At 54.1% G+C, this 57,671-nt stretch carries 49 protein-coding genes, 1 tRNA gene and 1 pseudogene (2 of these 51 running past the window's edge); 23 read left to right on the forward strand and 28 right to left on the reverse strand.

Annotated elements, in window-relative coordinates:
- The 4 genes from OOZ53_RS07680 to OOZ53_RS07695 all read left to right on the forward strand — a co-directional run.
- On the forward strand, nucleotides 1-113 hold the 3' portion of the coding sequence (locus tag OOZ53_RS07680; protein ID WP_271088834.1) for a helix-turn-helix transcriptional regulator. 76 nt of this gene lie to the left of the window's left edge; 113 of the gene's 189 nt are visible here — the last part of the coding sequence; the start codon falls outside the window, past its left edge; it ends in the stop codon at nucleotides 111-113.
- A 228-nt stretch (nucleotides 114-341) separates the two neighbouring features.
- Complete coding sequence (locus OOZ53_RS07685) at nucleotides 342-893, forward strand: hypothetical protein (RefSeq protein ID WP_271088836.1); 552 nt, start codon at nucleotides 342-344, stop codon at nucleotides 891-893.
- Nucleotides 890-2,995: a type IV secretory system conjugative DNA transfer family protein gene (locus OOZ53_RS07690; protein WP_271088837.1), complete on the forward strand. Its 2,106-nt coding sequence runs from the start codon at nucleotides 890-892 to the stop codon at nucleotides 2,993-2,995. Before OOZ53_RS07685 ends, OOZ53_RS07690 begins: the two co-directional genes overlap by 4 nt.
- A 142-nt stretch (nucleotides 2,996-3,137) precedes the next feature.
- A complete protein-coding gene (locus OOZ53_RS07695) occupies nucleotides 3,138-3,956 on the forward strand; it encodes a replication-relaxation family protein (RefSeq protein ID WP_271088838.1) in 819 nt (272 codons plus the stop codon).
- An 835-nt stretch (nucleotides 3,957-4,791) separates the two neighbouring features.
- Here the strand turns inward: OOZ53_RS07695 and OOZ53_RS07700 are convergent.
- Complete coding sequence (locus tag OOZ53_RS07700; protein WP_271088839.1) at nucleotides 4,792-5,799, reverse strand: diiron oxygenase; 1,008 nt, start codon at nucleotides 5,797-5,799, stop codon at nucleotides 4,792-4,794.
- A 199-nt stretch (nucleotides 5,800-5,998) separates the two neighbouring features.
- Between OOZ53_RS07700 and OOZ53_RS07705 the strand changes: the two genes are divergently transcribed.
- From OOZ53_RS07705 to OOZ53_RS07715, 3 genes are read left to right on the forward strand one after another with little or no spacing between them, the layout of a single operon-like run.
- Nucleotides 5,999-8,056 carry a class I tRNA ligase family protein gene (locus OOZ53_RS07705; protein WP_271088840.1) on the forward strand — a complete coding sequence of 686 codons (2,058 nt, stop codon included), beginning with the start codon at nucleotides 5,999-6,001 and terminating at the stop codon, nucleotides 8,054-8,056.
- Nucleotides 8,053-8,955, forward strand: a complete 903-nt coding sequence (locus OOZ53_RS07710; protein ID WP_271088841.1) for an O-methyltransferase — start codon at nucleotides 8,053-8,055, stop codon at nucleotides 8,953-8,955. Before OOZ53_RS07705 ends, OOZ53_RS07710 begins: the two co-directional genes overlap by 4 nt.
- The gene (locus OOZ53_RS07715) at nucleotides 8,952-10,541 is read left to right on the forward strand and encodes a hypothetical protein (RefSeq protein WP_271088842.1); all 1,590 of its coding nucleotides are present in this window, start codon (nucleotides 8,952-8,954) and stop codon (nucleotides 10,539-10,541) included. Before OOZ53_RS07710 ends, OOZ53_RS07715 begins: the two co-directional genes overlap by 4 nt.
- A 45-nt stretch (nucleotides 10,542-10,586) precedes the next feature.
- Here OOZ53_RS07715 and OOZ53_RS07720 read toward each other — a convergent pair whose 3' ends face one another.
- A complete protein-coding gene (locus OOZ53_RS07720; RefSeq protein WP_271088843.1) occupies nucleotides 10,587-11,282 on the reverse strand; it encodes a class I SAM-dependent methyltransferase in 696 nt (231 codons plus the stop codon).
- A 7-nt stretch (nucleotides 11,283-11,289) separates the two neighbouring features.
- On the reverse strand, nucleotides 11,290-12,468 hold the full coding sequence (locus OOZ53_RS07725) for an aminotransferase class V-fold PLP-dependent enzyme (RefSeq protein ID WP_271088844.1): 1,179 nt from the start codon (nucleotides 12,466-12,468) through the stop codon (nucleotides 11,290-11,292).
- Nucleotides 12,469-12,560: 92 nt separating this feature from the next.
- Between OOZ53_RS07725 and OOZ53_RS07730 the strand changes: the two genes are divergently transcribed.
- Both OOZ53_RS07730 and OOZ53_RS07735 read left to right on the forward strand, forming a co-directional pair.
- Nucleotides 12,561-13,052 (forward strand): gamma-glutamylcyclotransferase family protein, encoded by a 492-nt coding sequence (locus OOZ53_RS07730; protein ID WP_271088845.1) that lies wholly within the window; start codon nucleotides 12,561-12,563, stop codon nucleotides 13,050-13,052.
- A tRNA-Pro gene (locus tag OOZ53_RS07735) sits at nucleotides 13,038-13,224 on the forward strand. The genes OOZ53_RS07730 and OOZ53_RS07735 overlap by 15 nt, the downstream gene beginning before the upstream one ends.
- Nucleotides 13,225-13,282: 58 nt before the next feature.
- On the opposite strand, the gene OOZ53_RS07740 is transcribed toward OOZ53_RS07735, so the two are convergent.
- Nucleotides 13,283-13,696: a hypothetical protein gene (locus OOZ53_RS07740; RefSeq protein WP_271088846.1), complete on the reverse strand. Its 414-nt coding sequence runs from the start codon at nucleotides 13,694-13,696 to the stop codon at nucleotides 13,283-13,285.
- Between the two features lie 88 nt (nucleotides 13,697-13,784).
- Between OOZ53_RS07740 and OOZ53_RS07745 the strand changes: the two genes are divergently transcribed.
- The 5 genes from OOZ53_RS07745 to OOZ53_RS07765 all read left to right on the forward strand — a co-directional run bounded on the left by OOZ53_RS07745 (nucleotide 13,785) and on the right by OOZ53_RS07765 (nucleotide 19,197).
- Nucleotides 13,785-13,934: a hypothetical protein gene (locus OOZ53_RS07745; RefSeq protein ID WP_271088847.1), complete on the forward strand. Its 150-nt coding sequence runs from the start codon at nucleotides 13,785-13,787 to the stop codon at nucleotides 13,932-13,934.
- 189 nt (nucleotides 13,935-14,123) lie between these two features.
- Complete coding sequence (locus tag OOZ53_RS07750; protein ID WP_271089187.1) at nucleotides 14,124-15,287, forward strand: radical SAM/SPASM domain-containing protein; 1,164 nt, start codon at nucleotides 14,124-14,126, stop codon at nucleotides 15,285-15,287.
- A 3-nt stretch (nucleotides 15,288-15,290) separates the two neighbouring features.
- Entirely contained in the window at nucleotides 15,291-16,304 is a 1,014-nt protein-coding gene (locus tag OOZ53_RS07755) for an agmatinase family protein (RefSeq protein WP_271088848.1), read from the forward strand.
- The gene (locus OOZ53_RS07760) at nucleotides 16,301-17,944 is read left to right on the forward strand and encodes a hypothetical protein (protein WP_271088849.1); all 1,644 of its coding nucleotides are present in this window, start codon (nucleotides 16,301-16,303) and stop codon (nucleotides 17,942-17,944) included. Before OOZ53_RS07755 ends, OOZ53_RS07760 begins: the two co-directional genes overlap by 4 nt.
- An 8-nt stretch (nucleotides 17,945-17,952) precedes the next feature.
- Entirely contained in the window at nucleotides 17,953-19,197 is a 1,245-nt protein-coding gene (locus OOZ53_RS07765; protein ID WP_271088850.1) for an ATP-grasp domain-containing protein, read from the forward strand.
- Nucleotides 19,198-19,444: 247 nt separating this feature from the next.
- Here OOZ53_RS07765 and OOZ53_RS07770 read toward each other — a convergent pair whose 3' ends face one another.
- From OOZ53_RS07770 to OOZ53_RS07780, 3 genes are all read right to left on the reverse strand, one after another.
- A complete protein-coding gene (locus OOZ53_RS07770) occupies nucleotides 19,445-19,786 on the reverse strand; it encodes a DUF3768 domain-containing protein (RefSeq protein ID WP_271088851.1) in 342 nt (113 codons plus the stop codon).
- A 247-nt stretch (nucleotides 19,787-20,033) separates the two neighbouring features.
- A complete protein-coding gene (locus tag OOZ53_RS07775) occupies nucleotides 20,034-20,495 on the reverse strand; it encodes a hypothetical protein (RefSeq protein WP_271089197.1) in 462 nt (153 codons plus the stop codon).
- Entirely contained in the window at nucleotides 20,482-20,949 is a 468-nt protein-coding gene (locus tag OOZ53_RS07780) for a helix-turn-helix transcriptional regulator (protein ID WP_271088852.1), read from the reverse strand. Before OOZ53_RS07780 ends, OOZ53_RS07775 begins: the two co-directional genes overlap by 14 nt.
- Before the next feature lie 398 nt (nucleotides 20,950-21,347).
- Between OOZ53_RS07780 and OOZ53_RS07785 the strand changes: the two genes are divergently transcribed.
- Both OOZ53_RS07785 and OOZ53_RS07790 read left to right on the forward strand, forming a co-directional pair.
- Nucleotides 21,348-22,913 (forward strand): recombinase family protein, encoded by a 1,566-nt coding sequence (locus OOZ53_RS07785; RefSeq protein ID WP_271088853.1) that lies wholly within the window; start codon nucleotides 21,348-21,350, stop codon nucleotides 22,911-22,913.
- A complete protein-coding gene (locus tag OOZ53_RS07790) occupies nucleotides 22,910-24,082 on the forward strand; it encodes a type IV secretory system conjugative DNA transfer family protein (RefSeq protein ID WP_271088854.1) in 1,173 nt (390 codons plus the stop codon). The genes OOZ53_RS07785 and OOZ53_RS07790 overlap by 4 nt, the downstream gene beginning before the upstream one ends.
- A 67-nt stretch (nucleotides 24,083-24,149) precedes the next feature.
- Here the strand turns inward: OOZ53_RS07790 and OOZ53_RS07795 are convergent, their stop codons facing one another.
- The 10 genes from OOZ53_RS07795 to OOZ53_RS07840 all read right to left on the reverse strand — a co-directional run bounded on the left by OOZ53_RS07795 (nucleotide 24,150) and on the right by OOZ53_RS07840 (nucleotide 34,002).
- Nucleotides 24,150-24,713, reverse strand: a complete 564-nt coding sequence (locus OOZ53_RS07795; RefSeq protein ID WP_271088855.1) for an AAA family ATPase — start codon at nucleotides 24,711-24,713, stop codon at nucleotides 24,150-24,152.
- Between the two features lie 14 nt (nucleotides 24,714-24,727).
- Nucleotides 24,728-25,351: a hypothetical protein gene (locus OOZ53_RS07800; protein WP_271088856.1), complete on the reverse strand. Its 624-nt coding sequence runs from the start codon at nucleotides 25,349-25,351 to the stop codon at nucleotides 24,728-24,730.
- The gene (locus OOZ53_RS07805) at nucleotides 25,344-25,880 is read right to left on the reverse strand and encodes a hypothetical protein (RefSeq protein WP_271088857.1); all 537 of its coding nucleotides are present in this window, start codon (nucleotides 25,878-25,880) and stop codon (nucleotides 25,344-25,346) included. Before OOZ53_RS07805 ends, OOZ53_RS07800 begins: the two co-directional genes overlap by 8 nt.
- Nucleotides 25,870-27,144: a methyltransferase gene (locus OOZ53_RS07810; protein ID WP_271088858.1), complete on the reverse strand. Its 1,275-nt coding sequence runs from the start codon at nucleotides 27,142-27,144 to the stop codon at nucleotides 25,870-25,872. The genes OOZ53_RS07805 and OOZ53_RS07810 overlap by 11 nt, the downstream gene beginning before the upstream one ends.
- Nucleotides 27,137-28,033 carry an HAD family hydrolase gene (locus tag OOZ53_RS07815; protein WP_271088859.1) on the reverse strand — a complete coding sequence of 299 codons (897 nt, stop codon included), beginning with the start codon at nucleotides 28,031-28,033 and terminating at the stop codon, nucleotides 27,137-27,139. Before OOZ53_RS07815 ends, OOZ53_RS07810 begins: the two co-directional genes overlap by 8 nt.
- A gap of 496 nt (nucleotides 28,034-28,529) precedes the next feature.
- Nucleotides 28,530-28,901: a MazG nucleotide pyrophosphohydrolase domain-containing protein gene (locus tag OOZ53_RS07820; protein ID WP_271088860.1), complete on the reverse strand. Its 372-nt coding sequence runs from the start codon at nucleotides 28,899-28,901 to the stop codon at nucleotides 28,530-28,532.
- 939 nt (nucleotides 28,902-29,840) lie between these two features.
- Nucleotides 29,841-30,467, reverse strand: a complete 627-nt coding sequence (locus tag OOZ53_RS07825; protein WP_271088861.1) for a DJ-1/PfpI family protein — start codon at nucleotides 30,465-30,467, stop codon at nucleotides 29,841-29,843.
- A 153-nt stretch (nucleotides 30,468-30,620) separates the two neighbouring features.
- A complete protein-coding gene (locus OOZ53_RS07830) occupies nucleotides 30,621-30,983 on the reverse strand; it encodes a hypothetical protein (protein ID WP_271088862.1) in 363 nt (120 codons plus the stop codon).
- Nucleotides 30,984-31,028: 45 nt separating this feature from the next.
- Nucleotides 31,029-32,270, reverse strand: a complete 1,242-nt coding sequence (locus OOZ53_RS07835; RefSeq protein ID WP_271088863.1) for a S8 family peptidase — start codon at nucleotides 32,268-32,270, stop codon at nucleotides 31,029-31,031.
- 196 nt (nucleotides 32,271-32,466) lie between these two features.
- Nucleotides 32,467-34,002, reverse strand: coding sequence for a tyrosinase family protein (locus OOZ53_RS07840; protein ID WP_271088864.1), 1,536 nt, complete (start codon nucleotides 34,000-34,002; stop codon nucleotides 32,467-32,469).
- A 475-nt stretch (nucleotides 34,003-34,477) separates the two neighbouring features.
- Here OOZ53_RS07840 and OOZ53_RS07845 point away from each other — a divergent pair.
- The 4 genes and pseudogenes from OOZ53_RS07845 (at nucleotide 34,478) to OOZ53_RS07860 (ending at nucleotide 40,065) form a co-directional block, all read left to right on the forward strand.
- Nucleotides 34,478-35,831, forward strand: a pseudogene (locus OOZ53_RS07845) (IS3 family transposase).
- Nucleotides 35,832-36,368: 537 nt separating this feature from the next.
- Nucleotides 36,369-37,325, forward strand: coding sequence for an ABC transporter permease (locus OOZ53_RS07850; RefSeq protein ID WP_271088865.1), 957 nt, complete (start codon nucleotides 36,369-36,371; stop codon nucleotides 37,323-37,325).
- A gap of 10 nt (nucleotides 37,326-37,335) precedes the next feature.
- Nucleotides 37,336-38,397, forward strand: a complete 1,062-nt coding sequence (locus OOZ53_RS07855; protein WP_333780590.1) for an ABC transporter permease — start codon at nucleotides 37,336-37,338, stop codon at nucleotides 38,395-38,397.
- A 3-nt stretch (nucleotides 38,398-38,400) separates the two neighbouring features.
- Nucleotides 38,401-40,065: an ABC transporter ATP-binding protein gene (locus OOZ53_RS07860; RefSeq protein ID WP_271088866.1), complete on the forward strand. Its 1,665-nt coding sequence runs from the start codon at nucleotides 38,401-38,403 to the stop codon at nucleotides 40,063-40,065.
- Between the two features lie 88 nt (nucleotides 40,066-40,153).
- Here the strand turns inward: OOZ53_RS07860 and OOZ53_RS07865 are convergent, their stop codons facing one another.
- Nucleotides 40,154-41,761 (reverse strand): ABC transporter substrate-binding protein, encoded by a 1,608-nt coding sequence (locus OOZ53_RS07865; protein ID WP_271088867.1) that lies wholly within the window; start codon nucleotides 41,759-41,761, stop codon nucleotides 40,154-40,156.
- Nucleotides 41,762-42,067: 306 nt separating this feature from the next.
- Nucleotides 42,068-43,024: an adenylate/guanylate cyclase domain-containing protein gene (locus tag OOZ53_RS07870; protein WP_271088868.1), complete on the reverse strand. Its 957-nt coding sequence runs from the start codon at nucleotides 43,022-43,024 to the stop codon at nucleotides 42,068-42,070.
- Between the two features lie 264 nt (nucleotides 43,025-43,288).
- On the opposite strand from OOZ53_RS07870, the gene OOZ53_RS07875 reads away from it, so the two are divergent.
- On the forward strand, nucleotides 43,289-45,463 hold the full coding sequence (locus OOZ53_RS07875; protein ID WP_271088869.1) for a hypothetical protein: 2,175 nt from the start codon (nucleotides 43,289-43,291) through the stop codon (nucleotides 45,461-45,463).
- A 410-nt stretch (nucleotides 45,464-45,873) separates the two neighbouring features.
- On the opposite strand, the gene OOZ53_RS07880 is transcribed toward OOZ53_RS07875, so the two are convergent.
- The 9 genes from OOZ53_RS07880 to OOZ53_RS07920 form a co-directional block, all read right to left on the reverse strand.
- The gene (locus tag OOZ53_RS07880; RefSeq protein ID WP_271088870.1) at nucleotides 45,874-48,345 is read right to left on the reverse strand and encodes a sensor domain-containing protein; all 2,472 of its coding nucleotides are present in this window, start codon (nucleotides 48,343-48,345) and stop codon (nucleotides 45,874-45,876) included.
- Between the two features lie 469 nt (nucleotides 48,346-48,814).
- The gene (locus OOZ53_RS07885) at nucleotides 48,815-49,789 is read right to left on the reverse strand and encodes a quinone oxidoreductase family protein (RefSeq protein ID WP_271088871.1); all 975 of its coding nucleotides are present in this window, start codon (nucleotides 49,787-49,789) and stop codon (nucleotides 48,815-48,817) included.
- A gap of 28 nt (nucleotides 49,790-49,817) precedes the next feature.
- Nucleotides 49,818-50,120, reverse strand: coding sequence for a DUF1330 domain-containing protein (locus OOZ53_RS07890; protein ID WP_271088872.1), 303 nt, complete (start codon nucleotides 50,118-50,120; stop codon nucleotides 49,818-49,820).
- A 26-nt stretch (nucleotides 50,121-50,146) separates the two neighbouring features.
- A complete protein-coding gene (locus OOZ53_RS07895; RefSeq protein WP_271088873.1) occupies nucleotides 50,147-51,493 on the reverse strand; it encodes a TRAP transporter large permease in 1,347 nt (448 codons plus the stop codon).
- Between the two features lie 42 nt (nucleotides 51,494-51,535).
- Nucleotides 51,536-52,036 carry a TRAP transporter small permease gene (locus OOZ53_RS07900; protein WP_271088874.1) on the reverse strand — a complete coding sequence of 167 codons (501 nt, stop codon included), beginning with the start codon at nucleotides 52,034-52,036 and terminating at the stop codon, nucleotides 51,536-51,538.
- 57 nt (nucleotides 52,037-52,093) lie between these two features.
- On the reverse strand, nucleotides 52,094-53,155 hold the full coding sequence (locus tag OOZ53_RS07905; protein WP_271088875.1) for a C4-dicarboxylate TRAP transporter substrate-binding protein: 1,062 nt from the start codon (nucleotides 53,153-53,155) through the stop codon (nucleotides 52,094-52,096).
- Between the two features lie 124 nt (nucleotides 53,156-53,279).
- Nucleotides 53,280-53,729: a cupin domain-containing protein gene (locus OOZ53_RS07910; RefSeq protein ID WP_271088876.1), complete on the reverse strand. Its 450-nt coding sequence runs from the start codon at nucleotides 53,727-53,729 to the stop codon at nucleotides 53,280-53,282.
- A gap of 24 nt (nucleotides 53,730-53,753) precedes the next feature.
- Complete coding sequence (locus tag OOZ53_RS07915; RefSeq protein ID WP_271088877.1) at nucleotides 53,754-54,680, reverse strand: dihydrodipicolinate synthase family protein; 927 nt, start codon at nucleotides 54,678-54,680, stop codon at nucleotides 53,754-53,756.
- A gap of 4 nt (nucleotides 54,681-54,684) precedes the next feature.
- Nucleotides 54,685-55,848 carry a zinc-dependent alcohol dehydrogenase gene (locus tag OOZ53_RS07920; protein WP_271088878.1) on the reverse strand — a complete coding sequence of 388 codons (1,164 nt, stop codon included), beginning with the start codon at nucleotides 55,846-55,848 and terminating at the stop codon, nucleotides 54,685-54,687.
- Nucleotides 55,849-56,097: 249 nt separating this feature from the next.
- On the opposite strand from OOZ53_RS07920, the gene OOZ53_RS07925 reads away from it, so the two are divergent.
- Together OOZ53_RS07925 and OOZ53_RS07930 are read left to right on the forward strand one after the other, a co-directional pair.
- On the forward strand, nucleotides 56,098-56,760 hold the full coding sequence (locus OOZ53_RS07925; protein WP_271088879.1) for a GntR family transcriptional regulator: 663 nt from the start codon (nucleotides 56,098-56,100) through the stop codon (nucleotides 56,758-56,760).
- 186 nt (nucleotides 56,761-56,946) lie between these two features.
- Nucleotides 56,947-57,671, forward strand: partial view of an AEC family transporter gene (locus OOZ53_RS07930; RefSeq protein WP_271088880.1) — the 5' portion only. Its footprint extends 226 nt past the window's final position; the window shows 725 of its 951 coding nt (coding positions 1-725); the start codon lies at nucleotides 56,947-56,949; the stop codon falls past the right edge of the window.

Consider the following 57,671-nt stretch of genomic DNA (forward strand, 5'->3'; position numbering starts at 1 on the left):
CCGGCCAATTCCCCAAGAGGGTACAGCTGGGCTGCAACCGGGTCGGATGGATTGAGGAGGAAGTGCTGGACTGGCTCCAGGAACGCATCGACGCCCGTGATCAACAAGTCTGACTCTCCTTTGGTGAGAGCGAAGAGGACTGGTGGTAACACCAGTCCTCTTTTTTGTTTCGACTGTTTTTCTTGGGGGATAGGCAGGGGGATACGGTATCCCCAAGCATTCAACAGTTATTCCGATCCTCATTGTTGCCTATAGTTGAACATAGCGGTACTTTTCAACCTGGAGAAAGTGTCAGGAATCACAGAGAAACAAACGGTTTCTTTGCCGGGCGGGAGGGTGGAATGAATCTATTACTCGATCGGGATCAGAATGCCGCTTCGATCTTTTCGCTGATACCATTACGAGTTGGTAGCGGGGTGACCTTTACACTTCACGCGACTCTCGAGCTTGACCAGGAAGAAGAAGCGCTGCTTCAGAAATACAATCTGACCAAAGCGCCATTGGTGATCAGTGATCCGATCGAGGATCTCAAGCAAAGTTTCCGTCCGGCCTTGTTTCTTGGCCTGATAACTTTCGTGGTCATCTGGTTTATTGCCAGTTTTTCAACTGCCCTGGGACTGGCGATCCTAGTGACACTCGTAATGACTGGAGTTTATTTCAAGACACTGCGTGAGCAGATCATCGTCAGCGAGCTGCTGACAGGTGGCCGCAAGTTCCGTTGTGATAGCATCGTCGCGCTGATCGAAAAGGAAGCCTATCTTGAATATATCTGCGGCTTCCTGCGGCAGGTCCTTGAAAGTGCTAAACACTGGCATGACCGTGAGGCGCTTCCAATTCCGCCGCTGAAAAAAGAAGAAGCCAAGCAGGCCGTATTAAAGGCACTACATAGATGAGCTTTCGTCCCATCTTTGAAGGATGGGATATTCCGGGCCGCGTATCGCGAAGCATCCGGCGAACATTTGCGGGAATTGGGCTTAACCGTGATACGCGCGGCGCCCACACGCTTTCGGAGGCTTTGCGCTGGAAGCTGCGCGCCCGGAGTCTAGATACTGAAGCCGGTCGCTATGCATTTGCCGTCGCTGTGGCCGACGGCGTTATCGTCGATTGCGGCGGTCAAATTGAAAGTCCGTTTCGGGACCACTTAGCCGCCATCATGTTTGACGTCATCGACTATGAAGGCTGGTTTGCAGTTCCGGATTTTTCTGCAACCATTGAGTTGAACCGGTCGGACCTCTGGAAACTGGAAGACCAACTGAAGCGCGTGGAAACAATTTTCGATCACCTGGACGAGGTTTCGACACTGGCAGTGGGGTTCCTTGGCACGCTCATTCAGCCACTGATCGGACAGCATCCAGAACTTCTTCGTGCAGTTGATTCCGGTTCCAGCGATATTTCCTTTGAAGTCAACCTTCTGGATCTGCTGTATCAGGTTCCGGAAACCGTTGAACACATGATGCAGGTGCCGTTTGCTCCCGATCTGGAACCGCTGGCACTCACGCCGCATCTTAAAGAGCGTCTCGACTACAACCTTCATAATGCGTCCGGCGGTGTACCGGGTGATGAGGACAGCATACGAACGCCGAATCTTCCCACCAGGCAGTCCTCCATTATCGACGAGAGGGTGCCGGAAGCCTATCTTGATGGAACACCGCTGCTTAAGTTGTTTGACTATCCGCTGTCGATCAGCCTGCCGCAGCAAACGCGGTTTGAGCATCAGCATATCGTGGCCGGTTCGGGACACGGCAAAACCCAGACCCTCCAACATCTCATCCTGCACGACCTTGAAGCCGTGGCGGCCGGTGAAGCCTCGATTATCTTGATGGACAGCCAAAGCGACCTTATCAACAATATCGCGAGACTGGAGCTTTTTGCACCGGGACAGCCGCTGTCGGATCGGCTTGTATTGATCGATCCAACCGACCTTGAGTGGCCCGTGGCACTCAATCTGTTTGATGTTGGTCTTAATCGTCTCGACCAATACTCGCAGCTCGATCGAGAGCGACTGACCAACAGCATTCTGGAGCTTTATGATTTTGTCCTTGGCTCCCTGCTTGATGCTGGAATGACGCAGAAACAGACCGTCATTTTCAGATATATCACCCGGCTGTTGCTCCACATTCCCGGTGCAACCATTCATACCTTACGCGAACTTCTGGAAGATGGCGGCTATGATCGGTACCGCAGCCATATCGAAAAACTGCAGGGCTCAGCCCGTGCGTTCTTCGAGAACGAGTTCAATGGCAAGGAATTTTCCAGCACAAAGCGCCAAGTACTGCGCCGCCTCTACGGCATTTTGGAAAACCAGACCTTCGAGCGGATGTTTTCGCATCCAAAGAGCAAGCTTGACCTGTTTTCCGAAATGAATGCCGGCAAGGTGATCTTGATCAACACCGCCAAGGATCTCTTAAAAGAAAGCGGTACTGAGATTTTCGGTCGGTTCTTCATTGCCATGATCGCCCAGGCAGCCCAGGAACGGGCGGTGCTGAAGGTTGAGGATCGTTTGCCCACATTCGTCTACATTGATGAGGCCAATGACTACTTCGATCGCAACATCGGCATCATCCTGAGCCAGGCACGCAAATACAATGTGGGGATGGTACTGGCGCATCAGTTCTTGGGACAACTGGATGGTAAGCTGCATGAAGCCATCGCAGCCAATACCGCAATCAAGTTTGCCGGTGGGGTTTCCGCCAAGGACGCACGAGCGCTGGCGAATGATTTACGCACCGATGCCGCATTCATTGAGAAGCAATCCAGGCTTGCTTTCGCTGCCTTCATCAAAGGACAAACTGAACGGGCGGTTTCTCTTGCAATCGAACCAGGGCAATTGGAGCAATTGCCAAGAATGTCCGATGAGGAGCGAGACCTCCAAAGGGACATGATACGGCAGCGTTATGCTGTCCACCATTCAGAAATTGACACTGGTGCCGATCCAGTGAAAACAACCGCAGAAGAGCCGGATGAACTGGATGATGGGGAGCCTCAGGCCTGGTAAGTTAAAAAAATTGCAAAAAACGCGTCTCATCATTGATCAACATCGTCCGTCGCTGCTGATCATAGCAGCATATATCGCTCGGTGACGCCGCCGGAAAACTCTGCTTGTTGAGGGTTAACACCTCAAAAGGGAGCCCTCCAACATGCCTTTCGACTCTCTCGGCCGTCGATCACGTTTCAAGCAAACCCGCACCGGAAAACGCATGGTGTTTGGCCAGCGGGACATAGATATCTTGCGTTGGCTGCATCGGTATCGGTATTTGCGGCAATCACATCTACAGATGCTCATCGAGCCGAAATCGAAGAAACGCTTTGTAGAACGTCTGGGTGATCTGTTTCACGAAACTGGATACATAAATCGGCCGGCGCTCCGGCATCATTGGTTTGACGCCCGTTCGAGTCCGATGTTCTACGAAATCAGCAATGCAGGTGTCGCGTATCTCGAATCAAATGGACTGCTGCCGCACCGTGCCGTGACATTCTCGCGTAGATCGCGTTACTCCTATAATCCGCAATTTCTCCATACCATGATGATCATCGAGACCCTCACCAGCATCGAGTTGGTCACGATGCAAGAGCCCAACCAGCGGTTCGTGCCATTCGATGAAATCATGACCAAGGCGCCGAAGGGAACAAAAGATGCTGCAAATCCGTTGTCAGTTCCGGTTACGATATTGCCGTCCAAAAGCTTCCCTATGATCAAACGCAAGATTGAAACCCAAATCATTCCAGATGCTCTCTATGGCATCGAATACCAGATCGATGGTGAAAACAGATACCGGTTCTGGGCGCTAGAATGTGAACGTAGCAGCCCCGCCCGACGGTCAACCGCTCATGCGTCCAGCACATCCCTCAAATCAGCAGCGTACCATGAACTTATTCGGTCGAGGAGCTTCAGAAAGCACTGGGGTATACCGAATCTCAAGCTGCAGTTGGTGACATGTAGGGTCTGTCACAATTAATGCGCCTCTGACAGTTCAAGCCAATTTTGCACTTTGATTGTTGAACTCATGCACTAGATGCTCACCTCAATAGAGTTGTCAGCAGTCAGAAATGTCTGGGCTTTAAGTCGGATTTTCTTCAGTGGCAAACCGAGCCTACTAGCTTTTTTTACGCGACGTGCAGGAACCCGCGCAAATGTGTTCAGACCGTCAACAACCTCGTAGAGATTCATGAGAGTCTGCGCTGGGCTCGATTGCTGGATCAGAGTTTCGGCAATTAGCTACGAGCCTCAGCGGGATACTGCAGTGTCACTTTAGTACGGTAAGTCAACATGCGTTTGATTTGGCGCGGACTTCTAGATTATGCGCGTAGGCAAAATGTATTGGTATGGAGGTGGAAAACTCACATAGCTTTCGAAGGCGGTGTAAATCTTGGTACCTCGGTGGCAACGCCAGCCCTGGTGTGTAGCTGAGCGAAGTCCCGCTCCGAGTCCATACTACTTACGGCTGCGAGATGCTTGGATGTCTGGGGCCCGCGTCGCAAAGCGGTCATTGAAGGTTCTGTTTTTGGCCCGTTGGCATGTAGGTGGTGCGCCATTTGCCAAAGTGGGGCTGAAAAGTCTGCCATTTGCGCTCGGTTTCAGCGACAAAGACGATATCGTTGATCGCGAGCGGGTACTAAATCCACACAGTGTTTCGTTGAGCGGGCAAATGAGAATGAAGGTAAGCGTGTGGCCCTGCTGTTATTATATTCACAACAGATACTTAGCCGAAATCGCTACTCAGTGGCTGTGTTGATAGGCCCCAAAGCGCTTTCGCAGGCGTCGGGCTCTTAGCCGCCCACCTGATCAGAAGATCATGCAGCCAAACCGCCTGTCTGGCGAAACAGCCGCCAAGCTTCGTTTGTCTGTGTGCTGGTCAGCTCTTCTATCAGCAGAACAAGATCACTGGAACAGGTTTGGGCAAACTGGTCGATTACCTTAGCCTCATAGGTTTCCCGGATCACGATCTGTGCATCATCCAGCGACAAGCCAAATGCATGAAGCTCGGAGGCCATTGCTTGATAATCCGGTGCGACGAAGGCATGGACGAACCTGGGGATAAGCAAAAGGCAGAACGCCTGATCAGAGGGCCTCAGCACCGGCCACAGACCGCGCAAAAGGCCAAGAAAGAACTTTTGATGTGCCGCTTCATCCTTGGCGTGCTGCGCAAGCGTCTTACGCACAGCCACGGGTAAGTTGCGATCCTGACGGATATCAGTCAGCGAGTTTGTAATCAGCGTCTCTGACACGATCACAAAGAAAAGGCGGATCAGCCGCCGTTCTTCTTCGCTCTTAGCCGCACTCAGATGCCCTCGTAGCTCCCGCAGGAAACGTGGCGCTTTGGGCAAGATCGCCTCAACCTGCAACAATTGCTGCGCCTGTTGAAGCAAATCTACTGACATCAGCGCGTGAAAAGCCTCATCCACATAGATCTTATGGGCCGCCAAGATCGCCAGATCGTCTAGCGGCATCGGCATGTGGCCAAAGGCGATATCCTTAACCACATCATTGACCACCGCCATCTCAAGCTTGGCGGTGAAATCCAAATAGCGAAACAAGTGGTTGTTTAACAGCCCGCAAATGTGCTCACCATCTAGTTGACGCACGCGTGGATGCTTAAGCACAGGAGCCAGTTTCTGCGGGAATAGATGGTCTCCAATGTCATCTTCGTTCAGCATGTAGCGCGGCGCATTGCGCACGGCCGCCCTACGGTGCCAATCAAAAAGTGCGTCCGGACCGTCGATCAGACTGCAGGCTCCGCGCCCGCCCTGGCACAGTTCTGCCAGTTCGCAGCCAGCAAAAAAACCGGTGACACCACACATTGTTAATAATCCTCAAAGAACACCGCGTACGGCGATGTCAACAAAACTTGAAACGAACTTCTAGTTGATCATATCATAAACCAACAACCAGCTTGGCTCCATATCATGTGCGGCTTTTATATTTGCTCCGGTCTGCGCATATTCTTGAGCCAGCTCTTCTGTTTGCTTTGGCTCGAAATAACAATTCAGCCTAAGTTCATTGTATTACCGTATTTTTATGAAGGTGGGATTATTGGATCGCTGGGCATATGAACTGCATTGGCAACAGGCCTGGGAGGAAGCAGGCGTTCACCGCACGCAGCGACGGGCCGGCCGCAAATCATGGTTTGTGGTGGAGCTGCCCCCCTATGCAAACGGTCGCCTGCACATTGGCCATGTCCGAAACTACACCATTGGTGACGCAGTGGCGCGCTATCGGCGTAAGTTAGGCTATGATGTACTTTACACCACCGGATTCGACGCTTTCGGCCTGCCAATTGAAACAGCAGCACGAGCTGCCAACAAGCCACCGTATGATCTGGTCGACGAAAACATGGTGACCATGTCCGCCATGTTCCGGCGTCTTGGATACAGCCACGACCGCTCGCTGACCATCAGCGACCATGAGCCGCCCTATTTCCGTTGGGTGCAATGGGTGTTTCTAAAGTTCTATGAGGCGGGACTGATTTATCGAGCGCGCGGCCCTGTTAATTGGTGCAACGATTGTCATACCACCCTAGCCGAGAACCTTGTAGAAAGCGGATGCTGCTGGCGCTGCAAAACTCCGGTAGAAACCCGAATCATGGATCGCTGGTTTATTCGTGAAGTTGAACTTGCACAAATGGTGGAAGACCGTCCAGAGCCGAACGGCTGGCCCAAGACGATTCTGAAGATTCACAAAGACTGGGTTGGTGCACGCCCGGGCTACGAGGCCGTATTTGAACTTTTCGAGGCTGGAGCAATAATGCCCTCTACTCAATCCAATGTGTACGCGTCCAAACCGGAAGAGTTTCTCTCCGCACGTGCCGTCCGTTTGCCAAAAGGTGATGAAGCCTTGCTCCACATCAACTGTTTTGACGGGTTGATGGCGCGCTCGCTCTGCGGCAAGATTAAACTGCCGGTCGAGATTGACACTGACGTGCGGCGCGATCAGCGGGGTGCCACGCTGCTGGTTACCGACGACAAGCTGACGCCTACTGGCGGTCATCCTGCTGAACTACCTGACAATCTTAAAAAGACCTTGCGCACCCGCCTGCGCGACTGGGATATCGCGCGGCCTCGTGCCTGGGGTACGCCGGTTCCTATGGTAATCTGCGAAAGCTGCGGCGTTATTCCTGTGCCAGAGCATGAGCTTCCGATAACACTTCCTGATCGATTTGATGCCACAGCGTCCAACCCATTGACTGAGATCGCTGCATTTCGCGATGTTCCGTGCCCGGCCTGCGGCGAGCCTGCCCAGCGCGAGACCGACACGCTGGAAGCCTATTCCAGCCCTTGGTGGTACTATCTGATCGCCAGCCGACCCGAGGCTGAAAATATTTTCCGATCTCAGGGCGTAGAAGACTGGATGCCTGTCAATACGATGATTGGTGGCGTGGATCAGGCGCGGACCTGTTTTTTCCATTTGCGTACGACAACTGTCGGGTTAAACATGATCGGTGCAACGGATGAGACCGACCCAGTTAGCGCACTAGTCGCCGTCGGCATGGTCAAGCGCGACAATGTGAAAATGAGCAAGAGTGCAGGCAACGGTACTGATCCGGCTGAACTGCTGGATCGTTTTGGAGCGGATGCCTTGCGGATTGCGGTGCTTTGGGGCGCTGCCCCAGAGCAAGAGCTGCATTGGAGCGACGATGTAATCCTCAAAGCGGTCTCGCTTCTTAAGGCAGTGCGTAGGTATTGCGGCGCTTATGCTGACACATTCGAAAGCGGCAAACCGGCACCTGTGCCTCGAACACGTCGGGCGCGCCGTGCCCTAAACTGGATTGAGGCAACAGAACGCAAGGTGAAAAGCTGCATGGAGACTAACGCTTTTCATTTCGCGATCACCCAGATCGCTCGGCTAATAACCAGTTTAGAAAAAGCAGGTAGTGGGCAGGTGGACAACAACGACCTCGCTCCGATTCTGAGCTACGGCGCCGAAAGAATTCTGCATCTGCTCTCACCATATGCACCGCATCTGGCAGAGGAACTTTGGGCGGCTGGTGGCGGATCCGGTTTGATTGCGGCAATGCCACTGTGCCAAGAAGCACAAGATGAGTTGACGGACAACGCGTGACGGATGGTTTGCTGACCCCCATTGAAGGGCCTGTCTTTGATATCGCCCGCCCGGTCTTGGAGCGGTTGCCAGCCTACGCAAGGCGCAACGCCGGGGCGCTGAGCAATTCACAATGGGCTCGGGTTGTTGATCAGGCTAGACCGGCGATTGTGAGGGCTGGGTTTCCCCCGCATGAAATCCCGTTTCTAAAGCGCATTCCCGCAAATCCTGAACGTTTGATCACAAACATCCTTGCCGATCTGGCCCGCCAGGGTTTAGTTGCTGGACCTGACGCTGCCCCAACCTCAGGCCACATGCCAGGCTTTAATCACGGCGGGCGAACCACGTTCATCTACCCCGAAGAAGGTGCTTTGCTCGAGCGTCTTGTCGCATCGCTGGGGCCGCGTCGTACCATATTTCTGGGCTCTTATTACGGCTATTGGGCCAGTTTCGCTGTACCGAATATCGTCGCGGGAGTCGGGCGCGCAATATTGGTTGATCCTGACCCTGCAGTGGCTAGGATCGCGCAAGCGAATTTCAGCGCCCAACCCGAAGTAGAGGTAGTGTGCGATACCGCCGAGCGATATCTCTCGCAATGCGCTGATACATTCGATCTTGTAGTGCTCGATGCTGAACTGCCCCGCGATCACCCGGACCCGGCGTTGCGCGGTAAAGGGCTGTATTGCCGCTTGTTGCAGGCTGTCTTGCCGCACTTGAGGACCGGCGCAGTGTTGGTAGCCCATAACATTCTGTTCAATGATCAAACCGGTGATCCCTTTTTTGACGAGGTGATTGCTCGTAATCGCACAGAGCTTAGCGCTTTCATGGAACTTGCAAAGAATGCCTTTGGTTTTGTCGAGTATCAAACGACCGAGGGTGTGGGGATCGGCCAACTGCGCTCAAAGGCGTCATCTGCATGAGCCTGTCCGACAAACACCCTTTGTTTGTCTATGGTAGTGGGCCCGACCCGCTTGTCATAATCGCGGGAGGGCTGATCTTTGATACTGGAGAGGCAGAGCGGACGTTTTTTTACCGCTGTCAGGATCGTTTTTTGACCTATGCAGCACTTCTAGGTTGGCAGACTCTGTTTTTTGCAGCAAGTGAAGATCACGTGGCCCGCTACCAAAAACTGATCCGAGACCTGGCAGCGCGCTTTGCCGAGATCTCTGAGGCAACCGGTCTCTTTGGCATGAAAACGATCAAAGAGCCACTATTCGTTCTACTCGATGTGGAAACACTTGCTGTGCGGCCCAGCCAGCGATTGACTGCACGGCTGTCAGAGGCAGCTCTTGCGCGTTCAGTCTCGCATGGTGTGGCGCTGAACCAGATCTCACCCAGCTATGCACGTTTTCTGGCAAGCTTGGATGTAATGTTCAGCACCCTTGGTATTGCGACGAATTGGCCTCTGGCTCAAGCGCAAACCGATGCCGAGCAGGCCATGCGCCTGCAAGACAAGGCTGCTTATACGGAGATGGTCCGTCAGGCCAAACTTGCTGAAGCGCGCCACCTACCTACCGCCATCATAAACGAGGCGGACCTTCGTGGCGTACCAGATTGGCTGGCGCTTACCGCTATTTTCAAGGCGCAGACTTCGACCCCGGCCACCTCAGGCTTGTTCTTGAAAACGAACCGCAATACTAGTGGCAATGTCTCAGCTCGCTTTGACTCAGCGGGTTTTTCTGATAGCAAAGATGCGCTTTTAGCTGCGCTTTCCAGGGACGCCGCCATCGATCGCGAAACCTTGAAGCAAAAGGCCGCCGAACTGGCAGCCGAGGTCGCAGCGAATCCTGCGCTTTGCGATCATGCTTTCGCGCCCGATGTTTTGGCCGAGTTAGTGAAAGAACAGGCTTTGATGCGCCGCGACCTAGCCTTTTTGCTGCAACCGGATCTGCACCGCGGGCCAGAAAAAAGCCGACCCATTGGTCTGGGCGTCAGCTATATGATCACTGATACCGGCGCCCAGCGTTTCGGACTGAACGCTCAAATGTATACCGACGCAGCCCGGATGCATTTTCTTGGACCCTATTTTGGGCCAGAGGTGGAAAGCTTTTGTGATGCCGGGATGCTTGCTGATTGTGCAGCCCTTGCCGATCACATTGCCCGTTCTGGCTACCGGGGGCCGATCAATTTTGATCTGATACTCGATAGGGCGGGCTGCTATCGGTTCGTACATGATTGCAACCCCCGCCTGACCGGTATCTTTCCGACACTGGCGGTGAAATGGGGGATCGTGGGTGATGATGAGGTATCTGTGATGTCATCGGGCTACCGCGGAGAGGTGGTTTTGCCCAGCCTTGCCCCCAAACTGACAACACTTCAGGCGGCAGGGTTACTTTTGACCCGCGCACAGTCCAGAGGTGTTGTGCTGCTGCCTAATCTCTCGGCACCGCAGGGTTATGATCTTCATGTTGTAGGCTATCCTTTGGAAGAGGCCCTTGCCCTGCTGGCACCGGGTGGAGCGATTACCACAGCGTTGGGTCAAGCGGTGATGCGACTCAAACTGTAAGCTGTTGCAAAGCATCGGGCTTGCGTGATCTAGTGAACTTTTCTGTCAGGCAGTCGAACTTGTCTGGCCTTCACGGTCGCCTTTTACCCCCGGTAGGCGGACGTTATAGACCGCACATTCATGCTCCGCCGTAAAGCGGGCGTGCGGCACAAGCCAATCAAGTTCTTCTTCAAGGTCCTTGATATGCGCGGTATTGTTGAAAAGCACCCATGCCTGTCTTGGTCGCTGCGCAATAGAGACTCTTATGTTTGCCATCGTTTGGCGCAGTCGCGAGCCCTTGCAGGGATTGTAAAGATAAAACACTGAAACGGATTGCGGCATTTCGATCGTTGCGGCATCGCCTTGCATGAGCTTTATTGGGGCATCGCCTTTGACACAGCGGGCGAGATTGTTCCCCGCAATCGCGTTCAAGCTTTCCGAGATTTCAACCCCCTGCACCTCGCGAAATCCCATCTCATGCGCCAGCATCAATATGCGCCCCATGCCAGAACCGATATCCATAAAACTTTCCTGCGCAGGCGTTATGTTGGCAGTTTTGATCAATCGGGCAAATGTAGCGGCCTCAGTTGGAAAATAATCGTGGCACTCGCGCCAATCGGTAATCAGCGTCTCGATTCGCACCAGCTTGGTTGTGTGCACCCCTTGCCTGAGGTCAAAAAGTTTGCCTCTTAGGGTCTGCAGCCCCGTGCAGATAGAGCTAATAAGCCCTCTTCGGAGATACACGTCCCAAAGCCGTCCCATCGCAATCTCACTGCGCCGTGGCTCGGCTATGCGCATGCTTGACCTGACGTTCCAAAGCATCAAGCAAGCGTTCAATGTCCGACCAGTCATTGTATGCCTGGACCGAGATCCTCACCCTTGGATTATTGGCGAAATAATCGACCGAAACATCAATACCATCCTCATGGCGCAGGCGGTGTAGCAGGTCGTTAGCGTCAGTTCCGGCGGGGAGCGGCGCACAGGTAATTTGTCCATGCCATTCGGGGCTGTCGGGATGATAGGGCTCGGTGCCGAACATCTTGCACACTTCTTGGCGCGCGGCCATCGCCATATCGCGACAGGCCTGCCGGATGCCGGGCCAATCACGCGCAGACCAAAAATCAAGCGCGGCCGGTACTGACAAAAAGGACGAGATATCACGGCTGCCCTGCCATTCATGAAACTCCACAAAACGCGAGGGCCCTGGCACTTTCGGTTCCCAGCCCCAGCTGACTACCAGCGGGTCAAGATAACATTGCATTTGTGGGCGCGCATAAAGAAAAGCGCAGCCCTTGGGCGCACATACCCATTTGTGAAGTATACCAACATAGAAATCAGCATCTATGTCTTCTAGATCAAGCTCCAGCTGTCCTGGAACATGGCTCCCGTCGACAATGGTCATGATGCCGCGGGATTTCGCAAAATTGCAGATTTGCTTGACCGGGAACACGATTGAGCTCGGCGAAGAGAGATGCGATATCAGGATCGCCCGTGTATTATCGGTCACAGACGAAAGGAAACAGTCGAGCATATCCTCTTGCGTTGTAAGTGGCACAGGGATCGGGCAATGCACCAGCTTGAATCCCGACTTCTCGGCGCTGAACCGGAACAATCTGTCGATCCCGCCGTGCTCATGATCCGTTGTCAAAAGCTCATCGCCCGGCCCAAGCTTCAGACTGTTGGCGACAATATTCAACCCCACGGTTCCATTGGTTACGTAGACCAGATTGTCACGCGCGGTTCCCAGAAAGTCCGCCAGAATCTGCCGCGAATAGGCCAGCCGTTCTGTGCCGTGACGTGACAGGAAATCCACCGGCTCCGCTTCCAGCAAGCGCTGCCATCTCAAATGTTCTTCAAAGACAGCCCGCGGCGTTGCGCCATAAGCACCGTGGTTCAAGTAGGTAATTGTGGGATCCAGAAGAAACTCCTCAGCAAGACCAATAGCCAAAATAATCCCCGGAAATAGAGTTTGTCATAGATATTTTGCCCGTTACTTTACCAGGGGTTGTATGATTCGTCCAAATATTCGATCCTGTTGTTATGAAGACGTATTATTTTGCTTACGGGTCCAATATGGACCAAGTTGAATTTTACCGCCGGCTCAATAGAGATCGGGAAAGGGAATTTCTGCGCTGGTCTGGTGTTCTGCCTGACTTCACTTTGCGATTTGCGAAACGTTCTTCGTTGAACCCGCGGGTCGGTTATGCCACCGTGGATGCCGAAGCGGGGCAGCAGGTCGAGGGTGTTGTCTATGAGGTCAGTGTAGCAGAGCTTGCCACCCTCGACCGGATCGAGCTTGTGCCTGACCACTATATCCGGCTGCCGCAGACCGTTGTGATCTCCGCCATCGGCAAATCAGTGCTGGCAGAATGCTATTTCGCCACACCCGCCTGGCGCGAAAGCGGGCTACTGCCAACGCAGGCCTATATTGCACGCATGCAGAATGCCGGCGCCCTGATTTCTGATGAATACGCCCGGGCGCTGGCCGCCCACGCCACAATAGAACAGGAGGAAAATGCACCTGTAGCTTAAACTGGCTAATTGCGATACCAGAAGGTTGTAATGGCTCTTCCGGAGGTCGGCTTGCTTAACCAGGGCATCGGCAGACCGAGCGAAAGCTGAACCTTCAATTGGATGGTCATCTGCAAAAAGCACCGGCTTTGGGAGCTGGGAAATGCGGGTTCGAGTCCCGTCGGGTGCGCCAATTTTTTCACGACAAGACTGAAAGGAGGTGATATTTTTGGCAACCGATAAAGAGGTACTTATGAAGGTACATGAAATCCTGGCTTCGGCGAGTACACCACTTGCGGCGTCCGCTGCACCACTGGCTGAAAGCGCTGTTCCACTGGCTGGCGTGCCAGCGGATGGCAAACTGTCAGGTTCGGTACCAGTATCCGCAGTGCCAGTTGCTCCAGCAGCAAAGGCATTGAGTGACCATGCTGCTCCAATTGCAAGTTGGTCGGCTCCAATTGCGAAAGCCGTTCCAGCGATGTAGCGCTGGTCACAGCCTGTATAACGATCTTTGATCGTATGACGTGATGCCCTGGAAAATGATGCCCTGGGCACGAGGAAGATGAATAGAACTCTTCCTCGTGCTTTCCTTTGTGTTTTAGCAAGTTTAAATTAAGCCCTTCAATAACGACATAATTGCTTGTTTTGCCTGATATTTCTCCCAATATTGTCGGCGGGTTTGACCAAGACTTTACTCTCGTGCTAAGTTTATTTAGGCGCTAGGATCTATTTATAGTTGTCGAGGGAACAACCATGAAAGAGAAAACATTGTCTGCAAAAGAAATGGAAGCTCTTGAAGAAGCCATTCGCGAAGTGAAAGAGGCTCAGGGAGCTGTTCAGTTGGCATTGTTAGACGAAAAACTCGCGCGGATCTCGAAGCTATTGGGCGTCGTTCAAGTCTAGCTATAAAGCAGATCGGATCAGCACAATCCGAATCCGGGTTTCGTTGAACCTTTCAAAATCGGCCCAAATCCGTTCTCCATTTTGACGGGCTAAACCGGTCGGCAGCGGTTTAGCGTTCCTTAACTGCTATCTTTCGAGACAAGATTGAAAAAGCAGCAGTTTTAAGATTCTGAAATCTGCGTGATTGAGATGCATGATATTTCTAGACTTCCGCATCTAGTTGCCGGACGCGAGCGTCTCGAAAATCTTTGGGCGGCTGGTACAGATTATTCCACCGATATTGTAGAGGCGGCGCGTGTGCAAAACGCGATGCTCCATCTTGACCTGGATCTCACGGGTGAATGCAAGCTGAATTGTTTTTACTGTGATCGCACCCCGGATCGTTTTAATGACGTGCCCAACCGGATTGAGATTACAACTCACGAAAGGTGTGAGCTCGTTTCACAAGCGAGAGCGCTCGGTGCAACTACTGTCGAGTTTCCCGGCGCGGGTGAGCCAATGATCGACCCTGGCTTTTGGGATATTGTGGAGTTTGTCCACAACCTCGGCATGACAACCGTTCTTTTCACCAGCGGCTATCATCTTAACGAAAATGCCGTAGACCGGCTCTTCAATTTGGGTACCACCGTCTTTTTGAAACAGAACTCAATGTCTAGCGCGGTGCAGGACAAGATGGTGGGGGTAAGGGGCTATGGCATCAAGGCGCAGCGGGCCTTGAAACTGCTGATGGAGCGTGGATTCAACAAGACCATTCCGACTCGGCTTGCTGTGGATATGGTCGTGACACCTCAGTTCAATGAATCTGCCGATTTCGCCGAAGTGGTAGAGATGCACCGTTGGTGCCGCGAGAATAATATCCACAATTACATCGTCACTTTGATTCCGGAAGGGCGAGCGGATAAGCAAGCGATGTTGCTTGAGCGCGAGCGCACTAATCGAATGATTCAAGCGGTTCAGAAAGTTGATGAGCAAGAGTTCGGACTGACCTATGAACCGTCTCGACCGATGGCAGGAGGCTACCGCTGCCGGCAGGTCAATGTGGGTTTATTTGTGAACCTTTTTGGTGAGGTTTACGATTGCAATGGTCTGGGTCGATTTCTAGGACATATTCGGCGCGACAGTCTGGAGACGATCTGGAATTCGAAGTTCTCGCGCCATGTACGCGCGCCGGTGCAGGACGGGTTCTGCTTGCTGAGAGAGCGGGTCTGGGATGACGGCGACGCGCTTTCTGGGCTTGAGCGCAAGGTCCAACTTTACCGGCTCTATAAAGCCACAAAGGGTGATGATCCTGTCGTTACTGGCGGTCTAGAGTTCGCCATGAATCCGAAACCTAAACCCGAAGATGGGACATAGACCATGCTGGACCGAGAGCGGCAGGTGGCGGTTACTGGCGACCACATTCCGGTGGTCCGCGATGAAACAGTCACCTGGATTAAGGACAAATGGGCGCCTCCGGATGAGGACGGCCCCAGCGATCCGGTTTTTGGTTTCCTTTCTGTTCCGTTTGACTTTGCGGTTAGCCACAGGCCGGGTTGTAGATTTGGCCCGGAGAGCATATTGGCGGCGCTAAACGGCTACACAGCCTATTGCGCCGACAAACGCGTCTCGCTCGAGCGCGCCGGTTTCGCAAATTTTGGGGCCGTCGATATCGTGCGCTCCTTTGAGCAAAGCTATCAGAATATCCGCAATGAGGTGGCTGCCTTCCCAAATCACATCTCACCGATCATATTGGGCGGTGATCATTCAATCAGCGATCCTTGTGTGCGCGGCGCCATTGACCGCAATGGCGGGCGGTGCATGGGCTTGCTAGTAATCGATGCGCATTTTGACTCGCGGGAACCAATCCCCGGCAAAGAGCATTCTGGCCATTGGATGCATACATTGGGTGACGTCATTGACTATAGTAAAGTGGCACAGTTGGGGATCAACGCGCCAATCTATTCCGAAGCTTACATGCAGGCCGCGCAAACGAGAGGTGTTTATGTTGCTACGCCCTATGATATTCGGACAAGCGGCCAACGCGCTGTGGTAGAAGAGGCCATCGCCCATGTCACCGCTGGTACCGATGGGGTTTACCTAACGGTGGACATAGATGCAGTGGACCAGGCATTTGCGCCCGGCACCAGTGTACCAAATCCTTGTGGGCTTCTTGCGCATGAAGTAGTCGACATGGTCTATGAGATCGCCGCCTCTGGGTACGTAAGAGTTTTTGATCTGACTGAGGTTAGCCCACCGCTTGATCGAGATGGGATGACATCGCAGTTGGCGGCAGGCATTGTGATGAACTATATGGCGGGTGTAGTACAGTATCGCGCGAGGACAGGCCCCGTTTTGCAAGAAAGAGGCGGAGCCCGTGCCGCAAACGGATGATCGACGATATTGTTTTGGCCTATCGGGGGAACGGTAAAGCTGCAGCGCGTCAGTTCCCAGACCGGCCTTTGGTGTTGGTGGAAAACCTTGACACGCTGGAAAATCTTGCCGCCCTGCGTACAGCAGCGTCTTTGACTTTTGCCGGTCGCTGGGAGGATCTAACTAACCATCTTTCGAGTGTGCTGATAAATTGGGCGCTTGCCAAAGATGGTCGCGGCTGTGGTTTGTATCTTTTGGACGCGCAACCAGTTACACCGCTTGCACTATCATCACAGATACCTCATCGGGCTGTCGATGACGCCATTGCGTACGTATTGGCCGGTGATGGTATAGCAGAGGCATACCGCTCAGGTCATCGTTGCAACCTTTCGGCTGAGCGTGTAGCGGATATAGTGCTAGACCCTGCAGAACCTGCGCCGCGAAGCCTTGCTCTGACAGGTCACGGGGCAGAGTATTGCACACAGTTTGGCCCCCACTGGTTGAGCACATACCAAACAGAGTTTCTACCCGGACGTGTCGTGATACCTGCGTTCAAACTGGCCGATGCGGTGTTGTTGAACTCATGTGCTTCGCTCAGGCTCGCGAGATCATCTGTGCCGGAGGCCTATTCACTAGCCCGTCATCTGTTCGGATTGGGAACGTCAGTATTAGGTAATACCACCAACACTCACACCTCTTTGCAATTTGGCCGGCTATTTGTTGAGGCTTTGGCAAGTGGTGTCTCGTTGGGTGAGACGGTGAGCTTCTTGAACCGATTGGCGATCAATATGGGTGAGAGGCCAGGGATGCAGCTTTTAGGGGATGCGGCGATGACGTGTGCCGATCATGGTCGCAGTCGGTCCCTATCCGCCCAACTTACTCCCATTGCGCGCAACAACTCGGCTCTTAAGTCCCTTCAACGCGCCCTTACCAAGGCTGCCAAGCTAGAACATGTGGCCGCAGGCTTTGCGCGCTGGGCGCCGACACCGCCTGATTTTCAGGACCGGCTTTCCGTCCTGTCGCAGGCGATTGACCAATGCGGGTATGTGGTCCAGGCCAGCTCACTGATCGATTTGACTCTGCCAGAGGTGGAGGTGGTTGAAGACTCACTTTCAAGGGCAGTGGATGGAGTAGAGGGGATACTGGCGCTTTCCCTCACGAAGGCGGTGCAGAATCACGGCTGGCTTGAGGGCCTCTACAGTAGGTACTATCGCAGGTTCGATCAAACTCAGATCATCTGCTCCCGCTGCGGCGCGGAGGCTACACGCAGCCAGCGCAAGCCGTTCTCCGCCCTATTGCCCCCAATTTTCCGACAGGAATGTTCTTGCTGCGGCACTACAGATGAGGGATTCGGCTGTGATGTGGAGTTCGACGCACTGGACCTTCACAGGGAGGGAGACATTTTGCATCTGGAATTGCCCGCCCTCCCTGATGGTGCGCGAGGACTTGTCATGTTTCATCGTATGCCAGGTTTTGAGCCGCTCGAATGGTCCGGGAGGGCTACTCGAAAGACAGTCGCATTGCGGGCGCTTGAGTATGCGGGCCGGGTGACACTTGTAGTTGTGATGATCGGAAGTGGCGCGGTGTGCTTGCGTTTTTACACGCTCTTTGTTGCGCCCCTGGTAGAGTGTGCGGATCATGACAACGCGCGCAGATTGTAGGCACAATCATGACACAAGAGATCATCTTTGTAGAGGCAAGCGTTACTGGTGCGGGGTACTTGGCAAGTGTGTTTGCCCGCGAAGAGGGGTTGTCGGTCACCTTGCTAACCAGAGATCCCGCCATATATGCAACTGACCTGCTAGCGCAAGTGGATGATGTCATCACCTGTGATACCGATAGTGCACAGGTCGTGGCACAGATCGCTAAAGCGCGCGCCAGGGATCGCTCGGTTGTCGCGTTGACCACGACAGCAGATATGTATGTGCCGCAGGCGGCCTTTGCAGCACAGACACTTGGCCTCCCGGGTCTGCGCTACCAGGCAGCTTTACGAGCACGGAACAAGCATAAGATGCGTGAGGCATTGGCTGAACAAGCGCCTGACTGCAACACGGAGTTTGCCTTGGTGATGGCAGCAGACGAGGTTAGTGCAGCTCAGGCGCGGCTGGGTCTGCCGCTGATCGCCAAGCCGCAAGAAGAAAATGACGGAATCGGCGTCAGGCTTATCCGCTCAACCAGTGAATTGGAAACCTATGTTTCACAGGCGCTTAGCCGAACACACAATTCCGCCGGCCAGTCCGTACCTCCTGGCGTATTGCTGGAGGCATTCATCGACTGGCCAGAGTTCAGCGTAGAAACTATTCAATATCCAGGCGGGCCTTGTCAGGTGATCGGAGTGACGTTGAAGCAAGTGATTGGGCAAGAGCGCGCCCATTTCGTGGAAGCTGGTCACGTGTTTCCCTATGCAGGGCCAGAGGTTGAGGTAGCGACAACAGCTGTAGTTAGGGTCCTTGGGGCCATGGGCATTGATCACGGTGCAGTCCATACGGAGTGCCGGGTCAGAGCACAGGAGGTTGCAATCATGGAGATAAATCCTCGCTTGGCAGGAGGCAAGATCGGTTCCCATCTTATTGAAATGGCGACAGGGGTCAGCGCGGTCAATGCGGTGGTGGAGGCGGCTCTAGGAAGACGCAGGCGCTGGGCGGCGCTGCGTCAACAAGCGGCCTCGATCCAAAATGTTTGGGCAAGTTGCCCGGGAGTTTTTCAAGGCATCAGAAACGTCGATTATCTGCGTGGTCTGCCCGGTATCACTTCAGTCTCGACCCTTGTTGAGCCCGGCACGCTCGTTGGCCCGCCCACGAAGAACGGAGATAGCATTGCAGAAATTCTGGCGGTGGGTGCTGATTTTGATACCGCAAAGGCCAATGCTGAACGCGCGCTTGCAGAAATCGACGTTGACTTAGTAGCGGCTTAGGGCTTTTAGTTGTCGACGAATGTCGTGAATTCGGATTCAATATCAGCGACCCGTCGACGTATGCCTCGTTTGATTTTTATGTGTGTCAGCTGTGCGAACCAGCGCTCGAATTAGCGAAGTTTCTTTGAGTTTTGTTTACTCTGTTCGCGTTGCTGCGATATGATACCCAAGACTTTTTCGAACATGTTGATTGACAAGTGTCAACCTGCCAGCAAAACGCACTCACGGTCGTGAGTGCGTTGTGCCGTCAGTATTCTTCCGGCAACATGATGGTAAGAACGCGCATCGTCTTCTCGGGATCGGTGGGATCATCAGAGTGATGCGTAAGCTCCGGGTTGTAGTAGTCGATCTTGAAGAACACACGATGTCGGCCGGTTTCAACTGCAGCGCAGTCGTGTTCGCCATACGGATCATTTTCTCTGGTGAAGCCATCAAACCGTTGTACTGCTCCAACGATCGCTACCTGATCTTCTTCCGGCAAGGATGCAATGCCATGGGTGAGCATCACGGTGCCGCCAAGACCAGTCTTGCGGAACCTGTCGTTGAGTTCGCGTATCTGTTCGTTCTCGGTTTTCTTGACAACTGTCATATGAACCTCCGTTCCTCTTTCCACGCGTGAGGGATTTCATGCGCGGTCTTGAAAAACCGAGGAGTGGGCGGCGGTGTTGAGCGCCCGGCGGACCAAGCAAGGACATCGTGCTCGTGGCCGTCAAGGCAACCCACTATTGTGGGTGGCTGCGCCAGCCTTGACCGCCTCTGTGCGCGCTGTCCGAATAATCTCATGCGCCGGGACGGAGAAACGCGCTTTTACGCCAAACAAAGAAACAGATCAGGGACTATGCGTTTCTGTGATCGACGACTTCCAGCGCCAGTGACACTGCTTCGAAGTAGATCATGGCGAATGGTTCTGATTCCCAAAGTCGCGGTTTGCGTGGCACGCTCGCGGCAAGTTCCGGGAAACGCTCGGCAAGAGCACGAGCCTCGGCATACTTATTCTGATAGCGTTGCATACGCGGCACCACGACATCCAGGAGCATGGCCTTTTCGGCAACTCTTGCGATGGCAGCGATGATGCGCTTGGCATGGTCACCCTTGCCCGACTCCTTGGCGATCTTTTCGGTGACAACGACATCGGGTTTGAAGAAGGCGATCAGTTGCTTCACATAATCTTCGGCCCCGGCGACCGTGCGCCAAGCCTTTTTTGACATTTTCCAGTCTTTCGGCCTGCCACCGATGAGAAACGCATAGCCGATCCTTCCCGTCGCAACCGAGATCGCGAGGACCTTAAGCCGGGCCATGTTCGGATGGTTTATTGTCATCCAAACGGGCAGCAAGGCGGTTCAGTGTGTTTTGACGGATAAATCGACCAAGCCACCGATTTGACGGCACCGGCAGGGTGGCAAGCCGTTCCTTGAGGGCGCCATGGGCTTCCTCGAGCATGCTCCCGAACAGGCTCTCGAACGATCGGCCATAAAGGAGCGACAATGTGCAGATTTCGAGGACGCTCGGCAGAGCCTTGCCCTGCTCCAGAAGTGAAATCCTGGACTTTTGCACATCTAGTAAATGGGCGCAGTCCTGCTGGGTCAGTCCCGACTTTCGACGGGCGACCTTGAGGTCCAGCGCAAATGCATGTGACATACATAGTAGGTTTAAACTGATAATCCCGCAGCAAGTGTATTTCAGGTGCGATTCTGATCGTAGACGGACCCAGTTGCGATATTCGCAACCGAAAGCTTGCAACAGCTTCTCCATCTTCCCTTTTTCCAAAGAACACAAAACCACCAATTCGCCCTGGGTGTGTGTTTTTCGGAGGGGTGAAACCCCTCCGGAACAACCCATGACGAATTGGTGGTGGTTCTTAGTGGCTAGTGTTGCTTGTGTATCAGGCTATCAAATTCGCATCTTGCTGCAAGACGGCCCAGATCATGTTGGCTGAAACTGAGGCCGTCTTTGGTGTAGACGCGCACCTGCTACCATTCTTTCATGAACAATACACCAGACCACATTCCACCAGAACTGGAGCGCTACCTGGCACTCTGCAAACACACCTATGAGCGCATGGTGAGGGAAGGCACCTGGCCATGGCCCAATGAACCGGATTCGACAGATCGGCGAGATTTGGTAGAGTCTGAGAATAACCCCGAAAATCTATGCAACAGTGTTTAGGCTATGTGCGTGTCTCCACGCAAAAGCAAGGCGAAGGCGTGTCGTTGGAAGCCCAGAAAGAGGCAATCCTTGGCTTTGCCGAACGAAACAACCTGACCATCTCAAAATGGTTTGAGGAAAAGCAGACCGCGGCCAAGAGAGGCCGTCCTGTTTTCAATCAGATGATTGCTGCCCTCAAGCGCGGCCGGGCCGATGGTGTCGTGATGCACAAGATCGACCGAAGCGCCCGTAACTTTGCCGACTGGGCCAAAATAGGCGATCTCTCAGATGCTGGAATCGATGTCTACTTTGTCACGGAGACGCTCGATTTTCGTTCCCGTGGTGGACGACTGGCGGCTGACATCCAGGCAGTGGTGGCAGCTGACTACATCCGCAATCTTCGCGACGAAGCGCGTAAAGGCATTGAAGGGCGGTTGAAGCAGGGATTGTATCCTTTCAAGGCTCCGCTTGGTTATCTTGATCAGGGTGGCGGTCAGCCAAAGATCCCAGATCCCGTCCGAGCGTCTTTGGTAAAACGAGCTTTTGACCTCTATGGCAGCGGACAACACTCCATTCGGTCGCTGGTCATCGAAATGGAACGTCTCGGACTGCGAAATGAACAGGGTAAACCCATGTCCAAATGCGCCATAGAGAACATGCTCCAGAACCCATTTTACTACGGCATTATTCGCATCAAGCGAACCGGGGCCGTGTATCAGGGCGTGCACGAGCCACTGATTTCTTCCAACCTGTACTCCCAGGTGCAAAACATAAAGGCTGGCAAACGGGTAAAAAAAGTCACCCGTCACCGCTTTACCTACCGTCGCTTGTTTCGCTGCGCGCATTGCCAGGCGGCAATGACCCCGGAAAGGCAAAAGGGTCATGTCTACTATCGATGTCAGACGCCAGGATGTGCAACCAAGTGTGTGCGGGAGGAGCAGGTTGAAGCAGCTGTATCAGCCATGCTGAGCAAGGTTGCATTAAGCGATGAGCACAAAGCCGAAATAACCAGGTCCGTCGAGTGCTGGAGCCAGGAACGAAATGACACGGACAGCACACAGACCTACGCCATGCAGCTCGAAAAATCACAGCAGCGATTGGAACGGTTGGAAGACGCCGTTATCGATCAGCTCATTGATAAAGACACCTACCATCGTCGCCGGAAGAAATTGCTGTTGGAACATACCAAACTGCAGGAACTACATGCCGAGCATCAAAATAGACAGCTCAAGCCCGGTCTGGTCGTTCAATTTCTCGAACTGATTAAAAACCTTTCAGAACACTACAAAATAGCCAAGCCGGACGAAAAACGAGAGATCGTGGAGATTGCCACCTCGAACCGGACAGTTGTTGGAAAAAACATCTATATTGAGCCGGCTAAGTGGCTTGCAACAGCACAAACTGCGATAGGTGTCTTGTGTGGTCCCCCATATCGTACCACATCTCGAACGCGCACCAAGTTGCGAAATCAGCAAATCGAAGCTCTCGCCGATTTAACGTCGTCAGGCATGGTGGAGAAGATCGAGGGCGTCTTTATAGACGATAATGAGCCGAATAAAGTTATTCGGTGAAAAACCATCAAGAATACATCACCATCCTCGGTCATAAACTCGGTCGGCAGCCGCATGTGTCTTTCGGTATTCGTCAACCGGACAGACTGTTTCATCAATACATAATCGGTCAAACCGGTACGGGTAAATCAACGCTTCTTCGCAATATGATGATCCAGGACGCGGCCAATTCACAAGGTTTCTGCCTGATTGACCCGCACGGAGATTTAGCCGAAGCGGTTCGAGCGAATGTGGATTGTGAAACGCTGTACTGGCACACCGCTGACCCGGACTGCCCGCTTGGATACAATCCACTCACCTACGTCAGCTCCGAATATCGGCCGCTGGTCGCTTCGGGACTCATAGACACGTTGAAAAAACAGTGGGCTGATGCATGGGGTGCTCGTATGGAGCACTTATTGCGGTACGCGCTTCTGGCGCTTCTCGATCGTCCACAATCGACGCTCCAAGATATCATGCCAATGTTCCTGAATACGTCATTTCGCAAACAGGTCGTTGCAGAAGTTCATGATGGGCAAGTCAAACATTTTTGGATGTCAGAATTTCCCAAGATGAACTACAAATCTGCAGCAGATGGGGTCGCACCAATCGCAAATAAACTGGGTGCATTCTTGGCTCACCCGGTCATTCGCAAAGCTGTTTGCGAGCCCACACAACCGCTCCGTTTCCGACAAATCATGGATGAGGGACAAACGCTAATCGTGAACCTCGCCAAAGGCAAGCTCGGCTCGGATGTCTCCAACATCCTGGGCGGATTGATCGTTTCAAGCGTTGCTCACGGTGCATACAGTCGCCAGGACAGTCAAGAACAAGCACGTCAGCCCTTCATATTTTACGTCGATGAATTTCATTCCTTCACCACCGAGGCATTGGGGATCATGCTTTCGGAATTGCGCAAATATCGGGTCGGAATTGTTGCAGCTACGCAATTTGCCAGACAAGTTTCACAAGAGGTCCACGAGGCTTTTTTGGGTAACGTTGGCACTATTCTTGTATTTCGGGTCGGTGCGACCGATGCCGCAACATTCAGCAAGCAATTTGGGCATAAAATTCCGACAGAACCGGACTTAGTAAATCTTCCCAACCATGAGATGTACATAAAATTGATGATTGATGGCGCGCAGTGTAAACCGTTTTCAGCAACGACATATGCGCACCTCACACGATAGCGACCAATGGCCGTTGATTTTTTGCCTTAGGAGTTGTTTGTATGCGCCGCCGTGTAGAAAATTTCGACTATTGTTGTTTTGCAATAAAATTATAGAGCTTTGCTACAGCGTCATTAAGGTCGGTGTCACCTATGATCAAATCGGCAGCTGAAATAATCTGCTTGTAAACAGCTGATTCACTTTCGTGTGTTTCGTGCTGCTTTAAGATGTTTGGTCGCAAATTATCTCGTTTTTCGATCCGTTTTATTCGTTCATTCTCTGAGACATTGATATATACTAGGAATAGTGGCACAGGGTGTATTATGTTGGAAACTGCGGGTATCGTTTCTGCATATCTCATGCCATCTAAAAGTAATTTATTTTCCTTATTCCATCCACTTTTATTAATCACTTCGGTCACCAAGTCTATGTGATTGTGCTTCGAAAAATATTCATCGGTTATATTTTGGAAAACTTCTCTGTTACTTGGAAGATTTCGATCTTCCGCCAATTTTCGGAAAAATGTACCAAAACTAGCCACTGCAAAATCATGCTCCTCGCACAGGCGCCGGATGAAAGTTGTTTTACCACTGCCGATTTTACCGGAAACCCCGATTGCAAATCTGTCGAGTTTGTTCCAATTGCGCTCCATAACAGCACTAGCTTCTACTTTTCTAGAAGGGATACGATTTCGCGACTGATCTCCTCATTATTTGACATCTTCTTGCGCTTGGGTGCATGGCCGCGAGAAGCAATTGGCATCAAGGTTCTAGGGTTTCCCAATATCTCAGGCTCTGAAAGTACCAGGGTTAAGGCATCTTTTCCTGGAATTAATTTTGAAAAATGAAATACTCTTGGAGCAAGAAAATAAAATCCACCTTCCTGTATGCGTTCGCTAGTTGATATTTCAAATGATGCCCTGTCACCCTCAGATGGAACACTATCGACACCTTCGCGCTGCTGAACTTCTGTTAAAAAGTATTCGCCATCCGCGCGCAATTCTACATCAAGAACACAATTCTCAATTTCACCATGAAGAACACAACTGGAAAGGCGCCAGATGTGATCGTGATAGGGAGTAATAGCCGATCCTAGTGATGCCAGATCTTGCTTCCAATAATGCAGGCGCAGAGTAGCAGAAGCCGTCTGACAGACTTCCGCCAGCAGAAACCCAAGCGGATGGTGTGTATAAACATAGTTGTTGCTTTCAATTTGGTTTCTCAAACCGCGTTTAATTGCACTGTAGTTGCGATCGCGAAACCACCGTCGGAATTCGTCCAACTCAGGCATTGCTTTGCTCGTATTGGACCAGCCAAAGTGTTGGCCGTTCGTCTCTCAACATGTCGAGACTTATGGTTGTATCTTTCTTGTATTTCTCAGAACCTGCCGACGGTAAGGTAGGCCTGCTCATAACCTTAAATGAGGTGCATTCGATTGCTGCTATAGAATTATGCAGCCGGAACCACGCCGGATATCTGCCACGAACATAGTAGTGCGGTGTTGCTCTAAAATCTGGCGATCCAATTCCCTCATCTCCGGGTGCAACTACAACCTTTGAACAGCGTGTTTTATAACACTCCATTAGACCAGTATCAAAGAGTATTAGATCGATCTCTTTGCCGGTGCCGTTGAAAATGCTGGATAGAATGCTTTTGGGTGCTAATTCTTGATTTCGAGCCCACCAACCCCACCACGCGAAGCCATATTCATCTATCAATCTGGCATGTTCAGCAATATTTCCACGTGGCTCAGTAACCATGTCTCGAAACCGAAGCAGAATAGTAGTTCTATCCGAATCTACAGACTTTTTATTGGCCATTCCGGTGTATCCAAATCGGCACAATGCGATGATAGATTGTACCTGCTCCGTCTTGTTCAATAGATTTGTTGCTCAAAAGTTGGTCCTTCCAACTTGGGCGATCCCACAGCATATCAAGATCAAAAGGCACTTTATAGCCGGTGCGGCCCAAGGGGAACTCAAACTCAAACCCCTCCTGTATTCGGTTTATTGCATAATCGAAAGAGACACTGCTCATCATCAACAGAGCTCTACCACCAGATTGCAGTAGATGATCAAGGTTGTTTATTACGTCATCATACAGCTCCAAACCACTTATCGCCTTACCATAGCCCGTGGCTCCGAGCTTCTCTAGGCCATCATCTTCTTCTGGTACATAGGGTGGATTGCAGACGATAATGTCAAACTTTTCACCTAGCGTTTGCGGTTTAAATTTCTCAGCTCGGACACTCACTGATACCATGCTTGAAGTCGGCCTACGTCCATTGATCTGAAGGTTCTTTAGTGTGCAACTGGCAGCGTCTTCATTAATCTCGACCGAGACTATTCGCGAAGTTGCTGGATTTAGTGCAGCTGAGACGGTTATCAATCCGCTACCAGGACCTACTTCCAATATTGATGTTGATTTCTTCTTTCTTTTGCGAAGTTCAATATTGAGTAATTCTGACAAGACAACTGTATCTACCGTTGGACCAAAAACGTTTTCCCGTTGCCTATCGACATGTACAATTGTTCCACGGTGATATACTAACTTGTCTACTGACGTCACTGCGGATTTAATTGCATTCTTTTCTCGGGGGGTTGAGTTTTCCAGAAATCCTTCTAAATCCAGCATTCCTGTTGGATTTTGTATTGCGGCTATTGGGCGAATGAAAACTGAACCTGGAGTTCCAGCACCTTCGTAGGAAACGAGCACGCTCAGATCAAAGCCCCCAGGAAAACATATAATGGCGCCTTTATCGCTAATGCGAACTTTTGATTGGATAATTTCCAATTTTCTGGCTACTCGAAGTGAAAACACCTGCCAAACAGCGTGCAGGAAATGCTCCGATACTGACATCTCATGATCAGGGCCATACAAACCAGAGTTCCAGGTCGACTCCCGGGTGATCCAGTTGTTTGGATGCCCCTCACCTAATCCCGATGATATGAATTCAAAGATCTCTGGCTCAGTAATAAGCCCTATTGTACTCGAATCTATTCTTCGTTCTTGTTCTTGTATAAATAAAGAAAAATTACCGGCATCGAGAGAATCTTTCGCAATGTCGAATTCAGACTTACTCAATACTATCCTCCATTAGATCGAGAAGAGTGAGATTTCGCTTTGGTAACAGCTGACTCACTTCTGAAAAACTCTCCACTTGAAAATCGGGTTGAAATGATTGGTGATCGTAGGTATGAGCGACCTCTTCGTTGCTCCAATTAGTTATTTGCAATAGAGTTTGATTGTCTTTTGTTTGGGGGTCAAACACCGCCCCATATTTCGCCCAAATTGTTTGAATACCTAGACTGGACGCTGGTGACAGGTCCTTGTTTCGGCTATCGCCGATGGCCCATATCTGTCCAACATCTTTCGGCAACATATCCAATGCCAATGTATATGGGTAAGGATTGGGTTTACTCTCTGACTTGTGAAATGTTGCGACTAGTTCAATGCGTGTCCTTTTTCGCTTTGAACCGCTAACATATTTCACATTAACTGCTTCGGATGGACCAATACCTTCCCAAGCAACAATTCCTGAAACATACTTATCAAGACGCAGCTCAAACAAGCGCTTCTGAGCCAAATACAAAGGAGAATTTGTGACACAAAATAATAGGTGCCCATGCTTATGTATAAATTCAAGCCCCTCTTGGACACCGGGATATGGCTTTAAATGAAATTTTTGAACCTTGCTGAATGCTCCTCGCCCTATTCTGACAAGATTTTCAACTTCACGGGAGCTAAGCCGTTTTACTGAATTAAGCTCTTGAATTGAAAATGCGTATTCTAACGAATCGTGGTGCGAATATACGGACCTAAAATCCGAAACCAAATCATCAAATGGAAGATTGAGTTCCCTTGATAAGGCATGGCACATGGCGCGGAAACTCGGTGCGAAAAACCTTCCCCAGTCGTAAAGTGTGTTATCGATGTCTGCCAGCACCACGTGCTTTCTGGAGCCCATATTCATATGCTAGCATATCCTTTCTAAAGAGCCATTAGACGGGTTTGGCGATGCGTATTTTTCGGTCACGACGCTATCAAAGCGGATGGAGATGGTGCATTTGGCGCTGGACGGACGTCGACCCAATTGGGGAAGGTGACATTTACCTCACCAGGTTACACTTCTTTCAAACACCATGGTGCAGCATAATGCTGCATTGGCTTAAGCGACCCGATCCCCAACCCGATTTACATGATCATCCAAACGACTTCATATCCATCGTAATTCGGGGCTGTTATCAAGAAGAAGTCCCAAAAGGTGATGGGTCACTGGCGCGCAAAGTACGTGAAATTCGGTTTTTAAACTTGGTAAGAGCGGAAAACCGGCACCGCATAGTCAATGTAGCTACCCCAACAATAACTCTTGTGCTGGCAAACAAAGTCAAAAGAGAGTGGGGTTTTTGGGTCGATGGGGAATTTGTCCCTTGGCGTAAATACGAATGGCGTAAATAAAATGTTGAAACTCACAGTAGCGTTTGTGACCCAATCTCTTTAGATTTTTTATTGAATTTCTCAGCAATAGCATCACTGAGATTAATTTCTTGGCTCTGAGCCAACAAATCCAGGTAAATTACAGTATCTGCTATTTCCTCAGCTAGCATTCGCTTAAGCTCAATGTCTTCAATTTCGGAACTGACTAAATTATCTCTTTGCCGAATAATTGTCTTAACGACATGGGCAACTTCACCTAATTCGCCAACACAAGCCGCAAGCCACTCCGAAGGTGTCCAATCCGCGAGCTGGTGGTTGAAGCCGTCTTCCGCTTCGCATCTTGCTCGGTTTGCTGAACTGAACTGTTCAAACGTCAAATTTTCTGGTGATATGTTTTTTCTCATATCGAAATCGTACCACACCATAGTTTTGAAATGCTCTCTTATGGAGCTTCCTATGATCCAGATTCCATATCAACTGAAAATGGGTCAATCCCAATTTATGTGATTTGTTCAATTTACTCATTACCACGGCGGAGCGTCAGCAGCATCCAAACAAGGTCAGTACATGAATGCGTCAAGCTATAGATGGTTGGCGATAGTATTCTCTGGCTGAACACAGAGCCACCGTGTGTTCACTAGATTCCAGCTCTTTGGCAGTCGCAAGTTCATAGCCTACGTGCGCTGGGAGGAAATTGCCGGCCGGCATCGTATGACAAAAGCTGATGGTAAAGATGGACTTGGAGGCGTCGGAAAAATCCTCTGGCAGCGGGTGTACATTGCAAGCCGACACAATGATAAACTGAACCAGAGCGAACGTGCGTGAAATAAAGTGTGAATGATTGGAAACCAAAGATTCCTTCAACCACTTGTCGATGAGTTTCTGAGCGCGGGTAAAGACAGAGTTCATACCCGAATTGACGACGTAGCGTAAATTGCCGCTGTCTGGGTGTCTATCAAGCCGATTGAAAAATTGTCATCCACAAAGTCGCCCATTTGGTAGTCATGGCTTTCAAGCACGGTGCTCTATTCGACGTTTTCAGTATCTGAATTGTATGTGCTTTCTCATTGCAGATAGCATAAATCCATTCTTATCAGTAAATTGAAAAGTGGCCCTTGCAACATTCAACTGACAAAAGGGAATGATACCCCAATAAATCCTGCAGTTTGTCATCCGTGGCATATCACCGCTGAGGTAACTGTCCTTCGCGATCGCAGTTACCTATTTCGTTGTTCGCACAGGTCTTATGCGTGGCCCAAATACCTGGCATATATCGGCTACTTGTGGAGATGAATTGTCCTGATACCAAGCAACGATGCTGGCGGCATTTTCAGGCAAATTGCTCAGCTTCCAAGTGCTTCGCTCACCTCCTCACGCGTCCACGGTGGCTCCGGGAAATATTCGAGCAGTCCTTGACACTTCTTTGAAACGATCTCGCCGTATTCAGCTGTGACCAAATTGAGGGTCATGTCGATCCCGGCGGAAATACCCGCAGAAGACCATAGTTTGCCGTCGCAGACGTAGCGTTTGTCTTTGGCCAAGCGGACATTCGGAAATCTAGACTCAAAACGTGGGTGTGACATCCAATGTGTCGCGATTGACTTTCCATTTGCGAGTCCAGCTCCAGCCACCAGGAATGCGCCTGTACAAACGCTTGCCACAACTCGACTGTCTGTGCCGAGCTTGTGCACCCCAGCGATTAATTCTCCATCGTCCGCAAACTGGCCCGTATCTCCCCCAGGGACCACAAGCAGGTCGAAGCCATCGAAATCAACCAAGCTACCTTCAACATTGATTGTGGTGCCGGACAAGTGATCCTTGACTGGTCGACCGTCTTTTGACACGCGAAGGACACTGGCAGGCTCCTCAGAGTGTCTTGCAGCCCAGCCGAGAACACCCAGTGGTCCCTCGAAATCTAGTCGCTCAATTCCGTCAAAGACAACTACGCCAACTGTCTTGAATGTGCCCATGTTGTCGATCCATCCTTTTTTGATGTCGGCACAGAATTATTACTTTACCCCGTCTAGGCGCCACAATGACACGCCTAGATTAATGCAACTTCTTATTGAATTTTATCTTATATGCGTCTGAAGGGATGACAATAGGAACAAATGGGAGACAACCTAGCTATCAATAGGGTTACGGGGTTTTGGAAAAATATCGTCCACTTTGGTTGGCAATATCGATTTGACTAGTGGAGACTTGGCTATTTCCGCGAAAAATTCTGGATCAGCGGTTACTGAAAAAGACCTTGCCATATGATGCAGTTTTCCAATCTCTGGTCCCACTGATGTTCCTTTTGATTTGATACTAGCATGTTCAACAAAATGCCGAATAAACCCTTCTAGCGAACTACTACCTAAATCAATATTCTCCTCTAAAAATATTTGAGCCGTAGGCGGACGATTGGGGCGAGCCTGCTTGCGAAGGCTTTCAACAACTGCAGCCTTTTTCCATTTTGAAGAAGTTTCAGTTTGACCAGTCACTGCGTCTCTTTCGGCTGCACAAGGGTGTAGACTGTTTGTAACAATCTACAGTTTTCGACCTGTTAGCTGAAACAGAGCCTCTACAGCATCAGGTATGCCACGATTTGCACGCGGTTGAGGCATAGTGGACATTCTTTCGCAAGAATTTTGAATGGCTGTCTCGAGTTCGTCAACACTTGCGTCGGTTTTTGCCTCTAAAAGCAGGGCAGCGAGGCCAGCCACGTGCGGCGTAGCCATCGATGTACCATTCATTCTCCTATACCTATTGCCGGGAATACTTGACAATATATCCACGCCGGGCGCCACAATGTCAGGAACTGTAGGATCAACCAGCCTGTTAAAAGTTTCGCTACTAGAAAAATTGGCTACATAATCATCGGCATCTATGGCACCTACCGAAAGGACATTTTCGTAATTCCCGGGTGATCTGCTTGAATTAGCGAATTCATTGCCAACAGCAATTATTGGCAGGATACCTGCACTACGTAGCGCATCTACGATCACTTGAAATGCCGGGGTGAATCCTCGCAGCCCTAGAGACATGTTCAGAATCCGAACGCCCTTGCCCGCAATCCATTCCATACCAGCAAGAATGCGGTCGATCACTTGCCCCCCCTCAATAACCATGGCACTTGCCACTTTTGCACCGGGAGCGACACCAAAAGCTCCTCTTGTTGGTCTACCAGCGATAATACCTGCTGTGTGCGTTCCGTGATCATCGCTGTCCCAAGCCGCAGCACCCTCGACTCGGTCTCCAATCAAATCGAACTCAGCAAACTCATCTATTGCGTCTATGAGCGCTTCATGATTGCCATCTATTCCAGTGTCGAGGTGGCCAACAATAATTCCGTCACCCTTCAATCCCGCTTGCCACAATTTGTCAGCCCTAATTCGTCTGACACCCCAACTGGGTCGGATTGTTAGGCGACCTGGACGTACTAACACCGGACGAATAAGGCTGATAATCGGAGCCTCCACCACCTCTTGAACGATGCGCCTTTCTGTTAATTTTGCAACGCCTTCAGTATTTACCGCGCCCAAGGCTAAGCCTAAATGCGGATAAACCCGCATTCTAGGAGCAGGTTTTGTTTGATGGGCACCAAGGTTCGCCGAAGCACGAAGAGCAGTGTCTGCCAACTCTAGACTTTGCAACTGATCCATATCTGGCAATATAAAGCAATCTTCAATTTCCTCACGAACGGAATTGCTGTCCGCCGCCGCAAACGCTCCAGAAGATAGGGTCACAATAACTTTTGCATGCCCTCTTTCTGACAGTGTTGCATCCAACTGAATAGAAATTTCGACCCCCCATTATTTGAAGTTCATGTTCGTTGTAAATATAGATTGTCAGTCGATTTCAATTTTAGAAGTAGTGGCCGTAATTTCCATATTCTTTTCCGTTCCACTTTTACTCGTTATCTTTTGATGTAGCACTTATTGAATTGTGTCAATTAAAGCCTATTCGTGTCGTTTTTCCAAAATATCAAGCAGCCAATTTTATTCTGACAAGTATCTTTGGATCCCCGGCCTGTGAAAGTGGAAAAGGTGAAACACTGCCATCATCTCCGTACAGATTGAGCGCTGCAGAGAGTTTCCTGTCCAATATCTCAGAACGATCAACTTCAAAAGTTATTGCAAATTCGCCCTGCTTTCGGCAGGTCGGACAGAGTTTTGGAGTTGTTGACTGAAACAAGGCGTTTCTTCGAACGGGCTGTTCGTCAGCAAGCAGTACGATTTCAAAACTTCCTGGAATTTCCAGTCTATCAATCCCAGCTACAGTGACTAACACGCGATCTTCATCGACGACCCTAATGCCTTCAGAAGACCTTGCTGCGGCAATTAACGGCTCGCTTGCATCTGGAATCAGCTCTTTTGGAGGATGAGCGTACTCAACGTCGAGTTCTCGGGAGTCTATCATTTCGTCTGCTCTGACACCAAATGGATCAAGGCCATTTACGACAGGATCGGTAAGCCAGTAGGCGTCACCGTCTAGTAACGTCTTAAAATCAGCTAAAGTCGTACCGCTGTAGAGCTGCTGCCACCGCCACCAGAGTCTATCCCAGTTGCAATGAAAGAACCAAAAGAGCGGATCAAATGCAGCGAGGTTCGGAGAGCGCATAGTAGGACCACACGCTGCATGACCGCCGTCATGGGCAAGGATGATCGCCTTGTGATCGGGATAGCGAGTGCCATCCGGAAACGTGATCCAGGGATCCGCTCCGGCCCACCCGTTGAAATCTTCCCATCTCGTTGCGGAGAGAGCTTCCACTATGTTTTCACGAACTCTATATTGTTGAATTCGTTCAATAATTTCCTGTTTTTCGAACCGCTGAGTAGTGTCTCCCTTTGCTGCTGACAGTGCACCGTTTGGCGCGCGAACTGCACTTGGGAAAGTATATTTGTCGAAGGGTGGATCGAACAATACACTCGGTATTTCGTCACTTTCGATATCCCAATACGGTAGTGTTACGTCTTTACATCCGTCTATCGAACGAAGTGCATTCTCAAACTTCAATAGATAAGCGCGATGCCAAGGATTGTAGGCGTTCTCGTGGTGTCGGCAATAAAGTGGTTCAGGTAGCCAGTGAACGCCCGCAACATTGAAGTAAGCATTGGGATTGTCAGGATCATCTTCATCAAGTTTTAGTATACCTTCGAATGCCCTGACTAATAGGTCCAATTCTTCACTATTCTTATCGAAATCGGCAAGGTTTCGTCTTAGACGCCCCACAGCAGATGCTGACACAGGAAGATCTCTGTTTTGCGGGGCAAATCCACGGGGGAATCCATCGCGCATCCAGTTGTAAAAAGTTTCAGCCTTCTTTTTAGACCAACGACGTTTGAGATGCGGAGGCGGCATCGAACCTTCGCGTACATTAAAATATATGCGGTCTGCATTGAACTTCACGCCCTCGTATGTGCGAAGATCGATCCCGGCGTTTCCCATGCAGCGCATATCGCGATCGGTAAAAAGAAATCTTATGTCTGCAAGATACGTGGGATGTTCAACTGGATGCATGAAACCCTGAAGCCTTTGCGGTTTATTGTTACATTTCTGGAAAACACCAGCCTAGATACTCACAACCGACTCACAGCCCCGCATCGCACTAATCAGAAGTCAGTGTTTTAACTGATCCGAACAAAACAGTACGCAATAGCAGAGCGCATGTTACGCTGCGTTGACCAGTCATTTAATACGCACCCCATTTGTTGCGGAGCTCAAACTGAGCGGTACAACTATAGGGTAATGTCACTCAAATTAATACCCTATTGTTGTAGGCTTCACATTTAATTTGGAGTACCTCACGAATGACGCCGTTTGTATTGGGTGTTGTTGTAAGAACTCACAACAATAGTTTAATTTTCCTATGAACTTGATGGATAAACATGGATTAATTGTCGTCCAAACTGTCTGACTTCAGCACCTACTGGACACAATTGAAGGTTTGAACCAGGGAGGATTTCTGGTTCATCGAAGCCATCAAGGAGCGAAGATGAGACAGAAATTCGAAACATCGAAGGACGCCGCTGACAGGCTTGTCAGGGCATCAAATGCAAGACCCGCAAACACTACTCCGCTGAAGAGAAAATCTGGATAGTCCTTGCAGGACTGCGTGGTGAGGAGAGCATCGCCGCACAGTGCCGCCGTGAGGGTATTGCCGAGAGCCTTTGTTACAAATTATTGGTCGAAGGAGTTTCTTGAAGCCGGCAAGAACCGTATGGCTGGTGACGCAGCGCGCCAGGCGACAGCGCCTGAAGTCAAGGAGCTGCAATCCGAGGCCCTGGCTCTCAAGGAGATTGTTACTGAACTCGCCCTGGAAAGCAGGTTGCTGAAAAAAGCATGATCGCAGAGGGGGGCGACGCCGAATGAGATATCCAGCCTCAGAGAAGCTTGAGATCGTCCGCACGGTGGAGGCCTCATACCCGCCGGTCAGGCAGACGGCTGGCGATGCTCGGCATTCCCAGCAGCAGCTATTACGATTGGTATGCCCGCTGGGTTGAAGACGGTGTCGATGCTCTTGCTGATCGCTCGCCCCGGCCCGGATCGGTGTGGAACCGCATTCCAGATAACACCAGACAAGCCTTCGTCGAGTTAGCGGTGGACCACGAGAACCTGACGGCCCGGGATCTGGCCGTCAAATACACCGATGAGAAACGGTACTTCCTCTCCGAATCCTCGGCCTATCGCATCCTCAAGGCCAAAGACCTGACCGCAGCTCCAGCCCATGTGGTTATCCGGGCTGCGGACGAGTTCAGGGATAAGACGACCAGACCAAACGAGCTGTGGTAAACCGACTTCACCTATCTCGAGGCAATCGGCTGGGGTTGGTTCTACCTGTCGACCATTCTCGACGACTACAGCCGTTACATCATTGCCTGGAAGCTCTGCACCAAAATGAAGGCCGAGGAATTTACCGATACACTGCAATTTGCCCTGCAGGCTTCAGGCTGCAACAACGCGGTCGTCGTGCAGAAGCCAAGGTTGTTCAGTGACAATAGTTCATGTTATGTGGTGGCCGATCTGGCTGACTATGTCGATGCGAAGGGTATGGATCATGTTCGCGGAGCATCGCACCACCCCTGACCCAAGGCAAGATCGAGCGATGGCATCAGACCATGAAGAAACGCGTGCTGTTAGAAAACTACTACCTGCCCTGCGACCTGAAGCAGAAGATCAGCGCCTTCCTCGACCACTACAACAACCACCGCTACCACGAGAGCCTCGTTAATCTGACGCCTGCCAATGTCTACCATGACTGAGGCACGAAGATCCTGAAAGTGTGAGAGGACATCAAGAAACAGACATTCCGAAAACGCCGCTTGCAGCACCAATCCGCTGCAGCATAAATTCAAACAGAAACCGAACCAGAGCGTCCGTGAGGAAAATGCCTCAGTTCTCCGGAATTATCAGACAACGAACATTGTTTGCTATAGTCCTCGTTGTGCACTCGAACCTTTGAACTTATACGGGAACTGGGGTATATATAGGGGTACGTTGGATTTTCACATGGTGGATTCATCAATAAATATAGTTATATAAGACCGCTTTAATGGTCCTCTTCTGGCACCATTTATCCCGTAAATCCCCTAGGAAATGCCGGCCGATTGGCGCTGCGCGATCTCGGTTTGCGGCGCGGGGGCGCGCGGCCATACCCTGGCAGCGCATGAGGGCCGCGATGAGCGGGCGCCTGTGCGAAAACAGCAGAAACATACGCTGTCGGTTCCAGACAAACAGCCGCCAAAGCGCGCGCCGCCATCATCACAAACACGCCAACCTATTCACAAGTCGTGTTATTTCGGTTGACTTCTTCCTGCGCCAATTGCGAACATCGCCCCAATAAAACTGGCCTTGCAGCAATCGCAGGGCTGAAAGAGGAGGGGAATATGGGTGGCGTATTGCCGTTGATCGGCAAACGGTTGTTGCTTGGTCTGGTGACCCTGCTTGTCGTTTCTATCATTATATTCGGGGCCGTTGAGCTGCTGCCTGGCGATATCGCCCAGCAGATCCTTGGCCAGTCAGCGACGGCTGAGACCGTTGCCGCCTTGCGTGAAGAACTGGGGCTCAACAGGCCCGCCTATGTGCGTTACTTCGAGTGGCTGGGCGGCGCCATCCAGGGCGATTTCGGAAATTCGCTCGCCAACCAGCGCTCCGTCGCCGAACAGCTCGGGCCGCGTTTTGCCAACACGCTGTTCCTCGCCGCTCTCGCGGCGGTGATATCGGTGCCCCTGGCGATCGGCCTCGGCGTCCTGGCCGCGCTCTACCGCAACTCGGTCTTCGACCGCGTCGCCAACGCGGTCAGCTTGGTATCGATCTCGTCACCGGAATTCTTCCTCGGATATATTCTCATCGTCTTCTTTGCGGTGCAAAACCAGATCTTCCCGGCGATCTCCAATGTCACGCCGGACATGGAAATGGGCGAACGGCTTTACCGCACATTGCTCCCGGCCATTACGATGGCGCTTGTTGTCACCGCTTACATGATGCGCATGACGCGCGCGGCGATCATCAACCTTCTGGCCTCGCCCTATATCGAAATGGCGCGCCTGAAGGGCGTGCCCAACTCGAAGGTGATCACGCGGCACGCGCTGCCGAATGCCCTCGCGCCGATCATCAATGTGGTCGCGCTGAACCTTGCCTATCTGATCACGGGCGTCGTGCTCGTCGAGGTGGTCTTCGTCTATCCGGGCGTCGGGCAGCTCCTGGTCGACAGCGTGACCAAGCGCGACTTCCCGGTCGTGCAGGCCTGCTGCCTGATCTTCGCCGCCACGTTCATCCTGTTCAATCTGATCGCGGATGTCGGCGCAATCCTGTCCAACCCGCGCCTGCGCCACCCGAAGTGAGGATCGGATAATGCTTACATTCGTCATCATCTATTATGCGTTCCTCATCATCGCCTGCTGCGTGGCGGCCTACTACAAGTACCGCACGGCATTGCTGCTGCTGTTCACGCTGCTTTGCGTGTCGCTGATCTCCGGCCTCCTGTTCGGGGCGGACGTTCTGGTCAACATCACCATAGGCGTCGCCCTGCTGGCGGCGGCGGGCGGCCTGTCCTACAGCTTCCGGGAGTCGCTGATCCAGGTGTTGCCGCCGGAAGGCGCAAAACTGATGCGCACGGCGCCCCTGACCGCCTCCTTCGGGCTACTGGTGATCATCACCTACATCATTGCCGCCGTATTCGCGCCGCTGATCGCCCCTTTCGGCGAAGCGGAGGTTGTCGGCGCCTCCTTCGCGCCGCCCGATGATGTGATGATCCTGGGTGGCGACCAGCTGGGACGCGATCTTTTCAGCCGGCTGATCTATGGCGCGCGAAACACCGTCGGCATCGCGCTGATGACAACTGCAATCGCCTTTTTCGTCGGCACGCTCGCCGGTCTCATCGCCGCGCAGATGGGCGGCTGGGTCGACCAGATACTGGGCCGCATCGTCGATACGCTGATGGCGATCCCGCAGCTTATCTTCGCGCTGCTGCTGCTGACCATCGTCGGCACAAGCGTGCTCAACCTGACGCTCGTCATCGCCCTGCTCTATTCGCCGCTGATCTTCCGGCTCGCCCGGGCGGTCGCCGGCAATATCGTGGTGATGGACTATATCGAGGCGGCGCGATTGCGCGGTGAATCCACCTGGTACCTGATCACCAAGGAAGTGCTGCCCAACATCACGGCACCGCTCGCAGCCGAGTTCGGCCTGCGGTTCTGCTTCGTGTTTCTCGCCATCTCGGCCCTGTCCTTCCTGGGCCTCGGAATCCAGCCGCCAACCGCGGACTGGGGCTCCATGGTGCGCGAGAACGCGACGCTGATCTCTTTCGGCGAAGTCACGCCGCTGATCCCGGCAGCCGCGATCGCGCTGCTGACCGTCGCGGTCAACTTCGTGGTGGACTGGATGCTGCATATTTCCTCCGGACTGAAGGAATAGATCATGAGCGAAGAAGAAAAGAAGAGCGTCCTGCTCGAAATCAAGGACCTCAAGATCGAGGGCTATTCGGACGAAAAATGGATCGAGATCGTGCACGGCATCGATCTCACCCTGCATCGCGGCGAGGTCATGGGCCTGATCGGCGAGTCCGGCGCCGGCAAATCGACCATCGGCCTTGCGGCCATGGGCTTTACCCGCGACGGCTGCCGGATCTCCAACGGAACGGTGCTGTTCGACGGCATGGACCTGACGACGGCGACCCGCTCCGAACGGCGGGCGTTGCGCGGTTCACGCATCGCCTATGTCGCCCAGTCGGCGGCCGCCTCGTTCAATCCGGCGCACAAGCTGATCGACCAGCACACGGAGTCGGCGCTGCTGCACAAGGTCAACACCAAGGTGGAGAGCGAGGAGGACGCCATCGAGCTCTACCGGCGACTGCGGCTGCCGAACCCGGAGGAGATCGGCTTCCGCTATCCGCACCAGGTGTCCGGCGGTCAGCTGCAAAGGGCGATGACGGCCATGGCGATGAGCTGCCGGCCCGATCTCATCATCTTCGACGAGCCGACGACGGCGCTTGACGTCACCACCCAGATCGAAGTGCTTGCCGCGGTACGCGACATCGTCGACCAGTTCAACACGGCGGCGCTCTATATCACCCACGACCTCGCGGTCGTCGCCCAGATGGCGGACCGCATCAAGGTGCTGCTCAAGGGTGACGAAGTCGAGGAGGCCGATACACGCAAGATGCTGGCCGACCCGGAGGAGGACTACACCAAGTCGCTATGGGCGGTGCGCAGCTTCAAGCGCGAGCAGAAACCGCCGCCGCCGGCAAGCGAGACGCCGCTGATTTCGGTCAAGAACGTCTCGGCCGCCTATGGTCCGGTCAAGGTTCTGGATGGCGTTTCCTTCGACATCTACCGGGGACAGACGGTCGCGGTGGTCGGGGAATCGGGGTCCGGCAAATCGACCACGGCCCGCTGCATCACCGGGCTGCTGCCGCCCTTCGAGGGAGAGATCCTGTATGACGGCAACCTGTTGCCGCCACGCTATCAGGACCGTACAAAGGATCAGCTGCGCCAGGCGCAGATGATCTACCAGATGGCCGATACGGCGCTGAACCCGAAGAAGACCATCGGCGAGATCATCGGGCGGCCGCTGCAGTTTTATGCGGGCCTTCGCGGTGCCGATCTGAAGAAGCGTGTCGACCAGTTGCTCGACCAGATCGAGCTTGAGCCTTCGCTGTACTATCACCGCCTGCCATCGGAGCTTTCGGGCGGACAGAAACAGCGTGTCGGCATTGCCCGGTCGCTGGCAGCCGAACCCAGCTTCATCATCTGCGACGAGGTGACGAGCGCGCTCGATCAGCTTGTTGCGGAGGGGATTCTGCGGCTGCTCGACCGGCTGCAGAAGGAGTTGAACCTTGCCTATATGTTCATCACCCATGATCTGGCGACGGTTCGGTCCATCGCCGATGTCGTCGTGGTGATGAAGGAAGGCAAGGTCGTGGAAATGGGCCCGAAGGACGAGATGTTCAAGCCGCCGCACCACGAATATACCGACCTTCTGTTGTCCTCGGTTCCGGAGATGGATCCCGACTGGCTAACCAACCTCCTGGAAAGCCGGGGCGTCGACAATATCGGCGAGGCGGCGCACGAAAAGAAAACCTGACGGCCGGCAAAGCCGGCCGTCAGGCTCAATGTTTCCGCAAAGAAAAAGCCCCGGATCATATTGATCCGGGGCTTTTTACTGTTGGATCCTAGCCGAACCACCAGCGCTCGTAAGCGCGGGCGCCGTCCATTTCCCAGTTGGAAGCGATAAACTCGCCGTGCTTGACATTGTCGCGGCGGGCCATGGTGCGGTTGATGAAGAACGGAACGATCGTTCCACCATCGTCGCGGCACAGGAGCTGCATTTCCTTGTACATATCAGCCCGCTTGTCCTGGTCGAGTTCAGCCTTGGCGAGCAGCAGCAACTCGTTGAAGCGCTTGTTCTGCCAGTGGCTTTCGTTCCAGGCGGCATCGTCCTTGTAGGCGAGCGAGAACATGACGTCCGGCGTCGGACGCGCACCCCACTGCACGAAGACGAAGGGCTTCACCAGCCAGACATTCGACCAGTAACCGTCATTCGGCTCGCGCACGACATCGATGTTGATGCCGGCCGCCTTGGCATGCTCGGCAAAAAGCACGCACATATCAACGGCGCCGCTCATCACGCTGTCGGCTGCCGACAGGCTGACATTGATGTTGCCGAGACCGGATTTTTCCATGTGGAACTTGGCCTTGTCCGGGTCGTACTGACGCTGTTCCAGATCCGCCCAGTAGGGCAGCGACGGCGCGATCGGGTGGTCGTTGCCGATGCTGCCGTGGCCGAAGAGGATCTTCTCGATGATCTCTTCACGGTTGATCGCGTATTTCAGCGCCAGCCGGACGTCGAGATTGTCGAACGGCGCAACGTCGCAGAACATCGGCAGCGTCACATGCGAGCCGCTCGGCACATCATCGAAAGCGATACCAGGTGCACGCTTCAGAAGGCTGACGGTCTTCAGGTCGACGGTGGTGATCGCATCGATGTCACCGGTGATCAGAGCCGTCTGACGCGCATTGGGATCGTTCAGCACGAGCATGTGAACGGCGTCGAAATAGGCACCGTCGCGGTGGAAGCCATCATGCCTGACCAGTTCGGTCCGCACACCGGGCTCATGGTTGACGATCTTGTACGGACCGGTGCCGTCACCGCTCTGCCAGTCAACATTGCCGTTGCCGTCGGACGGCAGGATCACAAGGTGATAGTCCGATACGAGGAACGGCAGGTCGGCATTGCCCGATGACAGCTTGATGACCACCGTGTCGTCGCCGTCTGCAGAGATGTCTGTAACATCGGAGAGCAGGGCCTTGGCCGCCGAGGTCGTCTTTTCACCGCGGTGGAAGTTGAGCGAGTCGACAACGTCCTGAGCAGTCATCGCCTTGCCGCTGTGGAAGGTCACGCCGGAGGCCAGTTTGAAGCGCCACTCGGACGCATCGGCCGAGGCTTCCCAGCTGGTTGCGATGTCGCCACCAAGTTCGTTGGTATTGGTGATCAGTGTCAGATAGCTGCGGCAGGCATGCGACAGCTGGATCATATACACGCTTTCCGTCGTGCCCGGATCCAGGCTGTCGGCGGTGTTGCCGTCATGCACGCCAACGCGGAACGTTCCGCCGCGTTGCGGTGTCTGCGCGGCGACATCCGTCGACCACAATGTCGAGGCCGCGGCAACCGTAGCGCCGGTCGCCAGCGCGCCTTCCATAAAGCCGCGACGGCTCAGGCGTTTTCTGCGCGCTGCCTCAATGATTTGTGCCAGAAGGGCATCGGTATCTCGATTACTCATAGTGTCTCCCGTTGAGTTTCGTCTTGCATTCGTTGTTATTCTTAACGCCAGCCTAGGCCAGCCTAACCTACAAACCGCGAAAATCCAGTGATTTTCGAATATCGACGTTAATGGACGCGAGAAGCGACACATTGCAGACGGCTCTGAAATATATGGATCAGCGGCCCCGGGGCGGCAACAAGACGCCGCTTACGGATCATTCAGGTGTCGAACCGCATCGGCGGCGGATGTCCGGAGCGCACATTCCGCGCTAGAGCGAGTTATGATTAGGTTGACGCATTTGACCGTAGCGATTTTGGTCTCTGGCTAGGCGCGGGCGTGTATGCGGCGGACGACTTCGGCGACGATCAGAGCGCCGGCCGGCCACACGACCCAGAGTGTTCCGGACCAGGAAAACAGGTTGATCAGGGCAAGCGCCGCGACCAAAACCGCAAGCCGCGCCACATAGACTCCATATCGTCCACCGGCAAACAAAGGCGCCGCCTCGATGCCGATCAAGGCCAGCATGACGACACCCGGCCACTGGGCCCAGAAGCCGCCGCCAGTCGCCAGGTCGATCGCCAGCAGTCCGATCCAGACAATACCCAGTGTCTTGGCATGGCGCATGACCCGGCCGCGCAGCTCGCCGGTGTCGGCGTTTTCCTTGTGCTCGGCTTCGCGATGCGGCCGTTTCGGCGTGTCCGGCCTTGCCTCATGCGCCGGGCCATGGCCGTGCCGACCGAAGCGGCCGGATTGTCTTTCGTCGGCAAAGGATACGCAGTAGACGGGCACGTCCTCGGAGAAATTCTTGGGGCGCCGCTCGCCCAGATACTGAAAACCGACGGACAGTTTGGAGTGCACCTGGTCATAGACCTGTTGCGACACGAGCACGCCGCCCGGTTCGGCCATCGCTTCAAGCCGCGCCGCCAGATTGACGCCCTCGCCGAGCAGGTCATCGCCATCCACCATGACGTCGCCGAGGTGGACACCGATACGAAAACGCAGGCCCGACGCATTGTCGTCCGCGCCGAGTTCGCGCTGCACTTCGATGGCGCATTGCACAGCCTCGACAACGGAGGGAAATTCGGCGATCAGGCCGTCACCGGCCGTATTGGCGATGCGGCCGTTGTGACGGTCGATGAATCTGGAAAAAATCCCGCGTGCCGCGCGCAGCGAAGAAAGCGTGCCGACTTCGTCAGCGTCCATGGCGCTGGCATAGCCGGCCGCGTCCGCCGCAAGGATCGTCGTCAGCTTGCGTTCAATCCTGGGACCGGTCGCGGTCATCGTCACACCCCCTGCTCAAGCACAGGACCACCAGACTTAGCCTGCGCGGAAAATATAAGAATTCAGCGCGGCGAATAAAAGATGACAAGCGACCAAGAAACGCTTCAAGCGGCGGCCATTTCAGTATTCAGTATAGGTAAACAGCAGATATAGCCCTCACAACTCCAATCCCGGCAAAGCAGCTGGCGGATAGGTTGTGAAGAAACTCACACTCCCGTAATCTGATATAGACTACAATCGCGGTGACGATTGTCAGGAGCACACATGGCCATTTTTCTTATCAGTGCGTGTGTATCGACGTTAATATTCCTCTGGATAATATTCGTCGTCACCTTTGTCATGAGAGGACGAGGATCAGACGGGATATCCTATGACCTTCAAGGGATAGCCGAATTCTGGTTCAGGCCTCTTTGGTTCGCAATTTTTGTAAGTATGGCTTTGATATTAATTGGCATGGTGTTGGTCGGCACCGTATTGGTTTTGATCACTCCATGGACGAACCCCTTACACCAGGCAGCAGACTGGCTGACGAGTCCGGAAATTGGTAAAGTCCTCTTGGGCTTCATCTTTGGATTAATTTTTTCGACATGGCTGACGCGTCTTTATGTGACGCACCCCGAATTCCTAAGCCTTCAGCAGAAGGCTGAGGCTATTATGTTAATCATAATATTTGTAGTCGGGACGACTCCATCTGCATTGTTTGACTTGCTGCGAGGCGCGTCCGTCGACACCGGCGTCGTCAAATTGCAGTTGGCCAATATTGACGGTCGCGATGTGTCCGATGACGAGAAGGGCGACAAGCAGAGGCTACTCAATCCTCCGCCGAGCAATCGCCAGATCAATGAAGAATCTGCTTCTTCAGGTCTTTTTCTACTCAAAGCGATTCCAGGATTCATCAACCTCGATAATCAATACATCAGAGCGTATGACGCAGACAAAGGAAAAAGATGGGATTCACATAAAGTCGGAACTAATCATTTTGTAGAAGAAGAAGGTGGAGAAACCACCGGACTTCTTGCCATTTTCCGCTGTATGAATGATCTGGAACAAGACAGTGATCACAACCACAAAGTGGAGCAATTCGCGGCTGAAATCGCAACGCCCCTTCACGGCGCACTTAGACAATCTCAGTTCAATATAAAGAAAAACCGAAGCAAAGACGGGCCTTCAGAAAACCTTACAGACACCGGTGACGAAAACACCTGGAATGTTTCGCCCGAAATTGAAGCGGAGCTTCTGTCCGCCTTCGTTAATGTCGCGCGTCACGCGTCGCGTTACGCCGAAACGCTCGATCCTAACCCGATGGAATCCGCCGTACTCTGTGTTGAACTGCGGAAAATGCTTAACAAAATAAAACCTGCGGGGAGAGATGTGAATGGTCTCCCGGTAATTTACGACTGGTCGACACTGGAGGAATTCAAAAACGCACTTTCCATCAACGGACTTGATGGGTCGTTTGGGGCCAGACCATATTACCCAATAGCATTGGCTGCACTGCTGGCCATGAACCGCCAAGAGTTGGCTGCGATATCTTTTCTGGATCGCTGGATTGATGGCGTTCTTGAAATCAGAATTTCCAACAGATCCGGACGGATTCCGTCAGGCAACATTCCTCAATCGCACGAAATCAGCTTCTGGCATCTTTTGCGCATAGCCGGGGTTAAGGCAGTTATATTCGACGCTTATGTCAATCGCCAATCACATCAGGTACCGACAATTGTCCTAGATCATACACTCGGCAATCTGGAATCTTACATTGATTTGTTGGAGTCCATTCCTGACGTTCAAACCAACAAAAAAAACAAGAAATTTTTTCCGATATTCAGATTTCCAGGAACCGGATTGACCTTGATGAAGTCTGAGTTCTTAGTCGACTTGTGGCCGTTTCCGCAAAGAACCTGCCCGGTCGATGAGGAGGACGAGAAAGGCATTATGAGGGACATACTCAAGCTTCGCTTCCTTGCTGCCCGAATCAGTATGAAATCCTCCTACGTGGATCACGCCGTTAAGCATAACAATTACAAACAATCCCACTACATGCATGTACGAAGCCACATCTCAGAGCTCGTGAACCTCGACTACTCCTGTTTCATAATGCTCTTCGACAAATTGGGGCATTCCGATCCGAAATCATTTACCAAAACATATATGGCCAAAGTGTTGTATCTATTTGCTCAGGTGCAGATAGTTAATATCAGAAAAAGACCGGACATCGGAGAATCATACAAAGGCTGGGCCAAGAACCAGGCAACACTCGCTCGCAATGCGCTAAAGTACGCGCTGGTCCTTACCGAGCAAACAGAAGATTCGCTCCCCAAGGTAGATAGCGGGGTCCTGACCTTCAAAGAACGCTCTAAGGCGCAAAATGACCAGCAATTTCGTAAAAACGTCCTGAGCCTTGCCAACGAACTGGACGGATGGCTCAAAACACTTGACTAGGTGAATGCGCGTGACAACTCGTACGAGATCGTGTCTAACTCATTCACGCTTGCAAAATACACAAAATATCGATCGGACGGTGCCGCACAGACCAAAAAACTGGCCAATTTAGGGGAGCAACAACTCCGGTGCAGATGCTAAAGCTATCTGGACGTTTACCGCCCATAACAATGCCGCAGCTAACACAAATCTAAAGAACTTCATCTCATTCTCCATCCACATCCATCAATCACCGATATGGCAATTTTTCAACAGCTTCGACGTTACAGTCTTTGTTCTGAACGGCTGATGAATGGACCGGCACTTTTCACATAACAATAATATACGCCAATCCGTAGTAACTATCAATGGCACAAACGCATCAGTTGCAGAGGTCTTGCAATCAGATTCGGTGACATTTCGAAGTTGTTCTACAACCGACTTTTGCCAATGCAGGCATCCGCGAAGAACCGGGCGTTGATCTCGTCGATCGGACGCGCCGGACTGACGAGGAAGCCCTGCATTTCCGTATAGCCGGCGGCCTTGACCTGATCGCGCTGGGTTTCCGTCTCCACACCTTCCGCGGTCGCCATCATGCCGAGATTCTGGCTGAGGCTGGCAACGGCCCTGACGATCACATCGGCCTCATCCTGATTGGAAAGGTCGTTGATGAAGGAGCGGTCGATCTTGATCTTGTCGAAAGGAAAGCTGCGCAGATAGCTTAGCGACGAATAGCCGGTGCCGAAATCATCCATGGCGATGCGTACGCCCATGTCCCGCAGGGCATGCAGCGTGTGCAGCGTCGATTCATTGTGCTGCAGCAGCACATGCTCGGTGATTTCCAGCTCCAGCCGATGCGGCGCGATACGCGAACGGGCAAGGGCACCGAACACGGAATTGACCAGGTTCTCGCTGCGGAACTGGGCCGGCGACAGATTGACCGCGACCTTGGTGTGCGACGGCCAACGGGTCGCATCCATGCAGGCCTGGTTGATCACCCACTCACCCAGCGGAATGATCAGTCCGATTTCCTCGGCAACGGGGATGAACTCGGCCGGCGAGACATTGCCGCGCAGCGGGTGGTGCCAGCGCAGAAGCGCCTCGAAGCCGGTCACTTCGTCGGATTCGAGGCTGATCAGCGGCTGATAGTGCAGCTCGAATTCGCTCGCCTTGAAGGCACGGCGCAGGTCGAGTTCCAGATTGCGCCGCGTCTGCATGCGCGCATCCATCTCCGCTTCGAAAAAGCGGTATATGCCGCGACCGTCATTCTTGGCGCGGTACAGCGCCATGTCGGCATTCTTGATGAGCTGATCGGGATCGCGTCCGTCCGAAGGCGCGACGGCGATGCCGACACTGGCGCCGATCACCACCTGGTGATTGTCGAGATCGAAGGGCTCCGACAGGACCTCGCAGATCCGTTGCGCCGTCGCGGTCGCCGCGTTCGGCTGATCCGGGGAAACCTGAAGGATTGCGAATTCGTCACCGCCGAGGCGCGCGATGGTGTCCGACTGGCGCACGCAGCCGCGCAGACGCTCGGCAACCGCCTGAAGCAGCTTGTCGCCCATGGGATGGCCGATCGTGTCGTTGACATTCTTGAAGCGGTCAAGATCCAGACACATGATCGCGAAGTTCCTGTTGCGGCCCCGCGCGGTGAGCGCAGCCTCGACTCGCTCGCGCAGGAAGGTCCGGTTCGGCAGGTTGGTCAGCTCGTCATGGTGCGCCATATGCGCCAGACGCGCCTGAATGCGCTGCAGTTCGGTCGTGTCCTCGTGGGTCGATACCCAACCGCCACCGGGCATCGGCTGGTGTGCGATGGCGACGGTGCGGTCATCCGACAATGTCTGGATCTTCACCAGCGCCTCGCCCGCATCGATGATCTTGTTCCAGCCCTCAAGATGTTTTTCGGGATCGATCCCGGCATAGTCGCCGCGCTCGATCCGGAAGCGGATCACATCATCGAACAGGGTACCCGGTTCGGCGAAGCGTTCCGGCATGTCGTAAAGTTCCAGATAGCGTTTGTTGCAGACCAGGAGCCGGCGGTCCTTGTCGAACATGCACAGGCCCTGAGACATGTTGTCGAGCGCGGCGTTGAAACGCCTGTTCTGCTCGGTCAATTCCTCGTCGCGCTTCAGCAAGGCCTCTTCGCTTCGCCTGCTTTCGGTCATGTCGGTATAGGTCGTCACCATGCCGCCGCCCGGAATCGGCGTGCCATGGATATCGATGACCGTCCCATCGGGACGAACCCGCTCGAAACGGTGGGGCTGGAACTGCCGTGCAAGTTCGACGCGCGTGCTTACCTGTTCCTCGATGTCCCCTTCGCCATATTCACCGCGTTCGGCATTGAAACGTATGAAGTCCTCAAACGTGCCGGCTTTGTTGCGGAAGTCCTCGGGAAACTCCAGCAGATTGATACATCTGCTGTTAAAGGCAACGAGATCCAGATTGCCGTCGAACATGCTGATGCCCTGGTCAATGGTCTCTATGATGACATTGAGCTGGTCCGACTTGCGGTCAGCTGCTTCCTTCTGCTTGTGCAGTTCGGTCATGTCGACATGAATGCTGATCGTGGATCCGTCCGCAGTGCGCTTTTCCGAAGATCGCAGAACGCGGCCGTCGGCAAGGCGATGCTCAAACGGCTCTTCCGGATTGCGGCGGCGGGCCATGCGCCGCTCGATCCACTCTTCGTCCCGGCCCATCATCGCACTCGGGCTTTCGTTTATGAAAACCTCGAGCAGTTCCCGGTACGTCATGCCCAGCTTCAGCTTGTGCCCGCATCCGGGAAAGAACCACTGTTTAAAAAGCGAGTTGCAGACCACAATGCGATCCTGAGAGTCGCACATCAAAAAACCGGCCGGTATGCTCTCGACAATATCCGTTAAACGGCATTCAAGCGGCGAATCCATAAAGATTCTCCTCTTTGCCCAATCTTAAACCCACACATGATCCGGACCCTGCGCGCGGCCATCATGCCGCATCGCCGAAGAGGTTCCCCACCCTGCCGGCAACCGAATGCAAAAAACGCAGAAAGCCTAACAGCGGAGTGCTGCGATTTGGTTGAAGCTTTTGGTAAACAGAAGGTTATCGCGGATGTGCATCGTTACAAATCCGGCATAGGCGGTATAAAGCCGTTGTTGTGGAGCTGATCATGCGCGTACAGTAACTTTTGAAACCGGTTGCAAACCAAATCAGGCTCTGGGAAATTGCCTTTGGGGGCGGCGACCTCGGAAAGAGGAAGCGAAATTTCAGCAGCGCCTACTTTATATATTTATATCACGAGAACATTATTCTCAGGCGCGATGGAAGGTCCTTCTTCGGAAGGGCCTTCTGTGCTTTGTGCCGAGACTGTCCGATGCGGCGGCCGCCGCATCGCGGCTACGGCATGATGATCGTCGACCCGGTCGTTTCGCCGGCTTCGAAAGCCCTGTGCACATCGACAATCTCGGCGAGCGGACGGCGCTGGCTTATCTCGGCCTTGAGCACACCGGCGGCAACCAGTTCGAATACCCTGGACGCGGAATGAACGAGATCCTCGCGCGCCGACACATAATTGGCGAGCGTCGGGCGGCAGAAATAGAGCGAACCCTTATGCTGCAGCAGGCTTGGCGGGACCGGCGGCGCCTCGCCCGTCGTCGAGCCGAAGGACATGAAATAGCCGCGCGGCGCCAAAGAATCGATCGATGCCTCGAATGTCGCCTTGCCGACGGAATCGAAGACAACGCTCACCCCTTTGCCGTCGGTGAGCTCGTGCACGCGTCCGGCAATGTCCTCGCTCTTGCGGTCGATCGCGTCGGCATAGCCGTTCTCCACAGCATGACGGACATTGTCCGCTCCCGAAGTCACTCCGATCATGCGGGCGCCGATGTGCCGGCCCCACTGACCGGCCAGATGGCCGACGCCGCCCGACGCGGCGTAAAACAGAACATCCTCGCCCCCCTTTACTGGATAGGCGCGGCACATCAGATATTCGACAGTCATGCCCTTCATCAGCACCGCGGCAGCAGTGGCATCGTCTATGCCGTCGGGAATCTTGATCAACCTTGCCGCCGGAACGTTGCGGTGCCTTGCATAGGCGCCGAGCACCGGACCGTAGACCACGCGATCGCCGGGCGCGACGTCGGACACGCCGTCGCCGACATGCAGCACCACTCCCGCCGCCTCCAGCCCGAGCCCGGACGGCAAGGCGAGCGGATAGTGGCCTGAGCGCTGATAGACGTCCATGTAGTTGAGCCCGATGGCGGTCTGCTCGATCTGGGCCTCGCCCGGGCCGGGCGATCCGACCTCGACCTCGGCGATCTGCATGACCTCTGCCGGCCCCTGCTCGTTAATGACGACTGATGTGGTTTTCATCTCGATCTCCAAAAAATGCACTTGCCGCTTATGCCGTGGCGTCACCGCCATCGACCAGAATGAGTTCGACCTCGCCGGCCCCGTCGCGGCGGTGCGCGGAAGCCGCCTTGTAGGCGTCGGATCGCCAGCAGGCCTCCGCATCGTCGAGCGAAGGAAATTCTATGACGACGAAGCGGTGAAATTTGTCGGGACCCTCCAGAATGCGGAAATCGCCGCCCCGCGCCAGGACCCGGCCGCCAAATCCGGCGATGATCGCCGGCACCTCGTCGGTGTAACGCTTGTAGGCAACCGGGTCGTTGATCTTCGAACGGGCAACCCAATAGGCAGGCATGTGCGGCTCCTCCTTGCTGCGTCGGATCAAAAGAGCTGGTTGGGCAGATAGTTGGCAATGCCGGGCACGGCAATGATGGAGATCATGCCGATCAGCATGATGATCCAGTAAGGGATCGAATATTTGAATATCTCGCGCACCCCGACATCGGGATCGGCGATGGCGGCCTTGACGGTATAGACAAGCAGACCGAAGGGCGGTGTCAGCAGCCCGGCCTCGATCGCCAATATGCCGATCACGGCAAACGAGATGCGGTCAAACCCGAGCGCCGCGGCGAGCGGTTCAAAGATCGGCACGGTCAGCAGCATGATCGAGATGGAATCGATGACCATGCCGAGCAGGAACCAGACGGCAACCATCAGCGCCAGGATGACATAGGGCGACAGGCCCGATTCAAGGAAGAAGTTCTGGATCGCGGAGGTGACGCCCGTCATTGCCAGCGTGCGGGAATAAAGCGCCGCCATCAAAAGCAGAATGAGGATCGGCGCCGCCGTCTTTCCGACGGAGAAGATCGCCTCCAGAAGGTCGCGGCCGCGCATGCCCTTGACGATGGCGAAAAGCAGCGCGACCGCCGCGCCGGCGCCGGCACCTTCGGTCGGCGTGAAGATGCCGAACCAGATGCCGCCAAGCACGCCGGCGATGATGAATCCGATGCCGGCAAAGCTTCCCAGCACCCTGAGCCCGTCCCCTTCGGCGGCCTGTGTCTCGCTGTCCGGCCCGCCCTGCTCCGCCGGCTTGCGGCGATGCTCGCCGGTCGCCTCGGGCCACAGGATCGCCGCCGTGACCACATAGATCAGAAACAGCGCGGCAAGCAGCAAACCCGGCAGGATTCCGGCCAGGAACAGCCGGCCGATCGATTGCTCCGTCAGGATACCCCAGACAATCATCAGGACGCTTGGCGGTATCAGCATGCCGAGGCAGCTCGAGCCGGCGATCGAACCAAGGGCGAAACCCTTGTGATAGCCGAGCGCCCGCATCTCCGGATAGGCGATGCGCGAGAAGGCCGCGGCGGAGGCGATGGAAACGCCGGTGACGAAGGAAAAGATGGTGTTGCCGATGACGGTGGCGACCGTCAGCCGCCCCGGCAGGCGGCGCACGCCGCGGTTGATCGCCGCATATATGTCGGTGATCGCGCCGGAGCGGGCAATGAACTCACCCATCAGCATGAACAAGGGGATGACGGCGAAGGTGAAGTCGCGCAGCGCCTCTGCCGCCGTGCTTGCCAGCATCCGTTCGACAATCTGGAACTTGCCCGTAACCAGATAGATGCCGACGACACTGGTGATCCCGAGCGCGACGGCGACGTGCACGCCCAGCAGCACGAGCCCCAGGAGCATGACGACGATAACGACCACCGTGTTGACATCAAACATGGTGTGCTGTCTCCCCGGCACGGATGAAGGGACGGGCTGCGGTCAAAGGGTCAGCTCCTCGGCATTGAGGTCGAACAATTCGATCGCCGCCAGAAGCAGATAGTTGACGACCGCAAGCGCGCTGCCGATCAGGATCGTGAAACGCGCCGGCCAGACAGGAACCCGAAGCGCGCCCTCGCCGTCGAACTCGCCATTGGCGAAGGAGCGCAGCGCCAGTTCGATGCCGCCGTGAAACAGGATGGCGAAGAACACGGCGCCCAGAATGTATCCGAAGGCCGCAAGAAAACGCTGGGCGCGCGGCCCGAACGCATGGATCAGGAAATCGGCGCTGAGCATGGACCGGCTGCGGATGGCAAAACCGAGCTGCAGGAAAACGATCATGACGACGGAATTCGCGACAATTTCCTTGGTGCCCTGCAACGGAAGGTTCACGGCGCGGAAGATGATGTCCGCAAGCGCGATGAAACACAGAACAAAGGCCCAGGTCGCCGCCAGGATCATCAGCAGCTTGGTGATACGGTCATTGAGGCGAATGAGGGCCATGGAATGTTCCGGATGGGGACGGGGCGGGGCCGCGAACGGCCCCGCTCAGATGTTTGGCTACTTGATGCCGTAGCGGACCGGCCAGGTATAGCCGTTGTTCTCGGCCGCCTCGATGGTCAGCTTCAGGACCTGTGAAGCCGGCAGTCCCTGAGCATCGAGCTCACTCGCCATTTTCTGCGGCCAAGTCGCCAGCGAGTTGGCCCAGTCCTCGCGCACCGCCGGATCGATTTCCGTGACCGTGATGAGATCGCGCAGGGTCGCGACATCCTTGGCGTAGCGCTCCTTGTTGACGATGCCCGTCTGCTCCTCGTAGTCGGCCGCCACCTCGAGCAGGATCGCCTGAACATCCTCCGGCAGGCTGTTATAGGTGTCCATGTTGATGGTCAGGCCGTGCCAGGTGATCGAGCCGAAGCCGATCAGCGTATAGAAGGGACCGGGCTCGTAGAGCTTGAGATTCACCCAGGCGCTTGGAAACATGATCCAGCCTTTGTAGACATTGGTCTTCATTTCCGTGTAGGCGGTGGCCAGGGAACTCTGCACCGGGGTCACGCCGCCATATTCCAGCCAGTTGAGATTAAGGCCGGCGCCGGCGATCTTCTCGCCCTTCAGGTCGGCAAGGGTGTTCCATTCAAAGCTGGTTCCCAGATTGTATCCGCCATCGGCGATGCGCGAGATCAGTTTCTGGTTGAACTTTTCCTCAAAGACATTCTGCAGATACGGCACCTGCTTGTAGACGTCCTGCGCGGTCTTCAGGCTGGTCGTCGGATCCATCGTTCCGAAGGGCAGCATCACCTGGAAGGCGTGCAGCGGCAGGTTGGAGGGCTCGAAGCAGAAGCAGAAGCCGCCGATATCGATGATACCGTCCTGAACGCCTTCCAGAACTTCCGTCACCTTGACGATCGAACCGGAGTAGCCCTCGACGAAGGTGATGGTGTGGTCCGTGCGCTCTTCGACGCGTTTCTTCAGCTCGGCCTGGAAATAGCTCTGCATGAGGCCGGCATAGACAACCCCCGGCGGGTGTCCGGAACCGATGCGCAGATTGATATTGTCGGCCAGGGCGCTGTCTGCGCTAAGCCCGATCGCCGCCGTCAAGGCGGCTGCAAATGCTGTCAATTTCATGGTCTTCCTCCCTCTATTCCGAAATGGGCCGGCAAAATCCGTCCGGTCCCGGGTTTCAGAAACTGTTTGCCGCCAATGGCGGGTATGCATTCTCCTTCCTCGTCTCGATCTCCCGATGGATCACTCAGGCAGGCTCTTTCAGCCGCACCTCCTCGGGAATGGGCAGAGGCGCATTGGCGCCGTCCTTGAACTCGACGGTGGTAAAGAGCAGGTCCGTGTCGCCGATATTGGCCACCGCATGGGTGAACTGGCCGCCATCGTCGAAGTTGAAGTGCATGGTCTCGCCGGGATAGTGCACGACGTCCTGGATGCGGCCGTCCTCGTACCAGCCACGGGCCTTGCCGTGCGAATGGGCGGTCCAGAAATAGTTGAGCACGTGGCGGTGGAAGGTGCAGCGCTTGCCGGGCGGCAAATGCAGATGCCACACGCGCACCTTGTCCGTCTCCGAGACGAGCACCGAACCGACAACGCCGTAGTCCTTGTATTGCTCGTATTCGTCCTGCAGCTCCTTCGGCCAGTGGGCGCGCGGATTGTCGCCCGCGCTCGGCTGCTCGACGATCTTGGCTTGTGCCATCTTTTTCTCCTCCGCCACGTCCCGTCAGGCGGCCGCGCGGCCGCGGCTCAAAACACCGCTCGCCGGCTCCAGCGCCTCGAGATCCTGTCTCAACTGTTGTTTCTGCTCCTGCGTCAGGCCGACCTGCGGCGCAAATACCGGCAGCCAGCTATCGTCTCCGGTGCGCCAGGCCTCGATCTGCTTGAGGGCGGCGCTGAGCGGATGGCGCGATATGGCGACGCGGACCGCCGTCAGCGTCTCCTGCAGCGCCGCCGCTTCTTCGCCCGCCGAGGAAAGGGTCGCCCGGGCAAGGGCAGCCGATGCATTCGTCGTTGCCGAAATGACACCGGCACAGCCCTTGCCCAGCCCCTCCAGGAGAACGCTTTCATTGGACGGAAAAACATCGAAATCATCCGCCGCATCGACAAATTCGAGGGTTCCGCCGAAATCGCCGGAACTGTCCTTGAGGCCGGCGATGAGCGGCCCGAACGCCCGTTTCAGCCGCTGGATCAGGTCAATGCTGATCGGCGTCATCGACATTTGCGGGAAGTGATAGAGGTAGACGCGCAGCCGGTCGTCGCCGACGCCTTCGATCAGCCGCGCGTAGTAGGCAAAGAGGCCCTCGTCAGAGACATTCTTGAAATAGAAGGGCGGCAGCACCAGCACGTTGAAGAAGCCGGCATCCGTTGCCGCTTTTGTCGCGGCGATCGCGTCACCGGTCGCGCAGGCGCCGGTGCCGAAGATAACCTCGGACGGTTTGAACCCGGCTTCGGCAAAGATCGCGGGCAGCGCCGTACGGAATGACAAGGGCAGCGAGTTGCCCTCGCCGGTCGTTCCCAGCGGCGCGACACCATCGAGACCCTGTTCGAGGTTCCAGCGGCAATAGCGCGCAAGCTTGTGCCCGTCCGGTTCTCCGTCGGGTCCGACCGGTGTCAGCGAAGCGGCATAGATTCCCTTGTTCGCCTTGGTCATGATGCTACTCCGCCACCTGAAGCTGTTCGCCGACGCCGCGCGCCTTGACCACCACCTTGATCGCATCCTCGACCCGTTCGCGCGCATAGCGCAGCGCCTCCGGCAGATCGTCGAGGGCGAATGTGTGGGTGTGGATGAGCGAGGCGTCGAAGCGTTTTTCCGCCATGAAGGCCATGGCCCTGTGGGTGGCGCTGCGCCCCTCGCCGCGAATGCCGTAAAGATACATGTTGTTCTTCACGACATGCGGCAGATCGACCGTCGCCGGGTCATGCGGGAAAGCGGCGAGGCAGATCTTGCCGCCGCGATTGGTCATGTGGATCGCATCGTTGATGGCCACCTCTGTTCCGGCGCATTCGACGACGTAATCGGCGCCGCGTTCGCCGACGATCCGCTTGACCGCCTCGACCCCGTCGGTATCGCGCACATTGATGACGTGATCGGCACCGAGCTTCCTGCCGATTTCCAGCCGTGCATCGCGCGTTCCGGTCAGAATGACCGGCGAAGCCCCGAGAGCCTTGGCAACGGCGACGGCCAGCAGGCCGATGGGACCGGGACCGGTGACCACGACGCTTTCGCCGGCAACCAGACCGCCAAGCTCGGTCAAGCCGTACATGGAGGTTCCGGCCGTGACGACCAGCGTGGCCTCCTCATCGGACATGGTGTCCGGGACCTTGATCACCGTGTTGATGTTGTTGACCGCGTATTCGGCAAAACCGCCATCCGTCGTGAAGCCGTTGGCGCGGTGACCCTTGTCGACGTCTCCATAGTTGAGGCCGTAATTGAGGCAAGCGGTGTACATGCCCTGCCGGCAGCGCTTGCACTGGCCGCACCCGGCGTGGATCTCGACCGTCACCCGCTCGCCGATTTCGAACTCGTCGACGCCGGGCCCCAGTGCGGCAACGGTGCCCATATATTCATGGCCGGGCGTGAAATTCCTGTTGAAGGGCGGACCGCCCTTGATCAGGGCGGGCGTGCCGTAGTGGATAATCTCCAGATCCGTCGCGCAGATCGCCACCGCGTCAATGCGCACCAGGATCTCGGCGAGACCCGGCATCGGGACCGGTTTTTCGGTCAGCCGCAACTCGTCCGGATCGCCAAGCACCCATGCCTTCATGGTCTCAGGGACCGGCATGTCCGCCGACATCTTTACAGGGCTCTGGCTGGCCATTCACGCATCCGTTCCGGAGAAGGGACCGTGTCCATACGATCCCGTTATTCGAGTTACCGGGCATGATACACGGCACCCGGCATGAGTCAAATATTATCGATAATCGTTCAAAGATTATCGAGAAATCAGTGAACTTTGCCGGTATTCAGGGCTTTATCCCTTGGCATTTTGTGACAATCGTCTATATCGTGAGACCAACACAGCGCCCGAAACAGGTCCCGGAACCGGGATGTCGTCAACTCCAGAACCATGTCGATCGCACCACCGCTTTCCAGAGCTTCCCTTTCGCAGCAAATCAGAGATCGCCTCCTTAGCCGGATAATGACCGGCGCCCTGAAACCGGGGGACCGGCTGGTGGAACTGAAAATCGCCGGCGAGATGGCCACCAGCCAGGCGCCGGTGCGCGAGGCCTTGCGCGAACTGGAAGCGATGGGCGTCGTCGAGACACTGCGCAACAAGGGCGCGCGCGTGCGGGTCATTTCGGACGAGGAACTGCGGCAGATCTACGATGTTCGCGCGCAATTGGAAGGCTATGCCAGCGAACTGGCGTCAGCATCCGGTCCCGCACTGCTTTCGCGGCTCGAGGACTGCGTCGGCAAGATGCGAAAAGCGGCCCGCAAGGGCGATTCGATGGCGTTTGCGGACCACAATATGGCCTTCCACCGCGCGATCGTGGAGGGATCCGGCAATACGGTGCTGCTCGGCATGTGGGAAACGCTCAACGTCAAGATGCGCACCATGGTCAATGTGGCCCGAAGCAGCCGCAATCTCGTCGACCTTGCGGAATCCCATATGCCCATCGTTGACGCGATCGCCGCAGGCGACGGCGCGCGGGCGCATGAAGCGGCCAAGCAGCATGTGCTCGACAACAAACCGGTGATGACGGCCGAAGGTCCGGATGCCGGCCAGTGAACCGGCATCGGCGTTTTCCCGCTGGATCGTTTCAGGACCGGCCCGGGCGACGCGGAAACCAGCCATGGCCGAGCCGTTTAACGGCAATCACGGTTCATCGGCTTATCCACAATTACCGATTGCATACATGTGATTTGCTGCACCGGTCTTCACAAGACCGGACGAAGCATATTTGATGTTTGTGCCATGGAAGTTGTTGAGCTGATATTTCCGGTATTCGCCGTGATTGTCACCGGCTATGTCTTTTCCCGGCTGGGACTGTTGCCAGACGGCGTCGGAGATTCGCTGATCCAGTTCCTGTTCTACGTGGCAATTCCCGCGCTCCTGTTCGTCGTCATTGCGCAGGAGGAAACAAAGGCGCTTCTGAACTGGCCATTTATCGTGTCTTTCGGCGGCGCCACCGTGGTCGTGTTTCTCCTCATGCTGGCTTTCGCCATCTATGTTCTCAAATCAAGCGCGGTCTCGGCGACGATGCTGGCGATGATCGCCGTTGCGTCCAACACGGGCATTGTCGGCCTGCCGCTGCTGCATTCGCTGTTCGGCAACAAGGTGATCGTTCTGGCGGCCCTTGCCAACATACTGGTCGTCCTGCTGATCATCATTCAGGTCTTTCTCCTCGAAGCGACCAAACCAAAAGAGCCCGACGAGGTGGTTTCAATCCTTGCCCATCTGAAAAAGGTTCTGCTGAATCCGGTGATCCTGTCGACCATCCTCGGGCTTGCCTATGCCATCAGCCCTCTGAGCCTGCCGAAAATCGTGGTCAACTACCTGGATGTGCTCAGTGCCGCCGTGGCACCCTGCGCCCTTTTTGCCGTCGGCATGTCGATCAGGCCGGCCTCGATTGTCCAAAGCGGCTCGACGGTCATTCTGGCGGCTTCGGCGAAGCTGATTGTCCTGCCTGCCCTGGCCCT

This window comes from Allohoeflea poritis, from assembly GCF_027889715.1.
In the GTDB taxonomy this organism is placed as follows: domain Bacteria; phylum Pseudomonadota; class Alphaproteobacteria; order Rhizobiales; family Rhizobiaceae; genus Hoeflea_A; species Hoeflea_A poritis.

Bases quoted from the DNA above. Each gene is read 5' to 3' on its own strand.
- OOZ53_RS07685 (WP_271088836.1), top strand. From the start codon at position 342: ATGAATCTATTACTCGATCGGGATCAGAATGCCGCTTCGATCTTTTCG.
- OOZ53_RS07690 (WP_271088837.1), top strand. From the start codon at position 890: ATGAGCTTTCGTCCCATCTTTGAAGGATGGGATATTCCGGGCCGCGTA.
- OOZ53_RS07695 (WP_271088838.1), top strand. From the start codon at position 3,138: ATGCCTTTCGACTCTCTCGGCCGTCGATCACGTTTCAAGCAAACCCGC.
- OOZ53_RS07700 (WP_271088839.1), bottom strand. From the start codon at position 5,799: ATGTGTGGTGTCACCGGTTTTTTTGCTGGCTGCGAACTGGCAGAACTG.
- OOZ53_RS07715 (WP_271088842.1), top strand. From the start codon at position 8,952: ATGAGCCTGTCCGACAAACACCCTTTGTTTGTCTATGGTAGTGGGCCC.
- OOZ53_RS07720 (WP_271088843.1), bottom strand. From the start codon at position 11,282: ATGGGACGGCTTTGGGACGTGTATCTCCGAAGAGGGCTTATTAGCTCT.
- OOZ53_RS07730 (WP_271088845.1), top strand. From the start codon at position 12,561: ATGAAGACGTATTATTTTGCTTACGGGTCCAATATGGACCAAGTTGAA.
- OOZ53_RS07745 (WP_271088847.1), top strand. From the start codon at position 13,785: ATGAAAGAGAAAACATTGTCTGCAAAAGAAATGGAAGCTCTTGAAGAA.
- OOZ53_RS07750 (WP_271089187.1), top strand. From the start codon at position 14,124: ATGCATGATATTTCTAGACTTCCGCATCTAGTTGCCGGACGCGAGCGT.
- OOZ53_RS07755 (WP_271088848.1), top strand. From the start codon at position 15,291: ATGCTGGACCGAGAGCGGCAGGTGGCGGTTACTGGCGACCACATTCCG.
- OOZ53_RS07760 (WP_271088849.1), top strand. From the start codon at position 16,301: ATGATCGACGATATTGTTTTGGCCTATCGGGGGAACGGTAAAGCTGCA.
- OOZ53_RS07765 (WP_271088850.1), top strand. From the start codon at position 17,953: ATGACACAAGAGATCATCTTTGTAGAGGCAAGCGTTACTGGTGCGGGG.
- OOZ53_RS07770 (WP_271088851.1), bottom strand. From the start codon at position 19,786: ATGACAGTTGTCAAGAAAACCGAGAACGAACAGATACGCGAACTCAAC.
- OOZ53_RS07775 (WP_271089197.1), bottom strand. From the start codon at position 20,495: ATGGCCCGGCTTAAGGTCCTCGCGATCTCGGTTGCGACGGGAAGGATC.
- OOZ53_RS07780 (WP_271088852.1), bottom strand. From the start codon at position 20,949: ATGGAGAAGCTGTTGCAAGCTTTCGGTTGCGAATATCGCAACTGGGTC.
- OOZ53_RS07785 (WP_271088853.1), top strand. From the start codon at position 21,348: ATGCAACAGTGTTTAGGCTATGTGCGTGTCTCCACGCAAAAGCAAGGC.
- OOZ53_RS07795 (WP_271088855.1), bottom strand. From the start codon at position 24,713: ATGGAGCGCAATTGGAACAAACTCGACAGATTTGCAATCGGGGTTTCC.
- OOZ53_RS07800 (WP_271088856.1), bottom strand. From the start codon at position 25,351: ATGCCTGAGTTGGACGAATTCCGACGGTGGTTTCGCGATCGCAACTAC.
- OOZ53_RS07805 (WP_271088857.1), bottom strand. From the start codon at position 25,880: ATGGCCAATAAAAAGTCTGTAGATTCGGATAGAACTACTATTCTGCTT.
- OOZ53_RS07815 (WP_271088859.1), bottom strand. From the start codon at position 28,033: ATGAATATGGGCTCCAGAAAGCACGTGGTGCTGGCAGACATCGATAAC.
- OOZ53_RS07820 (WP_271088860.1), bottom strand. From the start codon at position 28,901: ATGAGAAAAAACATATCACCAGAAAATTTGACGTTTGAACAGTTCAGT.
- OOZ53_RS07825 (WP_271088861.1), bottom strand. From the start codon at position 30,467: ATGGGCACATTCAAGACAGTTGGCGTAGTTGTCTTTGACGGAATTGAG.
- OOZ53_RS07840 (WP_271088864.1), bottom strand. From the start codon at position 34,002: ATGCATCCAGTTGAACATCCCACGTATCTTGCAGACATAAGATTTCTT.
- OOZ53_RS07850 (WP_271088865.1), top strand. From the start codon at position 36,369: ATGGGTGGCGTATTGCCGTTGATCGGCAAACGGTTGTTGCTTGGTCTG.
- OOZ53_RS07855 (WP_333780590.1), top strand. From the start codon at position 37,336: ATGCTTACATTCGTCATCATCTATTATGCGTTCCTCATCATCGCCTGC.
- OOZ53_RS07860 (WP_271088866.1), top strand. From the start codon at position 38,401: ATGAGCGAAGAAGAAAAGAAGAGCGTCCTGCTCGAAATCAAGGACCTC.
- OOZ53_RS07865 (WP_271088867.1), bottom strand. From the start codon at position 41,761: ATGAGTAATCGAGATACCGATGCCCTTCTGGCACAAATCATTGAGGCA.
- OOZ53_RS07870 (WP_271088868.1), bottom strand. From the start codon at position 43,024: ATGACCGCGACCGGTCCCAGGATTGAACGCAAGCTGACGACGATCCTT.
- OOZ53_RS07875 (WP_271088869.1), top strand. From the start codon at position 43,289: ATGGCCATTTTTCTTATCAGTGCGTGTGTATCGACGTTAATATTCCTC.
- OOZ53_RS07880 (WP_271088870.1), bottom strand. From the start codon at position 48,345: ATGGATTCGCCGCTTGAATGCCGTTTAACGGATATTGTCGAGAGCATA.
- OOZ53_RS07885 (WP_271088871.1), bottom strand. From the start codon at position 49,789: ATGAAAACCACATCAGTCGTCATTAACGAGCAGGGGCCGGCAGAGGTC.
- OOZ53_RS07890 (WP_271088872.1), bottom strand. From the start codon at position 50,120: ATGCCTGCCTATTGGGTTGCCCGTTCGAAGATCAACGACCCGGTTGCC.
- OOZ53_RS07895 (WP_271088873.1), bottom strand. From the start codon at position 51,493: ATGTTTGATGTCAACACGGTGGTCGTTATCGTCGTCATGCTCCTGGGG.
- OOZ53_RS07900 (WP_271088874.1), bottom strand. From the start codon at position 52,036: ATGGCCCTCATTCGCCTCAATGACCGTATCACCAAGCTGCTGATGATC.
- OOZ53_RS07905 (WP_271088875.1), bottom strand. From the start codon at position 53,155: ATGAAATTGACAGCATTTGCAGCCGCCTTGACGGCGGCGATCGGGCTT.
- OOZ53_RS07910 (WP_271088876.1), bottom strand. From the start codon at position 53,729: ATGGCACAAGCCAAGATCGTCGAGCAGCCGAGCGCGGGCGACAATCCG.
- OOZ53_RS07915 (WP_271088877.1), bottom strand. From the start codon at position 54,680: ATGACCAAGGCGAACAAGGGAATCTATGCCGCTTCGCTGACACCGGTC.
- OOZ53_RS07920 (WP_271088878.1), bottom strand. From the start codon at position 55,848: ATGGCCAGCCAGAGCCCTGTAAAGATGTCGGCGGACATGCCGGTCCCT.
- OOZ53_RS07925 (WP_271088879.1), top strand. From the start codon at position 56,098: ATGTCGATCGCACCACCGCTTTCCAGAGCTTCCCTTTCGCAGCAAATC.